Origin of the sequence: Paenibacillus sp. 32O-W (genome assembly GCF_007679495.1) — a bacterium.
Lineage (GTDB): Bacteria > Bacillota > Bacilli > Paenibacillales > NBRC-103111 > Paenibacillus_L > Paenibacillus_L residui.
The window spans coordinates 1-55796 of the sequence record NZ_VEGP01000033.1 but is presented as its reverse complement, the minus strand read 5'-3'; the positions used below and the strand labels follow the sequence as shown (position 1 = coordinate 55796).

General features: G+C 50.7%; 55 protein-coding genes. 17 read left to right on the top strand and 38 right to left on the bottom strand.

Annotated features, from left to right (window positions below; genetic code table 11):
• Window positions 1–612 precede the first annotated feature (612 nt).
• The 6 genes from FS806_RS14435 to FS806_RS14410 form a co-directional block, all read right to left on the bottom strand.
• Complete coding sequence (locus tag FS806_RS14435) at window positions 613–1074, bottom strand: hypothetical protein (RefSeq protein ID WP_144937769.1); 462 nt, start codon at window positions 1072–1074, stop codon at window positions 613–615.
• A gap of 78 nt (window positions 1075–1152) precedes the next feature.
• Window positions 1153–1344: a hypothetical protein gene (locus FS806_RS14430; RefSeq protein WP_144937766.1), complete on the bottom strand. Its 192-nt coding sequence runs from the start codon at window positions 1342–1344 to the stop codon at window positions 1153–1155.
• A gap of 5 nt (window positions 1345–1349) precedes the next feature.
• A complete protein-coding gene (locus tag FS806_RS14425; protein ID WP_144937763.1) occupies window positions 1350–1985 on the bottom strand; it encodes a DUF4004 family protein in 636 nt (211 codons plus the stop codon).
• Between the two features lie 739 nt (window positions 1986–2724).
• Complete coding sequence (locus FS806_RS14420; RefSeq protein WP_144937760.1) at window positions 2725–3282, bottom strand: HAD-IIIA family hydrolase; 558 nt, start codon at window positions 3280–3282, stop codon at window positions 2725–2727.
• Window positions 3283–3302: 20 nt separating this feature from the next.
• A complete protein-coding gene (locus FS806_RS14415) occupies window positions 3303–4007 on the bottom strand; it encodes an AIM24 family protein (protein ID WP_144937758.1) in 705 nt (234 codons plus the stop codon).
• 17 nt (window positions 4008–4024) lie between these two features.
• Window positions 4025–4471 (bottom strand): hypothetical protein, encoded by a 447-nt coding sequence (locus FS806_RS14410; protein ID WP_144937755.1) that lies wholly within the window; start codon window positions 4469–4471, stop codon window positions 4025–4027.
• Window positions 4472–4626: 155 nt separating this feature from the next.
• On the opposite strand from FS806_RS14410, the gene FS806_RS14405 reads away from it, so the two are divergent.
• Both FS806_RS14405 and FS806_RS14400 read left to right on the top strand, forming a co-directional pair.
• Window positions 4627–5256, top strand: coding sequence for a 2'-5' RNA ligase family protein (locus FS806_RS14405; protein WP_144937752.1), 630 nt, complete (start codon window positions 4627–4629; stop codon window positions 5254–5256).
• A 36-nt stretch (window positions 5257–5292) separates the two neighbouring features.
• On the top strand, window positions 5293–5961 hold the full coding sequence (locus FS806_RS14400; RefSeq protein WP_144937749.1) for a GNAT family N-acetyltransferase: 669 nt from the start codon (window positions 5293–5295) through the stop codon (window positions 5959–5961).
• Between the two features lie 124 nt (window positions 5962–6085).
• On the opposite strand, the gene FS806_RS14395 is transcribed toward FS806_RS14400, so the two are convergent.
• The 4 genes from FS806_RS14395 to queD all read right to left on the bottom strand — a co-directional run bounded on the left by FS806_RS14395 (window position 6086) and on the right by queD (window position 8969).
• A complete protein-coding gene (locus FS806_RS14395; protein ID WP_222126669.1) occupies window positions 6086–6904 on the bottom strand; it encodes a metallophosphoesterase in 819 nt (272 codons plus the stop codon).
• A gap of 54 nt (window positions 6905–6958) precedes the next feature.
• Window positions 6959–7705 (bottom strand): 7-cyano-7-deazaguanine synthase QueC, encoded by a 747-nt coding sequence (queC, locus tag FS806_RS14390; protein WP_144937742.1) that lies wholly within the window; start codon window positions 7703–7705, stop codon window positions 6959–6961.
• Window positions 7706–7815: 110 nt separating this feature from the next.
• On the bottom strand, window positions 7816–8496 hold the full coding sequence (locus tag FS806_RS14385; protein ID WP_144937739.1) for a 7-carboxy-7-deazaguanine synthase QueE: 681 nt from the start codon (window positions 8494–8496) through the stop codon (window positions 7816–7818).
• On the bottom strand, window positions 8496–8969 hold the full coding sequence (queD, locus tag FS806_RS14380) for a 6-carboxytetrahydropterin synthase QueD (protein WP_144937736.1): 474 nt from the start codon (window positions 8967–8969) through the stop codon (window positions 8496–8498). Before queD ends, FS806_RS14385 begins: the two co-directional genes overlap by 1 nt.
• Before the next feature lie 412 nt (window positions 8970–9381).
• On the opposite strand from queD, the gene FS806_RS14375 reads away from it, so the two are divergent.
• Window positions 9382–10773, top strand: coding sequence for an RsmB/NOP family class I SAM-dependent RNA methyltransferase (locus tag FS806_RS14375; RefSeq protein ID WP_144937733.1), 1392 nt, complete (start codon window positions 9382–9384; stop codon window positions 10771–10773).
• Window positions 10774–10908: 135 nt separating this feature from the next.
• Window positions 10909–11484, top strand: coding sequence for a DUF4269 domain-containing protein (locus FS806_RS14370; protein ID WP_144937730.1), 576 nt, complete (start codon window positions 10909–10911; stop codon window positions 11482–11484).
• 112 nt (window positions 11485–11596) lie between these two features.
• Here FS806_RS14370 and FS806_RS14365 read toward each other — a convergent pair whose 3' ends face one another.
• Complete coding sequence (locus FS806_RS14365; protein WP_144937727.1) at window positions 11597–12370, bottom strand: DUF6081 family protein; 774 nt, start codon at window positions 12368–12370, stop codon at window positions 11597–11599.
• 483 nt (window positions 12371–12853) lie between these two features.
• Between FS806_RS14365 and FS806_RS14360 the strand changes: the two genes are divergently transcribed.
• Entirely contained in the window at window positions 12854–13666 is an 813-nt protein-coding gene (locus FS806_RS14360) for an undecaprenyl-diphosphate phosphatase (protein WP_260982094.1), read from the top strand.
• Between the two features lie 280 nt (window positions 13667–13946).
• Complete coding sequence (locus tag FS806_RS14355) at window positions 13947–15269, top strand: hemolysin family protein (protein ID WP_144937781.1); 1323 nt, start codon at window positions 13947–13949, stop codon at window positions 15267–15269.
• A 152-nt stretch (window positions 15270–15421) separates the two neighbouring features.
• On the opposite strand, the gene FS806_RS14350 is transcribed toward FS806_RS14355, so the two are convergent.
• The 4 genes from FS806_RS14350 to FS806_RS14335 form a co-directional block, all read right to left on the bottom strand.
• A complete protein-coding gene (locus FS806_RS14350; RefSeq protein ID WP_144937721.1) occupies window positions 15422–16429 on the bottom strand; it encodes a hypothetical protein in 1008 nt (335 codons plus the stop codon).
• 130 nt (window positions 16430–16559) lie between these two features.
• Window positions 16560–17348: a Cof-type HAD-IIB family hydrolase gene (locus tag FS806_RS14345; protein WP_144937718.1), complete on the bottom strand. Its 789-nt coding sequence runs from the start codon at window positions 17346–17348 to the stop codon at window positions 16560–16562.
• A 54-nt stretch (window positions 17349–17402) separates the two neighbouring features.
• Window positions 17403–18143 (bottom strand): pseudouridine synthase, encoded by a 741-nt coding sequence (locus tag FS806_RS14340; protein WP_144937716.1) that lies wholly within the window; start codon window positions 18141–18143, stop codon window positions 17403–17405.
• Window position 18144: 1 nt separating this feature from the next.
• A complete protein-coding gene (locus tag FS806_RS14335; RefSeq protein ID WP_144937713.1) occupies window positions 18145–19773 on the bottom strand; it encodes an RsmF rRNA methyltransferase first C-terminal domain-containing protein in 1629 nt (542 codons plus the stop codon).
• A 109-nt stretch (window positions 19774–19882) separates the two neighbouring features.
• Between FS806_RS14335 and FS806_RS14330 the strand changes: the two genes are divergently transcribed.
• Complete coding sequence (locus tag FS806_RS14330; protein WP_144937710.1) at window positions 19883–20362, top strand: thioredoxin family protein; 480 nt, start codon at window positions 19883–19885, stop codon at window positions 20360–20362.
• A 137-nt stretch (window positions 20363–20499) separates the two neighbouring features.
• On the opposite strand, the gene FS806_RS14325 is transcribed toward FS806_RS14330, so the two are convergent.
• The 3 genes from FS806_RS14325 to FS806_RS14315 all read right to left on the bottom strand — a co-directional run bounded on the left by FS806_RS14325 (window position 20500) and on the right by FS806_RS14315 (window position 22914).
• Entirely contained in the window at window positions 20500–20916 is a 417-nt protein-coding gene (locus FS806_RS14325) for a DUF309 domain-containing protein (RefSeq protein WP_144937707.1), read from the bottom strand.
• A gap of 72 nt (window positions 20917–20988) precedes the next feature.
• Entirely contained in the window at window positions 20989–21795 is an 807-nt protein-coding gene (gene yjbM / locus FS806_RS14320; RefSeq protein ID WP_144937704.1) for a GTP diphosphokinase, read from the bottom strand.
• A gap of 21 nt (window positions 21796–21816) precedes the next feature.
• Window positions 21817–22914 carry a quinone-dependent dihydroorotate dehydrogenase gene (locus tag FS806_RS14315; RefSeq protein ID WP_144937778.1) on the bottom strand — a complete coding sequence of 366 codons (1098 nt, stop codon included), beginning with the start codon at window positions 22912–22914 and terminating at the stop codon, window positions 21817–21819.
• Between the two features lie 264 nt (window positions 22915–23178).
• Here FS806_RS14315 and FS806_RS26735 point away from each other — a divergent pair, with 264 nt between their 5' ends.
• Window positions 23179–23313 carry a hypothetical protein gene (locus FS806_RS26735; protein ID WP_260982093.1) on the top strand — a complete coding sequence of 45 codons (135 nt, stop codon included), beginning with the start codon at window positions 23179–23181 and terminating at the stop codon, window positions 23311–23313.
• Between the two features lie 48 nt (window positions 23314–23361).
• Here FS806_RS26735 and FS806_RS14310 read toward each other — a convergent pair whose 3' ends face one another.
• The 4 genes from FS806_RS14310 to queF form a co-directional block, all read right to left on the bottom strand.
• On the bottom strand, window positions 23362–24852 hold the full coding sequence (locus FS806_RS14310) for a L,D-transpeptidase (protein ID WP_144937701.1): 1491 nt from the start codon (window positions 24850–24852) through the stop codon (window positions 23362–23364).
• Between the two features lie 231 nt (window positions 24853–25083).
• Window positions 25084–25320, bottom strand: coding sequence for a ferredoxin (locus FS806_RS14305; RefSeq protein ID WP_144937698.1), 237 nt, complete (start codon window positions 25318–25320; stop codon window positions 25084–25086).
• A 227-nt stretch (window positions 25321–25547) separates the two neighbouring features.
• Window positions 25548–26837, bottom strand: a complete 1290-nt coding sequence (locus tag FS806_RS14300) for a DNA polymerase IV (protein WP_144937695.1) — start codon at window positions 26835–26837, stop codon at window positions 25548–25550.
• Window positions 26821–27180: a preQ(1) synthase gene (gene queF, locus FS806_RS14295; protein ID WP_144937692.1), complete on the bottom strand. Its 360-nt coding sequence runs from the start codon at window positions 27178–27180 to the stop codon at window positions 26821–26823. The genes FS806_RS14300 and queF overlap by 17 nt, the downstream gene beginning before the upstream one ends.
• A gap of 331 nt (window positions 27181–27511) precedes the next feature.
• Here queF and cimA point away from each other — a divergent pair, with 331 nt between their 5' ends.
• Window positions 27512–29128 (top strand): citramalate synthase, encoded by a 1617-nt coding sequence (gene cimA, locus FS806_RS14290; protein WP_144937689.1) that lies wholly within the window; start codon window positions 27512–27514, stop codon window positions 29126–29128.
• Window positions 29129–29438: 310 nt separating this feature from the next.
• Here the strand turns inward: cimA and FS806_RS14285 are convergent, their stop codons facing one another.
• A complete protein-coding gene (locus FS806_RS14285) occupies window positions 29439–29972 on the bottom strand; it encodes a TlpA family protein disulfide reductase (RefSeq protein WP_144937686.1) in 534 nt (177 codons plus the stop codon).
• Window positions 29973–30144: 172 nt separating this feature from the next.
• Between FS806_RS14285 and FS806_RS14280 the strand changes: the two genes are divergently transcribed.
• From FS806_RS14280 to FS806_RS14270, 3 genes are all read left to right on the top strand, one after another.
• On the top strand, window positions 30145–31437 hold the full coding sequence (locus FS806_RS14280; RefSeq protein ID WP_144937683.1) for an MFS transporter: 1293 nt from the start codon (window positions 30145–30147) through the stop codon (window positions 31435–31437).
• A 129-nt stretch (window positions 31438–31566) separates the two neighbouring features.
• Window positions 31567–32028, top strand: coding sequence for a MerR family transcriptional regulator (locus tag FS806_RS14275; protein WP_260982095.1), 462 nt, complete (start codon window positions 31567–31569; stop codon window positions 32026–32028).
• Window positions 32029–32145: 117 nt separating this feature from the next.
• A complete protein-coding gene (locus FS806_RS14270; protein ID WP_144937678.1) occupies window positions 32146–32835 on the top strand; it encodes a zinc metallopeptidase in 690 nt (229 codons plus the stop codon).
• 102 nt (window positions 32836–32937) lie between these two features.
• On the opposite strand, the gene FS806_RS14265 is transcribed toward FS806_RS14270, so the two are convergent.
• From FS806_RS14265 to FS806_RS14245, 5 genes are all read right to left on the bottom strand, one after another.
• Complete coding sequence (locus FS806_RS14265; RefSeq protein WP_144937675.1) at window positions 32938–33900, bottom strand: MTP-1 family protein; 963 nt, start codon at window positions 33898–33900, stop codon at window positions 32938–32940.
• A gap of 26 nt (window positions 33901–33926) precedes the next feature.
• A complete protein-coding gene (locus FS806_RS14260; protein WP_144937775.1) occupies window positions 33927–35003 on the bottom strand; it encodes a glycoside hydrolase family 130 protein in 1077 nt (358 codons plus the stop codon).
• 63 nt (window positions 35004–35066) lie between these two features.
• A complete protein-coding gene (locus tag FS806_RS14255; RefSeq protein ID WP_144937672.1) occupies window positions 35067–35945 on the bottom strand; it encodes a carbohydrate ABC transporter permease in 879 nt (292 codons plus the stop codon).
• Between the two features lie 11 nt (window positions 35946–35956).
• Window positions 35957–36946, bottom strand: coding sequence for a carbohydrate ABC transporter permease (locus FS806_RS14250; protein WP_144937669.1), 990 nt, complete (start codon window positions 36944–36946; stop codon window positions 35957–35959).
• Between the two features lie 111 nt (window positions 36947–37057).
• Entirely contained in the window at window positions 37058–38386 is a 1329-nt protein-coding gene (locus FS806_RS14245; protein WP_144937666.1) for an ABC transporter substrate-binding protein, read from the bottom strand.
• Window positions 38387–38828: 442 nt separating this feature from the next.
• On the opposite strand from FS806_RS14245, the gene FS806_RS14240 reads away from it, so the two are divergent.
• Window positions 38829–39863 (top strand): LacI family DNA-binding transcriptional regulator, encoded by a 1035-nt coding sequence (locus tag FS806_RS14240; protein ID WP_144937663.1) that lies wholly within the window; start codon window positions 38829–38831, stop codon window positions 39861–39863.
• Between the two features lie 289 nt (window positions 39864–40152).
• On the opposite strand, the gene gltC is transcribed toward FS806_RS14240, so the two are convergent.
• Window positions 40153–41052, bottom strand: coding sequence for a glutamate biosynthesis transcriptional regulator GltC (gene gltC, locus FS806_RS14235; RefSeq protein WP_144937772.1), 900 nt, complete (start codon window positions 41050–41052; stop codon window positions 40153–40155).
• Between the two features lie 169 nt (window positions 41053–41221).
• Here gltC and tpx point away from each other — a divergent pair, with 169 nt between their 5' ends.
• The gene (gene tpx, locus FS806_RS14230) at window positions 41222–41740 is read left to right on the top strand and encodes a thiol peroxidase (RefSeq protein WP_144937660.1); all 519 of its coding nucleotides are present in this window, start codon (window positions 41222–41224) and stop codon (window positions 41738–41740) included.
• Between the two features lie 97 nt (window positions 41741–41837).
• Here tpx and FS806_RS14225 read toward each other — a convergent pair whose 3' ends face one another.
• From FS806_RS14225 to FS806_RS14190, 8 genes are all read right to left on the bottom strand, one after another.
• Window positions 41838–42224, bottom strand: coding sequence for a DUF1499 domain-containing protein (locus FS806_RS14225; RefSeq protein ID WP_144937657.1), 387 nt, complete (start codon window positions 42222–42224; stop codon window positions 41838–41840).
• Window positions 42225–42429: 205 nt separating this feature from the next.
• Complete coding sequence (gene pfkB / locus FS806_RS14220; RefSeq protein ID WP_144937654.1) at window positions 42430–43359, bottom strand: 1-phosphofructokinase; 930 nt, start codon at window positions 43357–43359, stop codon at window positions 42430–42432.
• Window positions 43360–43509: 150 nt separating this feature from the next.
• On the bottom strand, window positions 43510–45108 hold the full coding sequence (locus FS806_RS14215) for a UDP-glucose--hexose-1-phosphate uridylyltransferase (RefSeq protein ID WP_144937651.1): 1599 nt from the start codon (window positions 45106–45108) through the stop codon (window positions 43510–43512).
• A gap of 95 nt (window positions 45109–45203) precedes the next feature.
• On the bottom strand, window positions 45204–46190 hold the full coding sequence (galE, locus tag FS806_RS14210) for a UDP-glucose 4-epimerase GalE (protein ID WP_144937648.1): 987 nt from the start codon (window positions 46188–46190) through the stop codon (window positions 45204–45206).
• 137 nt (window positions 46191–46327) lie between these two features.
• Window positions 46328–47491, bottom strand: a complete 1164-nt coding sequence (locus tag FS806_RS14205) for a galactokinase (RefSeq protein WP_144937646.1) — start codon at window positions 47489–47491, stop codon at window positions 46328–46330.
• Between the two features lie 4 nt (window positions 47492–47495).
• Complete coding sequence (gene fba / locus FS806_RS14200; RefSeq protein WP_186328364.1) at window positions 47496–48368, bottom strand: class II fructose-1,6-bisphosphate aldolase; 873 nt, start codon at window positions 48366–48368, stop codon at window positions 47496–47498.
• Between the two features lie 264 nt (window positions 48369–48632).
• Complete coding sequence (locus FS806_RS14195) at window positions 48633–49406, bottom strand: DeoR/GlpR family DNA-binding transcription regulator (RefSeq protein ID WP_144937639.1); 774 nt, start codon at window positions 49404–49406, stop codon at window positions 48633–48635.
• A gap of 152 nt (window positions 49407–49558) precedes the next feature.
• Window positions 49559–50551, bottom strand: coding sequence for a hydroxyacid dehydrogenase (locus FS806_RS14190; RefSeq protein WP_144937635.1), 993 nt, complete (start codon window positions 50549–50551; stop codon window positions 49559–49561).
• Window positions 50552–50998: 447 nt separating this feature from the next.
• On the opposite strand from FS806_RS14190, the gene FS806_RS14185 reads away from it, so the two are divergent.
• Window positions 50999–51649: a helix-turn-helix domain-containing protein gene (locus tag FS806_RS14185; protein WP_144937633.1), complete on the top strand. Its 651-nt coding sequence runs from the start codon at window positions 50999–51001 to the stop codon at window positions 51647–51649.
• 379 nt (window positions 51650–52028) lie between these two features.
• Here FS806_RS14185 and FS806_RS14180 read toward each other — a convergent pair whose 3' ends face one another.
• Window positions 52029–53393, bottom strand: a complete 1365-nt coding sequence (locus tag FS806_RS14180; RefSeq protein ID WP_144937630.1) for an extracellular solute-binding protein — start codon at window positions 53391–53393, stop codon at window positions 52029–52031.
• Between the two features lie 210 nt (window positions 53394–53603).
• Here FS806_RS14180 and FS806_RS14175 point away from each other — a divergent pair, with 210 nt between their 5' ends.
• On the top strand, window positions 53604–54632 hold the full coding sequence (locus FS806_RS14175; RefSeq protein WP_260982092.1) for a Gfo/Idh/MocA family protein: 1029 nt from the start codon (window positions 53604–53606) through the stop codon (window positions 54630–54632).
• A 153-nt stretch (window positions 54633–54785) separates the two neighbouring features.
• Window positions 54786–55631, top strand: coding sequence for an AraC family transcriptional regulator (locus tag FS806_RS14170; protein ID WP_144937625.1), 846 nt, complete (start codon window positions 54786–54788; stop codon window positions 55629–55631).
• Window positions 55632–55796: the final 165 nt, after the last annotated feature.

Below are 55796 nucleotides of genomic sequence, written 5' to 3'. Positions count from 1 at the left end.
TGGTTGGCGTCTTTCCAAGCAGGGTTCACACCTGCTACCTCACTCGACCTAGGCTTGGTCGCTCCAAAAGTGCATTAAAATCCAGCCTTTTTCCAAAAAGAAGGCGAAAGACGCTCAAATGTGCACGTCTTTTTGCCAAAATGGAGCCATTTCGCAAAAAATCGCCCCAAAGACCTGTATTATTGCTCTAGAATTAGGCATGATGCCGTTTTTTCGGAAAAAGACCTGCGCAATTGCTTTCGAATGAGCCACCGCGAGGCATTTTTTCCGAAAAAAACCTGCGCAATTGCTTTTGAATGAGCCCGCCGCGAAGCTTTTTCCGAAAAAGACCTGCAGTTTTGATCGTCTTTAACTCACTCCGGCAGACGACCGAGGCTGTCCCGAAAAGAGTTCACATAAAACGTAAGTCCCCGGTGCTGAAAAATCGCAAACTGGATATAGGGCCAGCCCTGTGAGTACAGGTGAAAATTGGGTTTCATCGGAAGCTTTTTTGCGAATCCGAAAGTTGTTCCATTTTTTATCGCTAAAAGAATTGATAAGAAAAACCCCCTCTCCCGGAGGAGAAGGGGTTGGAACGGCGGAATTTGTGGTTTCTCGCCATGAATGACCTATTTAGATTTGAACAGCATCGCCAACCCGGGCTTCCGGGGAAACGTCCAGCGAGTCCATATATTCCACCCGCTCAATTTGACAGCCGGGGCCAATCTTGACCTGCCCTCCACGAACGATTTTCGCTCTGGTGTTCTCCAGATAAACATTCGTTCCTTCAATTAAATCGGAGGTCAGCATATGCTGCCCTTGGAACAAGGACAGCAGGGCCCGGATCAAGCCGGGCTGGGAATGGTGCGAATAAACGGATATCGTCTCTCCGCCTATCTCATTGGCCCTGCAAGGCCCGTACAGGATAATGTCCGCGACATTCGCGTTCAGCTCCTTGCGAATGTTCATGCTGCCCTCCAGCCGGAACTCCTCGGTCTCGATTTTGTCGGCTTTGATGCTTCCACGTATGTGAATATCTTCGCTTCTCACCGATTGGGAACAGGTAAAGGCGCCGCTTACTTTAAGCCTCTCCATATGAACATTACCCTTCGCGCGGATAGACCCGCTTACCTCACAGGATTCTCCACCCAGATGGTCATGGAAGCTGCAGCTTCAGCTAACATTAAGCTCCTTGATGACCGCCTTGCCCTCTACGCTGCCGGAACCGGAAATTTTGACCCGGTTCGCCTCTATTTCTCCGCCGATCTTGCCGGAGCCCGAAATTTTAACTTGATTGTACCGGCCGCCCAATAGCTTGCCGCTTCCCGAAATCTTAATATCTTGTAAATCCGTCGTTGCTGTCAAAACGCTCACCTCACAGGTTGATTTAGCATCAAATTTAAATCTTTCGACAGGTCTTCCAAATCCACCTTATCGACCAGCACCGCAGCCGGATCGATCAGCAGCCTTCCTTCCTGCTCGGCAAGCAGAAACAGCAGCGTCCCGTCCTTGCTGACCACATAGACCGAGACATTCGTTCCCTTGATCCGAGGAAGCCATTCCTTGGCGCACATAACGAACCTCTCGGCTTCCTTGTCGCTTAAGGGGCATTTCTTGATCAGGGACCCGGTCAAGTGGATAAACAGTACCTCCATGAAGCTAAACCGGTCCTTCAGCAGATAATGCTCAAACCACCGTACCGCCTCCTGGTGAATTCCGGGCAGACGGCGAACCTCGGAAGCTTCGTAGGTCCGGCTTCCCGTCTCCGGCGAGAACAATTCGCTCAGCTCATCCAGGGTGTACCGATCCTTAAGTCGCTGTATCTCATCAATCCGTTTAAGAATTTGCTCCCTGGGAAAGAACGTCTCCTGACCGGTGAAAGAAGATTGTTTGATAAACCAGGCTTCCGGAATCAAATTCTGCCTCTTCCAGCGATAAAGCTGACCATAAGAGATACCGGTCGTCTTCAGCAGCTCTTTCTTAGAAATATATCCCAAAGTATCCATCGGCCATCCCTTCAATCCCTTTGTGTAACATTGTTATATTCGCATTGTAACAAAACATTGTTACATTAACAAGCCTTTTTTTTCAAACTCATATAAGGTTGGACATAGATTGCAGCTAGAATAATGCATAAATATCAAACCATCGCTCGTTCGGCGGTAGCGATTAACTGTATTTTATGTAGGTAGATTCCCAACTAATGGTAAAAAGTGATTGAGTAAATGGAAAAACTACATTTAGAATCAAGACTTTTTGCTAAAATCACTTTTTTGCACAAACTAGCTGTAGTTTTTCCACTTAGTTTCCGTCTTTTGCTCCAGAGGAGCAAACTAGCTGTATAAAATCCAGTTAGATATGCCATGTCGCTTGAGAAGGCACCGGCAGAAAATGAAAATAGACGGATTATCAAGTTAGATGCACCATTCTGTAAGTAGACTGATTGCATGGACCGGCAGAAAGTGGAAATAGATGAGTTCCAGTTAGACGCACCATTCCGTTTGCACAGCACCGGCAGAAAATGAAAATAGACGGATTATCAAGGTAGACGCCCTAGTCGGAAAAGAGTCAGCATAAGGGCCGGAATTAAACAGACAAATTTCCTAATAACGTCAAGGGTTATTGAGCAATTTCAAGCTGGGAAAGTCCGTTGTAAATTCTACAAAAAAACGGTCGGCCCACAAAACAATTAGGCCAACCGCTATAACATTCGTGAGCGGTCCTCTTCCCAGGGACAGCCCCGCTTTATTCCAATCCACGCCCCGTTTGATAATGCCGAAGAAGCCAGCTTGCCGCCTTGGGCAAATCCTGCGCCACATAATCCGGCTCCGTCTCCGCCCAAGTATGCCGATACTCTCCTAGAGACTGCTCCCCCCAGCCTGTGCGCACCAACACCTTAACTGCTCCCACCTTGGCGGCAGCCAGCATATCTGTGGAACCGACATCGCCGATCACGGCGCAGCGCCTGAGATCCAATCCGTGTTCGTCGGCCGCCTGCTCCAGCATGGCGGTTCCCGGCTTGCGGCAAAGACAGAGCTCTTCCGAAGAATGCGGACAAATGTAAGCCTGATCGAAGCCGTACCCGGCGAACTGCCTGCCGAACTCCCCCTCTGTCGCTTGGCCGCGGGAGATGCGGTGCTGATTCGTAAAGGCAAAGAGCTTCAAGCCGGCTTCTTTAAGCTGCGCCAGAGCCTGCTCCACCCCCGGATACAGCTCGAAATCCCGGGGATGAATAAAATGCCCGGTTCCGCCTAGCGTACCGTCGCGATCGATAAACACCGCTTGAAGAGTCCCATTACTCATTGTAAAGCCCCCTTGTTGATTTACTTTATGAATACTCCGCCGAAAGGAATGATTTCCCGCAGCAGCCGTTTGATCAGGCCATCGTCCTGCAAATGCTCCTCAAGCCGCAGTCCCGGTTTACCCGTCTGCATCAGCACGTATCCATGCCCGGTAATTTTCCAATGGTAATTCATGTGCTGCCCGGCCAGTTGATTTCCGTATACGCATAGATCCAGCTTGGCATTCTGCGGATAAGCGACCAAACAACCCGCATCGATATAAATCGGCGCATCGTCGGACAGCTTCATCTCGACCAGCGGCCCTTGGGATAAAATCCCGATCTCGCCTTCCCCGAAAAACTTCATCCTCACCCAATCCCGGGTGACAACCACATTTTTCATTCGCTGTATGACGCTTTTCATTTGGACACCGGATGTGTAGAACAGGACATGGCGCACATCGAACAGAAAATCCTCCTGGTCCTTGACCGGAATACTTCTTACGCTATACCCGGCGGGAAGCGACAGAACGAACCGGCAGGGTCCGGACAGATCCGACCGGAGCCACTTCTTCTTGCGAACCATTCCTTTCAAGTCCATAATCCGGTCTTCCCGCTGATGGGACGCCCCCTGGAAAGCGATGATCATTTCCGAATGAAGCATATACAGCTTCTCGTGATCCTCAAGCCGTACTTCCATGCCCAAGCTTTGTCCGTTGCCGGGATGAATATTATATATAATGTCCATAGCGTTCCCCTTGCCTTCTACTTGCTTCTCAAGAGCACCCGCATTCCCCGCGTCAGGACAAAATAGCCGATGACGAGTCCGGCGGCCGTCAGAACCAGCGTGCGAATCCGCGCTGAATGCTGCCGTCTCTCCTGCTCGGATTGCTGCAGCTCGAGGACCATTTGCAATAACTCCCTGTTCTGCTCCTGAAGCTTCTTATTATCCTCCAGAAGCGCCTGCTGCCTCTTCTCGTAGCTCTGGACAGCCTCTTCCGCATTCTGCAGACGGTTTAGAGCGGTGTCATAATTTTGGCGTACCTGCTCATAATCTTCCTTAAGCCGGTCGACTTCTTCCGGCAGCTCCATAATGCCTTTCATCGTCCCCAGAAAACCTGCATAAGCCGGAGGATGAGCGGACAACCAAAGCAGAGCTCCCCATAATGCGAGAATCGGGAGCCGGAACCTACTCCATTCTAGCCTGTTCACCGCCCCACCCCTTTCTATTCTCTTATCTATCTCTTATACGTAATCATAAACCCAATCGTTTCCAAAATAAAAGGGGTATCCCGAAATAAGATAAAATATTTCTCAGTTGCTATACTACGAATCACCTTCGACCGTTATAATACAGAATAACCTTCATGGATGTCTTTCGAGAAATGACGACAGGTAGACAGAGTAAGAAAAATGAGGAAGGCGGGGAATGCATGACCAAGTATGCGGTTGAGCTTTTTTTTGACGAGCGTACGGAGCAATATATTCGCGGGCTCTGGCGGGAGTTGGAACAGAACGGGATAACAGACAGTATGATGTCGATTGCCGAAATCCAGCCTCATCTCACCGTGGCCGTTTATGATGATTTGGAAGCCGGGGAGTTCGAGGAGGAGATAGCCTTTTTTATGCAGGGGGCTCCTTCGCTGCCGGTACGCTTCGACAGCCTTGCCTGCTTTCCGGCCTCGGGAACGCTGTTCCTCTCTCCCGCTGTCACGGCGGGTCTGATGCAGCTGCATCAACGGTTTCACAGCCGCTTCCATAAACTTCGCCCGAAGGCGGCTCCATATTATTTGCCCGGGAGCTGGAATCCGCACTGCACATTGGCCGTCAATTTATCCTCCGTACAACTTAAGGAAGCCTTCCATTACATCCTCGACCGGTTCAGCCCTTTCCAAGCCGGCCTGCAGCAAATCGGGTTGGTTCAGCTAACCTTCAACGAGGAACAATTATGCATCCGCAGCCGGACCATCTTCACCCTGCCTCTGACCGATGCATGAAGTAATCAATCGATGGATAAGGAGGAAGTCCAAGAGATGTGTGAATCAACCAACGAGCTTCTGCTGCTGGAATTTCCGGAACAATTCGAAACCGAACGGCTTATTATCCGTGCCCCGCAATGGGGAGACGGCGCCGCCGTCAATGAAGCGATAAGGGAAAGTATAAACGAGCTTCGTCAGTGGATGCCCTGGGCCTTGACAACGCCTACGGTAGAGGAGACCGAAGCCAATATTCGCAGGGCCAGGCTGCAGTTTCTGGAACGGACGGATATGCGTCTTCATCTCTATGACAAGGAAAGTGGAGAATTGCTAGGATGCAGCGGCCTGCATCGGATAAACTGGAAGATTCGCAGCTTCGAAATCGGTTACTGGCTGCGCACCTCGCAGACGGGCCGCGGCTGGATGACCGAGGCGGTACACGGCATCACCCGTTTTGCCGCCCGGCAATTGCAGGCTAACCGGATCGAGATCCGCTGCGACTCCCGCAATGAACGGAGCCGCCGGGTCGCGGAACGCTGCGGATTTACTCTGGAGGGCATTCTTAGAAGAGAAGATGCCGCCGTACATTCCCCGGCGGAAGAGGTTCCTTCCGACCGCCAGACTTCCGGGGTGTCTGACAGCGTGCCGCAACAAGCACATGTTGCCTGTCCGCAGCTGCGGGATACGATGGTCTTCTCCAAGATACGGGGCATAGAATTCTCGTAAGAAAAAGTAGAAAACAACCATCATATTTCCCAGCCGGCTTGAATATGATTCTATCAATAGCTTGTATAAGTAAGTTTGCGGTCCATAACATAGCACGGCAGGCCAAGCTCCGGTCCGGGTCATTTCATAGACCGGACCCGGAAGTTTCGGCCGGCTCGATCCGGTACACCGCGATTTCCGGCCGGCAGTTCAAGCGGATCGGCAGCTTAACGGTCCCGAGACCGCGGCTGATTCCGAAATAACGGCCATGTCCCAGACGGCTCAGCCCGATGGGATAATCGCGATAAGCTCCCCAGGTCCGGCCGAAGCATCGGATTTGTCCGCCGTGGGTATGCCCCGCTAACAGCAGGTGGAAACCGAAAGATTGCTCCTGCAGGTACCGGATTATACTGGGGCAGTGAGCCATGACTATGGAGAAGGGAGCAGTCGCAGGATCCGAAGCACCTGCGTTCGGGGCGGTAGGGATCCGTTCGTTCCCGTATACCGAATTATCCAACCCATAGAGGTGGACAAGGCTTCCCTTGCAGCGGAACGATACGGAGTCATTTTCCAGCACATTCATGCAGGATTGTAAACGGGACAAGTACCCGGGGTCGTCAATCGGTCTTTTGCGGAACAGAACAGACTCTTCCCGTTCGTAATTGCCCGGTACAAAATAAATAGCCGTCTCGCGCGGAAAGCGCCCGATCTCCCGGAGCACCCGGGGAAGCTGCCTCCTGTTCGTCGCCAAATCACCGGTGATCAGGATGAAATCCGGGACGGACTCGGACACCAGACGGCTTAGCCGTCCGTTGACCCCTGCGGTCAATCCGTGAATATCCGACAGATGAACGAAGGTAAAAGGGGCTTTCACCACATCGCTTTGTATTCGATGCTCGGAGATATCTATCCACCAAGTATGATAAACATAAAGCAAGAGAAGAAGGAGCAATACCGCCGCCATTCCAATCGCCATAGCCAATGGATCACCGTCTTCCGGAATTTTCGTTGTTCGGGCTTAAGACCTTGCAGCCTTGTAAGGAATCGGGTCCTCTAGACCGGCCTCCGCGAACCCTTTTAACCGCAGACGGCAGCTATCACAGGTTCCGCAAGCTTCTTCACTGCCGTTATAGCACGAGGTTGTCAGATGATAGGGGACACCGAGACGCGTTCCTTGTCGGATGATTTCCGCCTTGCTCCAATGGAGGAGAGGAGTCGCGATACGAATGGCTTGACCCTCGGCACCGGCCTTGGTAGCGAGCTCGATCACTTCCTCGACCTTGCGGATAAACTCGGGGCGGCAATCCGGATAGCCGCTATAATCGAGAGCATTGACCCCGATATAGATCGCTTCCGCGCCGGAAACCTCTGCGAACGAGGTGGCGATAGAGAGGAACAGCAGGTTTCTGCCGGGAACATATGTCACTGGAATGTCTTCCTCACCGCTGCCGGATGTCCCGTCTGATGCATTCGAATGGCCGGCTGGTTGGCTTACATCCGGAACATCAATCGTTTCGTCGGTCAGGGCGCTGCCGCCGAACTCCTTGAGGAAGCCGAGTGAAATGATTTTATGGCGCGAAGCGGCACCGTAAAATTCGGCCACCCGTTTGGCATTTTCTATTTCCATGCTGTGCCTTTGTCCATAATCGAAAGTGATCGGATAGATTTCATAGCCTTCTTCTTGGGCTATCCCCATACAGGTCGTGCTGTCCAGACCTCCGCTCAGAATGACAACCGCTTTTTTCACCGCTTTGTTGCTAGCCATTATCAACCATCCTTACTTAACTGTTTTCTTTGTGCATACGTGCTGATTTCTGTTGGCATCACATGGGAATCGGCCCGACGCAGCGAGCCGATCCTGTCAATTAGTCTCCATTAGACCCCTCTGGCGGCCGGGTCCCAAATAACTTTATGGAGCTGCATATTCAGCTTGACGTTAACAAGTGCATGCTTAAGCATCAATTCAACGAGCCTGGCCGGAGGCATCGTTTCCCATACCGGACTGAAGAGCGCCAGAGCTTCGGTCGGATATTGGGCCAGCACTTCGCGGGCGAAATGAAAATCGGCCTCGTCCGCAATTACGAACTTGACTTCGTCCTGCTTCCTGAGCAGGGCAAAATTGCCGTGAATCATCTGCTCCGTCTCGCCGGACCCGGGAAGCTTGTAATCCATAATATATCTGACCTTGGAGGAAGTGACCTTGCTTAGGAACGGGGCAAGATCTATCGCTCCGTTCGTCTCGATATGCACATCGACAATTTGCTCCAACGAGGATAAGGCTTCGATTAATGCAAGGGAATGTTCGCCGTACAGAAGGGGCTCCCCGCCCGTCAGACACAGATGCCGGGAAGAGTACCGGCCCACCTCCCGGACGATTTCTTCGATCGTCATCACTTTATCCGCTTTATCCGGGGGGTAACTGTATGTCGTATCGCACCAGACGCAGCGGAGATTGCAGCCGAACAAGCGGACGAAGACGGTGGGGAATCCTGCCCGGGTGCCTTCCCCCTCGACCGTCTCAAATATTTCTACCATAGGCAGCTTGACGTCTTTCATTATTCCGCTTCCTCCATCATGGACCGGGTTACGGCCGCGTAGCTTGTCGGAGTTTCCCATAACCGCAGCTCCTCCAGCTTGACGGCGGGGTAGAGCCCTTCCTGGACGAGACCCTCGTTAATCTGCTCGTACATCCAGACGATCATATTCTCCGCGGTCGTATTCATCGGAGGGAGCACTTCGTTCAAATACTGATGGTCCAGGCGGTCAATAACTCTTTCTTTGGCAATCCTTTTGATATCGCCGAAGTCAATCACGATTCCCCGTTCATCTACCCGGCCTCTCATGACAACCTGCAGCTTATACGTATGGCCGTGCAAATTTTTGCATTTGCCTTCATAGCAATGCAAATGATGGGCGCTGTCGAATGTGAATTCCTTAGAGACAAGCACCTCTTTATGATGGTATTTCAACTGGTCGGGCTGGATATCCTTCCCCAGAATTTGAACCTTGGTCGGAACGTTATAACTCATGGCCACCACCTTCACATAACTAAAAGACTGTTGAATTATATGTTACGCCAAATTAAGGCAATCGAATAGCCGCGCATATCTATAAAGAGCAGGCGGCCGCTCCAATCCTTCATTACCTTCTCTATGAAACAAACAAGAGGAGTCATGACAAACAAAAGGGACGATCGCCCCTTAACTCATCAGTCTTCAAATAAACATTATATTATTATACCATGCGGACCTTGCTTAGAAAAGAAGAGGAAGCAGAGCAGGCGGCTGTAAAGGAATGGCCCGGCTTCCTAAAGCATCCTTCCTTGCGAAGCAAAAAAACAGCAGCTTCTTTATCATTTTCCCTGCTGGAATTTAAGCCGAAAAATCGTTATCATGAAAAAAATAAATGCATCATCTATCCCGCTAAAAGGAGTTCCTCGCTTTGAGTACAACATTACCCCAAGCATATATAGATAAAATACAACGTCAATTGAAAGAAGATGCCGAAGCTTTCTTCCTGAGCTACAGCGAAGCCCGGACACACGGTCTGCGCCTGAATCCTCTCAAAGTGGAGCCGGACAGTCCATGGGCGAAACGGCTGCAGGAGCTGTTCCGGCTTGTCCCTGTTCCATGGTGCCCGACCGGCTATTACTACGAGGAGCCGCATCGGCCCGGCAAGCATCCGTATCATGCCGCTGGCCTGTATTACATCCAGGAGCCTTCCGCCATGTCCGCAGTGGAAATTCTCGACCCGCAGCCGGGAGAAACGATTCTTGATTTGGCCGCCGCACCCGGGGGGAAATCAACGCAAATCGCCGGCAAAATGAAAGGCAAAGGATTGCTGGTGGCCAATGAGATCCACCCTGCCCGGGCTAAAATATTGGCCGAAAATATCGAGCGGATGGGAATCCGCAATGCGGTAGTGACGAATGCGGCGCCGGACGTGCTGGCTGGCCGGTTCGCATCCGGCTTCGACCGGATCATGCTGGACGCGCCTTGCTCCGGTGAAGGAATGTTCCGCAAGGACCCGGATGCCGTCGGCGAATGGTCGCCCGAGCATGTCGCCATGTGCGCCGCCAGGCAGATGGACATCCTCCGGCACGCCATTCCGATGCTGAAGCCGGGCGGAAAGCTGGCCTACTCCACATGTACCTTTTCCATAGAAGAGAACGAAGAGGTGATCGCTCAGATTACGGAGCAGTTCCCCTACATGGAGGTGCTGCGAACCGAGCGGATTTGGCCTCACCTCCATAAGGGGGAGGGCCATTTCGTCGCTTTGCTGGAGAAGAGGGAGGGAGGGGAGGAGCAGTTTGCGTCCGGCCGTTCAATGAAGCCGCCTTCCACGCGCGTGAAAGGCTCCGCCAAGCATCGGATGCAGACTAAGGCTATTGCGGACGCCTGGAAGCAGTACTCCGGCTTTGCAGAAGCCTATTTGTCCAGGCAGCCGGAGCTTCCTCCGGGAGAGGCCATCCTGTTCGGGGACCAGCTTTACTGGCTGCCCCATGACACCGAAGGCCTGTGGTCGGCGTCCTCGCTGGACGGATTGAAGACGGTCCGGCCCGGACTGCATCTCGGCACCGTCAAGAAGAACCGCCTGGAGCCGGCTCACGCTTTGGCTCTCACTTTGCGGGAGGACATGTCCCGCCACCCTCTAACATTAGCCGCAGATTCTCAGGAAGCCGCTGCTTATCTCCGTGGAGAAACCTTGACGGTAAAAAGCGGCCGGGAAGGATGGGCTCTCGTAACCATTGACGGCCAGCCGTTAGGCTGGGGCAAGGTAAGCGGGGAACAGTTGAAGAACCATTATCCGAAAGGCCTGCGCTTGCCCCGTTAAGCATTGCAAAGCCCGAGCTTGGCCTGGCGTAGTTCAACGGCCAGTCCCCCGCCAGGCAAGCAAGCACACTCTAGGCCGAATGATTTTAAGCGCAACGCAAATAAGGCGGATATGTAATCAGGAGGATTGTTGACCATGGACAGCACCCAGCCATATAACCGGTGGAAAAGCACGGAATATTTACGCCGGGATACCCCGAGGCAGCAGCGGGCTTATGAAGCGCTTGCCGGTCTGCAAATCAATGAACGGCTGCAGCCGTTCGATCCGGTATTGGCCGGGACCATTCCTCTGGGGATCGATACCGAGGCCAGCGATCTGGATATCATCTGCAATGCAGTACCGTCGCTTCTGGCCGACGCCCTAAGCTCCCACTACTCCTCACTTCCCGGCTTTACACTGCACGAAACAATCAAGCAGGGCATTCCCGCTCTCGTCTGCCGCTTCCAATTCGAGGGATGGCCGATTGAAATATTCGGTCAGCCGATCCCGGTCGCCGAGCAGAACGCGTTAATTCATATGGATATCGAGCATCGCCTGCTGTGTCTCGCCGGGCCGGCGGCCAAACAGGCCATCATGCAATTCAAAAGAGAAGGCTGCAAGACCGAGCCTGCTTTTGCCCGCTTCTTTCGCATCAAAGGCGATCCTTATGAGGCTCTGCTCGTCCTGGCCCGCTGCTCCGACGAGGAGCTCCGTGTTATATTCGAGCTGTGAACGGCAAATTGCACCCAATGCGCATTAATGCAGACACCTGTAATGGCAAGGTAGATGCTTACTCAACAGCCAGAATCATTCATGTCATTCATCACCAAACGAGGGCTGATTTTCAATCCTGTTCCACTGGATTCCCGTTCTCTTGCTTCTCCCCGCTCTCTTCTATCGTAATGTTAACCGGCGACCATTCCCCGATCACGGTCTGTCCATGCACCGATACGCTGCCTTCCGGAGTTAGATCCTTCTCGGTCATGATGCCGAGCGCAACGGTAAATTGATTGAACTTGAGCTGAATGTTCCTCTCGCGGCGGACTTCATCCCCGTTAATATAGAATACTGCTTCATCGGCGGAACGATCATAGATGATTTTGTAGGTGTTGAATTCGCGAGGCTTGAAATGATCCTTCTCCTCTTTAAAAATACAGAAATATTTCGTCTTGTCCGATTCCGGAACCTGCACGCCCGGAAATGGCAGAACCGCGTAAACACTGGCATACTGATCGTTGCTCACGAAGAAATCAAGGGCGCCGCCGGTCGTAAAGTCCAGCAGGTTGAGGGAAACGTACCCGTCATATAAATCATCGGGGACCGTATTCTGCGCCCGTGCACGGATCTGCAGCTCGAAGCTGATTTTTCCGTTCTCCGGCACTTCTACCGGTTTGGCGGAATAATACATATGCTTCGCATTATCCAGAATTTGAATTTTATCATGACTTCGGCTAAGGGGCGCCCGTACGTAAAGAATTCCGTTGCGAACAATAACGACCGCTTCAGGCTCACGGTAACTCCAGAACGAGCCGTCCGGCAGCCGGAACCCGCCAATCGTCCAAACCTCACCTTCCGAAAGAATCGTATGGAAATCTCCTAACTGTATCTCTTTCCTCATCGGTCATTCTCCTATCTGTATGCTGGAATCCGGGCCACCGTTATGACCGGTGTCCGGCCGCTTTTATCTCATGAGACGGTCTAAATGCTTCTGCTCCCATTGTAACATATGAGGTGCCGCACCTCTAAACCCGGACTGCAGCTGCTTCCCAGGTAATATTCTCCATAGGACTGATTTCATACACCCTCTACTTTTTTCGACAAAGATTCTTAAATTTTCGTTTACTTTATCAGCTTGGCTTTGAAAATGCACTTAATTCTATTATTATATAAAAAGCTAATATGGAAGTTTATCGGAGAGGTTGTCGAATTCTTCTTTAGCGGAAGCTTTTTATGCGATTCGGCGCTGCTTGTCCTTCGATGTCTTTCTCAAATGCCTGCATCGTATAAAAAGCTAATATGGAAGTTGATCGGAGAGGTTGTCGAATCCTTCTTTAGAGGCTCTCAACACTCTATTAATCTACTTTATTTGGAGGAACTAACATTGGAAAGCTTATGGGAAACATTAAAATACGCCATTCTTGGACTGATCCAGGGCTTCACTGAACCTATTCCGATTTCGTCCAGCGGGCATCTGGTCATCGCCCAGCGGCTGTTCGGATTGGAAATCGAAGGGCTGAGCTTTGAGGTGCTGGTCAATTTCGCTTCGCTGCTCGCGGTATTGCTTATTTACCGGCAAGATCTCATTCGGCTCACGGTCAATGGATTCAAATATTTGACCAAACGGGACGAGAACTGCCGCGGTGATTTTATGTTCATTATTTATTTAATCATTGCGACAATTCCTGCCGGTGTCATCGGAGTCCTGTTCAACGACTTCATCTCCGATCGGCTCAAGGGCCTCAACGTTATCGGAATCACCCTGCTCATTACAGCGGTTTCGCTGTTTCTTATCCGGAATCTTCGGGGTCGCAAGGGGGATCAGCAGCTAACGCTAAAGGATGCCATTATTATCGGATTAGCGCAATCCGTTGCGTTAATTCCGGGAATCAGCCGTTCCGGTGCCACGATCGTCGCCGCCATGGCTCTTGGAATGAAACAAGAGACGGCTCTTCGCTTCTCTTTCTTCCTGTATATTCCCGTCAGTCTCGGGGGGATGGTTCTGGAAGCCAAGCATATCGCCAGCGACCCTGATTTGGATCGGCTGCTGCTGCCCTACGGAGCGGCGTTCCTGGTCGCCCTTGTGGCGTCCTATTTCTCCCTTAAATGGTTTATGAACATCATGAAGAAGGGCAATCTGCTGTACTTCTCCATTTATTGTCTCATAGCCGGTCTGGCCGTCCTTCTATTTCTGTAATCCGGCTGCTTAAAAGTTTCATGAAAACCGTTCGGCCCCCAAGCCGGACGGTTTTCTTTGACTTCGTAGAACTGCTTATTCCTTTCTCAAGAAAGAAAGTTAGCTTACATATTTTTCTCATTTCGATTATAATAATGCTAAATGGGGTGATCGGATGGAAAGTTGACGCTTAATTTCACAGTTTTTTCCGTACCGTAGTTTCTATTCTTAATTATGCGGAGGTGAATATCCAAACCCGGCTGGGGGAGGATCCTTGTTGGAAGATGGCATACCGATATTAATGAATTTATTATTGGTAATGTTTTTAGTACTGTTAAACGGTTTTTTTGTCGCATCGGAATTTGCGCTGGTTAAGGTCCGGGGCAGCCGGATCGCTCAGTTGGTGAATGAAGGCAACGCCAGAGCCAAAATTGCACAGCACGTAACCTCACGGTTGGACGCTTACTTATCAGCTTGTCAGCTTGGTATTACACTGGCATCGCTAGGTTTGGGATGGGTCGGTGAACCCGCTATTTCTCATTTGATCGTTCAGCCGATTTTAGCATACCTGAATGCACCCGAATATTTAATCACGCCGGTTTCCTTCGGAGTTGCTTTCGGTACTATAACCATACTCCATATTGTCTTGGGAGAGCTTGCTCCCAAAACAATAGCCATTGTCAAAGCGGAACAGACAGCTCTATGGCTGAGTGGCCCTTTAATGCTGTTCTACCGGATTGCGTATCCGGCCATCTGGCTGCTGAATGGAACCTCCATTCTGCTGCTTCGCTGCATTGGAATTCATCCGGCCTCCGAGCATGATGCCGGTCATACAGAAGAAGAAATCCGCATTCTCATGAAAGAAAGCCAAAAAAGCGGACATATCGATCAGGAAGAGCTTACTCTGGTCGAGAACATCTTCAACTTCTCGGAGCGTGTAGCCCGGGAGGTGATGATCCCGCGAACCATGATGGAATGCTTATATACAAATGCTTCATTCGAAGAGAATTTGGAAACCGTTATCCAAAGCAAACACTCCAGATATCCGATAGCTCAAGAGGATAAAGACCGAATAGTGGGTATTGTTCATTCTATAGATATTTATAATGCGGTTCTTAAGCAAGGCAGGGAGAACTTGCAGCTTGAGTCCATGATTCGTCCGGTCATTCATATTCCTGAAGCGATGGAAATCAGTCAGGTGCTTCGTGTTATGCAGAAGGAGAAGGTGCAGATCGTCGTTGTCGTGGATGAATACGGCGGTACGGCGGGGATCATCACTATGGAAGATATTATTGAAGAGATCGTCGGAGACATTCAAGACGAGCTCAAAATTGAAAGAGCCCAGGTGGAGATTCTGAAAGACCGCACTTCTGTGGATGGAAGGCTGCTGATCGAGAAGGTTAACGAAATGTTCGGACTGGATATCTCCGATGAAGAAGTCGATACGATTGGCGGTTGGATTTACAGCCAAATCAACGGCCAGCCCCAAATCGGACAGACGGTTTTCTATGAAGATGTACAGTTTCAAATTACGGACGTGGAGCATTTTCGGATTCATCGCGTCGATATCTTTGCTCTTCCCTTGTCCGAACGAATGGAAGACAGTCAAGAAAGCATAGCTTAGCCAAGGATAAACGGCTATCGCCGTCCTTAGGACGGGCGCGTTTACCGATGAAATACAAGAACAGGTATAGACGAAAACTTATACTTTCTTATATTTCAAAGAAGCCCGGCTGATAACCAGCCGGGCTCTCCCATTTTATCTCTCGCCAGCAATTAGTGGACGGGTGTGGATTCAATGAACATTTCTTCGATTGTCTTGTTCTTGGACAGCATCGTCAGGCTCAAGGAATCATAATCCTGCTCCTTGTCCAATTCATTCAGAAGAAGAGCGGCGATTTCCTCTGAATCTTTGGCAAGATCCGGTTCCCGAAAATCGATAAACCCGGTTAATTGCCGGCTGCCCAAGTCGACTGTCGCGGTTCCGATGGGCAGTCCCCCGTGGGACTTCTGGTAAATTTCATAAGTGAGCGTATCCCCGTCATCTCTGACGAGAAAGACGGAATAATCATCATTCAAGCCATCTTCCATCTCTTGTTCATCGTCCGGGAGAAGCGACTCGTGATCCAATTCCATCGTCGTCAGAAGCCCCTTATCATAATAATGCCTCAGGGAGAAATGATCGATTAAATTTTCATCGAAGTCGGACACAATCAATTCCGTAATATCATCAATCTCGTCCTCCGATGGAGGGGCGACCCAATGAATTTCTCCATCAACGATGTTCTGGCCTACATCCAGGAACGCCTCAACCAGCCATTCTTCCTCCTCATTGTAAACGTGATAATGGACGAATTCTTCCGATTCCTTCACCGCGACCAGCTCGTAGTAGCCCTCAGCAGCTTCGTCTTCCGCTTCGAGCTCCGCTTCCGCCGTATGATCCGAATCCAGCGCTTCCCATTCCTCCGCCGCATCCGTTTCGTCAGCCATCTTCACCTCTTCGGCATTCACTATGTGCTCATAAGGGCTATAAGTCACTATTACGCTGCATTCGGCAGCATTGACGGCATCGGTGAACGATTGAATATAATTGATGAGAAAAGGCTCCACTTCATCTTTAACCGAAGCGGGCAATGATTTCTTCTCCAATTGGACCGCACCGGACACCCTGTCATTTTCCCGGTACACCAAAGTGAAACTGCCTATAAAACGTCCATTCAACAAAATATCCCCGGTTTCTCCGCCGGCGGTCTTAAGATCAGGCCTGATGATCAGGTTTGCCATCGAGTTACCCTCCTCTAATCATTGAATCGGTTTCCTTGATAGCTTGTCCGAATTAAGGCAAGGATAACCATGACCGGCGGCAGAAAACGGGTTAGAAATTTGTCCTTATTGCGATGGATGAATAAAACATTTAATCAAAATACTTGCGAAGCGCAAGGTAGACTCCATCCTCATTGTTGGACGCAGTAACTTCGTCGGCTACTTGCTTAACCTCCTGGGGCGAATTGTCCATGGCAATTCCCAGGCCGGCGTATTCGATCATATCCATATCATTGTAATAATTACCGATAGCGATTATTTCTTCCCGGGAAATCCCGCGGACACGGGCCAACTGCTGCAATGCATTCCCTTTGCTGGCCTCCGGATGCATCCAGTCGATAAAATTCAAGTGACTGCGGATCATGCGCAGCGGGGTTTTCCATGCTCCCCATTCTTGTTCCGCCTGATCCACCTTCTCTTTCTCACTGTAAATTGTGAACTTGACGATCGGCTCCTTGAATTGCAGCAGATCTTTATAGACGATCGGGGTCATTTTGAAGCTTTCATACATCTTCTGTTCCCATTCGGTCACATGCTCCAAGTACAATTCGAACGGCGTGCAAAGATCGAAATGAAGGTTATTTTCCCGGCAAAAATGAATAAAAGGCACTACCTCTTCTATAGTAAAGGAATGCTGATAAAGAACGGCCATTTCCCTGGAAGCCACGGTTGCGGCACCGTTATGGGTAATCATAATGCCATCCAGGCCCATTTCCCTAAGATAAGGGACCGCGTTAGTCGGACTTCTTCCCGTACAGAGCACGATCTCCGCGCCCGCGTGATGAATTTCTCTTAACAATTCGGCTGTCCGCGGCGTCAGTTCATGGCGGTCATTCAGCAGGGTTCCATCTACATCCAGTGCAATAAGCTTATAGTTCATGGTTCGCGCCCCTCCCTTTGCGTCTTGTCAATCTCTGGTTTGATTCTCTTTCTTCTATAGCGTTCCGTCTTTCAATCCCTTCAACTCATCCTCTGTCAATTCTCTATAGCCACCGAGCGGCAGATGATGATCGAGGCGAAGGGTTCCCATTGAAATTCGCTGCAAATAGACTACCAGCTTGTCTACAGCTTGAAACATTCTTTTGACTTGATGAAACTTGCCTTCTCGGATCGTAAGCTCAATTTTGGAAAGCGGACGCTCTCCATCCTTAACGTCCAATATAACGAGCTCGCCGGGAAGAGTCACATAGCCGTCATCCAGCCGGACTCCCCGCTTGAATGCTTCAACGTCCTCCTCGGTGACCTTCCCCTCCACTTCCGCGTAATAGGTTTTGGGGACATGCTTTCTAGGGGAGAGCAAATTGTGAGCCAGCTTGCCGTCATTGGTCAACAGAAGCAAACCCTCCGTATCCTTATCCAGCCGACCGGCAGGAAACACGCGGAAATGACTGACCTCCGGACCGAGCAAATCGAGCACCGTCCGTTCCCTGACGTCTTCGGTGGCCGAAATAACCCCCTGCGGCTTGTTCATCATAATATAAATGAATTCCTTATACTCAACGGGTTCTCCATCTACCCGAATCTTATCCTGTTGCGGATCGATTTGCAAACCGCTGTCTTTCACTACGGTTCCGTTAACGAGAACGGCTCCCCGTTTGATCAGCTTTTTGATTTCGCTGCGTGTACCCCAGCCCGTATGTGCCAGCAGCTTATCCAGACGCTGGGTCGCTTTCATATCAAGTCATCCTCCATCCCGGCGGGTATTCATTCTTCAGTATTCCGTCCTGCCATTTTCCCCAGCCGGCAGCATAGCCGTCTATACAAACCAGACACCAGCCTTTGGCAGGACATTGGCCCGCTCTAAGTAGATCAACCTCCGCCACCGGAAGTGTATCGCCTCTTAAATAGTTGACCGCCTCCATAGATTGCGAGGATAAATTCACCCGGCGGACAGCTTCCTCCGCTTTCAATCCCATGGCCAGGGCGTGCGATGGTATAAACCGGTTGTGGCGGATCGTACCGACGTACCAACCGGGTCTCGACACTTTAAGTCCATCGAGAGCCGGTGGGTAAGCCGGTGTCAGATACAGATGGTCCCCGTACACTACGAGCTCGCCGGGCGGATGAACGGTCAGATGTTCCTTAATAAAGGCTTCCCATGCCGCATTCGCCGCCATGAGAGTCTCTATCGGTTTACCCTTGCCGTTCTTGTCCCGTCTACTGCGTCCTGCCTCGACCTCCTTATGCCCCCTCTTGCCGGGCTCTGCGGCCTTCCTTGCCAGCCTGCCTGCGGCGGCATTCACCTTAATTTGGCCTGCGCGAGAGGCCGACAAGGTATGCTCATCGGCCGAACGGATGCGGACTGATGCTTGAACGTCGCGTTCTTCCGTCGAAGCTGCGTGAGCCGCATGGGCCTTCTCGAGCACCGCTGCAAAATGCCCCTCCCCCCGCACCAGATGCGGCCACAGCCGGACAGTTCCAGGCAGTGGCGCCGGACCGGGAATGCCGCTTCCTTCCGCTGCGTCATCATTCTTCCATGAGGTAAGCCCGCTCCAGTCCGCTCTGCCGATTGAGCATCCTTCCGCCTGCACGGGAACAAGCCGAAACTCCGGATGTCTCTTCAGGAAGGAGACGATCATGGCTTCGTTCTCCTCCGGGGAGAAGGTGCAGGTGGAGTAGACGATTCTGCCTCCCTCAGTAAGCATCAAGGCCGCACTCTCCAGTATGTCCTTCTGCATCGCCGAGCAGCGCTCCACAGAATGCTTCTCCCATTGAGCGGCCATTTCCGGCTCCTTCCGGAACATTCCTTCTCCCGAGCAGGGAGCATCGATTAAAATCTTATCGAAATAATCGGCAAAGCTGGTAATCATTCTTTCCGGAAGGTCATTAAGTACAATAGCGTTGCGGATGCCGGCCATTTCCACATTTTTCACCAGCGCTTTGACTCGTTCGGCCTGATTGTCGTTAGCCACGATAAGCCCTGTTCCCTGCAGCTTGGCGGCGATTTGGGTCGTTTTCCCTCCGGGAGCCGCGCACAGATCGAGCACGCGGTCGCCGGGACGAATCTCTAGCAGCTCTACGGGAAGCATCGCGCTCGGCTCCTGAATATAGTACAGGCCGGCATGGTAATAGGGATGCTTCCCCGGCCGCTCTCCTTCCGGATAATAGAAGCCCGTCGGACACCACGGCACTCTCTCCAGGGCGAAGGGAGATATTGTGGCGAACTGTTGTGCCGCCACTTTCAACGTATTGATCCTCACCCCATAATGGCGCGGGTCATTGTAGGAGCTATAGAAATCTTGGAATTCGTCCTTGAGCAGGCTCTTCATTTTTCTTATAAAAGCTTCTGGAAGCTCTATCGTCATGGTGTTCACTCTTTCGTCAACAATTTGCTAGTTTCAGAGAAAATATAACAATAAATCATGAAAAACAGAAATCAATCATGCTATAATAGGTTACGGAAAGGTGGGAACTATGAAAAAATTAGCGATTTATCTTTCGATCATTGTTGCGGTGTTCGTTCTATTATTTGTGATTAACAAGGCCACCGTCAGCTCCAAAGATAGCAAAGCCAAGGAACTGTACGGAGTTTCGGCCAGCAAGCTGCATCCCGATACGGTTAAGCAGCTGGAGGATCCCAATTATCAGAGCATCGTTCTGCCTGAAGATCTGGCGAAAAGCGTTAACAACAAGGAATCGATGTTCGTCTATTTCTTCTCCCCGGACTGCCATTTTTGCCAGCGGGTAACGCCGATCGTTTATCCAATGTCACAGGATATGGGAATCGAATTAAAGCAGTTCAACATACTGGAGTTCAGAAATTACTTAAGCACCTATAATATCCAGTCCTGGCCAGTGCTTGCCTACTTTAAAGAGGGTGTTGAGGTAGATCGCATCGTAGGTGAAGTACCCCAAAATGAATATAAGCAATTTTTTGAAAAATATAAACAGTAAATTTTGGACCAATAAAACAACATTGCAATGTAGCGCGTAACCTTCGGAATGTATTCCGGATACTTTGGAACTTATATATTATTAAATATAGCAGCCTTGAGCTGCTTTTTTTATTTGCCCGTCTATTGGTCCGCCGGTTAATCTTCTTCGTGCAGAGGTTGGGGATTGATCGCCCAATCCGCGACCTTCTCCTTGAGCGCCGGATCCACGATACTAATCGTCAGATCGTAGAATTCGAACGGCTCCTGATCTATATTCTCCAGCTTCTCCCGATACTTCTCACTCTCGCTCAATAGCTGTCCCAAATCTATTCCCAACGAATCCGGCGGATACTTGCGCAGCTTATCGATAGCCTGCGTAAACATTTTACGGGCTCCGTTCCTATTGCCGTTGCGAAAATGATACAAGGCAACGGCAACCTGAAGCAGACCTTGGTACAAAAGGTTTCTGCCCTCTTCCAGCCAGAGCTCCTCAAGCACTTCGTGACATTCGAAATAATCTCTTTCCGTATTGAAATAGTGCAGATAAGCCAAATATAGCGGACTGTACTCCATGATTTCCCCTCCTTATATGAAAGAACCCCCTGTAATCCGGCGCCAACAGACAGATAACAGGGGGTAAATGACTTATTTGCGATCAAGCTCTTTTTTAGCCCTTGCAATCGCTTCCTCTATGGATAAGGATAGCTTTTTCAAGCTCCATATATCTTCCGCTTCCCATAGTTCGTTGAACTTGAGCTGGAATTGGACCGCTTCGCGGACCCTCCGGTAAAAATACAGCTGCTGAATATCGTTCAACACCTTGGAAACCAGTACCGACTTATCTTCGAACAGCATCTGCGATTCCATAATTTCGTCGCGAATGCTGGACATTTCCTGATCCAACAGGTAGGCCGCCTCCGCCGCCTTGCTCAAACGGCGGGTCACATCCTCCGGCAGCGCCCCTTTATATTTATAATTCAATGAATGTTCTATTGTGGCCCAGAAATTCATGGCTAGGGTTCGAATCTGAATTTCTGCCAGAACGATTTTCATCCCCAGTGCGGACTGTACCGGATATTCCACGATAATATGATAGCTCCGGTAGCCGCTGGCTTTTTTGTAGGTGATATAATCCTTGCAGTAGACAACCTTCATATCCTGACGCTGACGGATCAATTCCGTCAGTCTCTGAATGTCTTCCACAAACTGGCACATTATTCGAATGCCTGCAATGTCTTCGATCCCTGTTTCGATATCGTCCATGGAGACATTCAGCTTTTTCGCTTTCTCCAATATACTGGAGATTCGTTTAACCCTTCCAGTAACAAATTCAATGGGGGAATATTCTTCGCGACTTTTCAATTCCGAACGAAGCGTCTTAAATTTCACTTTCAGTTCTTCAACGGCTTGTTCGTAAGGAAGAAGAAATTTACTCCAATCTCTTCCATCCATTGCATTCCCTCCTCTCGCCGTCTATTCCGGTACGTCCGCACCGACAGCTTCGGATATATGGGACCATCCGTCTCTTTCCAGCAGCTCCAACAAACCGGCATTTAATCGTTTGATCAGTGCGGGGCCTTCGTAGATTAAGGCGGTATACACTTCGACCAGATTAGCCCCTGCGCGGATTTTGTCATAAGCGTCCTGCGCTGTGAAAATACCTCCGCATCCGATAATCGGAATGCGGCCGCGGGTCAGGCGGTAAATGCCGCGAATGACCTCGGTGGATCGATCCGTCAGCGGCTTGCCGCTTAATCCTCCGGTTTCGGAAGCATTCCGATGAACCAGACCTTCCCTGCGAATCGTCGTGTTCGTGGCAATAATTCCGGATACCGGGCTGGCCAGGATCGTATCCATAATATACTCCAAATCTTCCCCGGAAATGTCCGGAGCGATTTTTACAAGCACCGGCTTCTTCTGAGCACCGGATTGAGTTTGCTGATCCCGTTCTTCCATTACCGCTTCCAGAAGCTTTCGTAAATCGTCGCCATGCTGCAGCTTTCGCAGATCGGGCGTGTTAGGCGAACTGATATTAACCACAAAAAAATCCCCGTAGGGGTAGAGCTTGCGCAAACATTCGCGATAGTCCCGTTCCGCCTCTTCATTAGGGGTTATTTTGTTCTTGCCGATATTCACCGCCACCGGAATGGTTCGTTGGCCGGTTCGGCGCAAATTCTCCGCCATCTGATCGGCTCCAACATTATTAAACCCCATTCGATTAATCAATGCAAGGTCCTCCGGAAGCCGGAACAACCGCGGACGGTCATTCCCCGGCTGAGGCTTCGGAGTTACCGTACCAACCTCCATAAATCCGAAGCCGATCGATGAGAAACCAGGAACGGCCTGCCCGTTCTTATCCAATCCGGCGGCCAGTCCGATCGGATTAGGGAACTCCAGATCCCATAGCTTGACATTCAGCTTAGGTGAGGGAGGGGTTCCATATATCGTCTTCATCCAGGAAGTCATTCCCGGGATACGCGAAACCTTGTCCAGTCCGTTAACAACAAGATGGTGAGCCTTCTCCGCATCCATCCGGAAAAAGATATGTTTGCCTATAGATCGGTACAGCATATCAACAACTCCGTTCGCTAATAGTCCCAACGAACAGTTTACCTCCTTGCGAAAAAAAAAGAAAGATGCAACTTGACCCGATCCTCCGCAAGGAAGCGGACCATCCCCATCCGGCGCCGCAAGATGCCGCGAAATAGCCAATACATGCGGCATTCGCGGGCCGGGGGAATTCTCTTCTCTCTCAAATGCATATGAGGACGCTGTCAAACCGGAAAGATTGTGATAGAATATAGGCAGTATAGAAAGAAAGGTTGCTGGGAAGCGATGAAAAGAAAGCCAATGCCTTACTCGCAGCGCAAAACGAAAGAAGAAGTTAACAAAAAGGCGATTATTTGGGCAGGCGGTATTTTTGCCGCGATCGTTATTTTGATGGCTGTGCTGCTGATCGTAAACAGCTAGAGAAGCCCGGTATTTTTCTATTTCATTGTAGAGGGGACAGACCAACGGCTAGTTCAACCATTCGTAGACCTTGCCGGGATTGGTTTCATTGTCCCCTACCGGCAGTTCCATCTTGACAGCCCCTCTGACAACTTGCTCAGGAAGCCCTTCCGACACGATGGATACCTTCGTTCCCATCGGCACCATCCCGTACAATTCCTTCACATCCTCATCCAGCATCCGCACACAGCCGAGCGAGCGGTCTTCACCAATACTGGACGGCTGATTAGTGCCGTGGATTGCATATAGCGTATCGGACAAGGTCATTCCCCTGCTCCCGAATTCACCGTTCTTCTTACCCTTGGGGTCCACCACTTTCTCACTGATATAAAATTCACCTTCCGGAGTGCGGTCTCCGCCAAGACCTACCGGATAATTGCGAATGATAGTGTTTCCACTCACCAGAGCCAAACGATGATTGCTCTTATCTACAATAATTTCCAAAGGAGCCTGCGGCGATACTCCCTCTTCTTCGTCATTTTCACCGGATTCACCGGAAGTAAGGGGGGCATTTCCGGACGGAAACAGCTTGTCCCTATATTCTGCAAAAGCCGCCTCCATTCTCTTACTCGTATAGGATAATACATTGGCGGGATAATCCCCGGTCAGATCGGCCGCTTCTTCCGGCGGCTTGCCATAAAGAGACTGATAAGCGACGATTGCCGATTGCAGCACCAGCATTTCCTCTCTCTCCTTCATCCAACGCAGCAATTGGCTATGCGCGGCTGCGGATTCGACCGGCTCGCATTGGCATAGCTCGGGATCATACACTTCCAGCTCGTATTTGCCGGCGGTCCCGGACGGACGCACCCCTGCAATCACTCTGGCTTCCTCTCCCCACATTGTCCACGGGCCTGCCCTGCCCAGCTCCCCCCATACAGTTTCCTGATTATAAATCCGGATAGGAAGCCGGCCGTTCTGCCGACCGGATTCAGACTTCCCAAGCTCCTCATCCGCCTGCAGAATTACCCGTGGAAGCCGGTCCGCTTCATCCTCCTCTTCCGGCTTATCTCCTTCCGAATTCAAATCTGCGGCTTTCGCCTCAGCACCTTCCGTCTCCCCCTGCTTCTCCTGGACGAACAAATCCCCATCCAGAGAAGAGGGCAGCAGAAGAAGCAGCAGCAACAGCAGAAGCCCTGCAGTAATGCGCTTAAGCTTCCTGTTGGCTTGATCTCCTTCATTCTGCACCTCATCCGTGGCATGGGGCTGGATGGCTTTCTTTTCGAAGGCCTCGTAGATTTCCTCCGCTCTGAAATAGCAATAGCGGGCTTTGGCCGCCTTGCCTTGACTCTCGTATTCTTTGCCGAGCAAATACCATGCCATTTTGCTTGATGGATGCTGCGTTATGTATTGTTTAAGATATTGGGGAGTGTCCTCATCCACATAATCCGAAGGACCCTTGCCATCCTCGCCTTCCGGGGGCTGCCCGGACGCCTTCTCCGCAGGTTGTGCTGGTCGATGGGGCCGGCCGGGCTTGTATCCATCGGCACCGTTCTTCATAACATTAAGCCTCCTTTGCCAATGTGTTTCTCAACAATCCGGTTGCAAGGCCTTCCCAGCCGTCATGTTATAAATGATGGCCAGCGAGCGGACTGTCGCAAAATCCTCTACCCGTTATATCGGCAAATCTGGACCGGGATATAAACTAAAATAAACGGAGTACTCTTGTAGCATTATAGAAATAAAAAACCGCCCCATCTGTGAGGCGGCCAAGAAAGCCAAGAGGCAAAATTACATATCGAAGGGCTCATCCGCAACTTTAATCGAATCGGTCGGACAGCCGTCCTGAGCATCCTGAAGATCATCAAACAGATGTTCTGGGATTTCTTTAATCCCTCTGTTCTGATCATCATCATAGATGACTTCGGCAAGTCCCTCGTCATCGTAATCATAGATGTCTGGGGCAGTCGCTCCACATGCACCGCATGCAATGCATGTTTCTTTGTCCACCCAACTGTACTTACCCATTGCCAATGATTCCTCCTTAGGACTCAATCCGAATATTTCTTGATCTTGGTTAGTTATTCGATGAAATGGTTGTACGCTTCTTTCCGGGTACGGACTAATGTCCGGGCCGCTATTCTCAATACCCGCCGCTGTCGGGTTCCCGGTCTTCTTCCCGCTCAAATCACTATACTATTAAAGCTAAACTGATTGAATGTTCTCCGCTATCTTCATTGAAGTACGGATTAGTGTCATCCTTCGTCATCTGCGCTGCGCAAAAAATCGGTTTGCAGAGAAGTCCCCCGAATTTTATGATTGCGTATCAGCGAAGACGGATCCTCTCCAATCATTCCTGCCGTCAGCAGGGAGCTTTCCCCGAATTTATCCCGGATTTGGTCCATCGCTTCGTTCAGCTTGTCCTTCTTACACGATTGCTCCAATTCGAACAGATCAAGCTGGATCGCCGCCTCCGCTTTGGGCTGCAGGTTCTGCAGCGTAATGCCCAATAAGCGGACGGGCTTGCCCGTTTCCCAATTGAGCTGAAATAACCGGCAGGCTTCCTTGTAAATAAGGTCCGTATGCTCCGTAGGCTGATTTAAGGTCGTCGATCGCGTTATCGTCTTCATGTCCGGGTCGCGAATCGTAATCTGGACGGTAGTGCAGACCAGCTTCTGCCTCCGCATTCTTCTGGCGGTCTGATCGGCCAGATTGAGGAATACGCGACGGATATCCTCCGGATCGGTAAAGTTATACGGCAGTGTGGTCGTATGTCCGATCGATTTGTTCGGTTCTTTCTCCGCCTTGACCGGCGAGTCATCCAAGCCGTTGGCTGACTGCTTGAGCCATTGGCCGTAGACTCCGAACTGCCTGACCAGAATCTGTTCGTCGGCGGCGGCAAGCTCACCGATCGTGCGGATATTCAGCTTAAGAAGCTTGGAAGCCGTTTTGGAGCCGATCCCGTACAGCTCTTTGCAGGGCCTGCTCCAAAGCAGCTTAGGCACATCTCTCAAGCGGAGCACCGATATCCCGTTAGGCTTCTTCATATCCGAAGCCATCTTGGCCAACAGCTTATTGGGAGCTACACCGATAGAGCAAGGGAGCGACAGCTCCATACGGATTCTCTGCTGAATCTCCCGGGCGATTTCCAGCGGCGTGCCGAACTGGCTCGAACCGGTAATATCTACGAAGCATTCGTCAATAGACATCGTTTCGACTAACGGAGAATATTGGTACACCAACTGGATGAACTTCCGGGAAAAATCCCTGTACAGCTCGAAGTCCGGACGGATAAGAAGAAGGTCCGGGCACAGCCTGAGAGCCTGGCCAACCAGCATCCCGGTGCGGATTCCTCGTGCTCTGGCTGCGTAAGAGGACGTGACGATGATGCCTTTGCGCAGCTCGACGCTGCCGGCTACCGCGATCGGCTTGCCGGCATAGAGGTCGGGCTCTGACGCTTCGTGAACGGAGCAATAGAAGGCATTCATATCAATATGCAGAATGACCCTTCCATTGCGCGGATAATAGTCACTGGCCTTCTTCATACTCGGCGCGAACCGTGGTATATATTCCGCCCCGCACATTGAATTTGCCGGTAACCTGAAGCTTGCGCGGCTTAATAAAATCCACGAAGTCTTTCAGTATTGCATTCGTGACATCCTCATGAAAATGCCCCTCGTCACGGAAGCTCCATAAATACAGCTTCAATGACTTCAGTTCAACGATATAAGGACCGGGAATATATTTAAAAGTAATGGTCGCAAAATCCGGCTGGCCGGTAACGGGACATAATGCCGTAAATTCCGGGCATTCGATCTCAACCTCGTATTCGCGGTCAGGATGTGGATTGGGAACCGGTTCTAAAGTTCTCGTCGGTCTTGTAGACATGGTGCAGCACCTCCCTAATTTATTTTAACCATTATCAGCATACAACCAGTCGGTTCGGCGGTCAAGCTTCCGGTCCCGATGCCGCTGCAATCCTTCTTGTTATTGCTTAAAGAGGAGAAAAATCCCTGTGGGTACCTCCACAGGATGACCGGCTGAGAGGAGGTTGTCTGCAGAGGTTCGAATTTCCGATCATCACATCATCACTGCTTCTGCCGAGCCCAAACTTTGTTTCTGAATTATAAAGAGAAAGCCACTGTTTTCATACGGGACTAGATGTTATAATTAAGTGATAAAAGATTCGACTGGAATCGGAAATTCTGAGGGGGCGGACATGTCTAATCAAATTTTTGTCTTCGATACAACATTGCGGGATGGAACCCAGGGAGAAGGAATCAGTCTATCGGCTGAGGATAAATTCAAGATCGCGCTGCGTCTTAACGCTTTGGGCGTTCATTATATCGAGGGAGGCAATCCCGGCAGCAACAGCAAGGACATCGAGTTTTTCCAGAGGGTCAAGCAGCATAACTTCAATGCGAAGATCGTAGCCTTCGGCAGCACCCGACGGAAGCATTCGGTAGCCGAACATGATGCGAGCCTGAACCGGATCGTCGATTCCGGAGTCCGGGTCTCTTCTCTTGTGGGCAAGGCATGGGATTTTCATGTAACAACGGCATTGCAGACGACTTTGGAAGAAAATCTGGCGATGGTATTCGATTCGATATCCTATTTGAAGCAGAAGGGCTTGGAGGTTTCCTTCGACGCAGAGCATTTCTTCGACGGTTACAAGCATAACCCGGAGTACGCCATAGCCGTACTGGAGAAAGCTCAGGAAGCGGGAGCGGACTGGCTGGTCATGTGTGATACGAATGGGGGTACACTGCCCGGGGAAATTTTCGAAATCGTATCCAATGTGAAGAGCCGGATGAAGACCCCGCTCGGCATTCATACCCATAACGATTGTGAGCTGGCTGCAGCCAATACTCTCGCAGCCGTACAGGCTGGGGCGGTTCAGGTTCAGGGAACGATTAACGGCTACGGGGAACGGTGCGGCAATGCGAACCTGTGCTCCATCATCCCGAACCTTCAGTTGAAGCTGAACTACCGCTGTATTTCGGATAACCAGCTTCAGCAGCTAACCAGTGTGGCTCGTTACGTGAGCGAAATCGCCAACGTGAACATGCCCGTTAACCAACCGTATGTGGGAACTGCCGCTTTCGCACATAAAGGCGGAATTCACGTCTCGGCCATTCTGAAGGACCCGAAGACTTACGAGCATATTGAGCCTGAGCTGGTCGGAAACAAGCAGCGCGTGCTCGTATCCGAGCTGGCCGGTCAGAGCAATTTGCTGTTTAAAGCCCAGGAGCTTCACCTGGACATCGACCAAGATCCCGAGAAGACCAAGCTTGCGATTGAAAGGGTTAAACAGCTGGAGCACCAAGGCTATCAATTCGAGGGAGCGGATGCTTCTCTGGAGCTGCTGCTCCGTCAAGAATTCGGTGAATTGGAGGAAATTTTCACGTTGGATTCCTTCAAGATCCTGGTCGAGAAGAATGCCAATCACAAGGTGGCATCGGAAGCGATCGTCAAGCTGAATATGCACGGCAACACCGTCTATATGGCCGCCGAAGGCAACGGCCCGGTGAACGCACTGGATAACGCATTGCGCAAAGCTCTGGAGCAGTTCTATCCGGAAATCCGGAACATGCACCTGTCCGACTACAAAGTCCGGGTCATCAACGAGAAGGATGCGACCGCAAGCAAGGTCCGGGTGCTTATTGAATCTTCCGACGCCAACACCAAGTGGAGCACAATCGGCGTCTCCGAGAACGTCATCGAAGCGAGCTGGGATGCTCTTGTCGATAGTATGCGCTACGCACTGATCGGCAAACAACCGCTGGAGCCTGCGAATTCCCAACCGCCGACACGGCTCGGTCTCGTTAACCACTAAACTACCCCAAGGTTAAACGGTTATCGTCGTCCTTTGGACAGGCGCGTTTACCGATGAAACATAAGAACAGGTATAAGGTGTAACTAACTTATACCTTCTTATATTAAAAAAAGCTCCTAACGGAGCCTCTTCGAAGACGAATAACCCGGTTTTAAAGGAAGCTTTTTATGCCAATTAGAAAGTTGTTCCATTTTAATGTTTTAATGAACTTAAACTTTCTAATGTGGTTAAATAAAGCTGTCCGCCGCGAAGATTACCTCTTCCCGGCAGACAGCTTTTTTCGTGCTGCTATAGGTGTTCATAAGTCTGTTCAGCGATCGATCAGCTTTTTAATTTTGCGCTCCAGCTCCTTGGGCTCGACCAAATTAATCACCTCAGCGATGACTCCGTTCCGGTCGATCAGGAAGCTTGTCGGAATGAAATAAAACTGATAGAGCTCGCTTGCCTTGCCCTCTTCGTCCAGCAGAACCGGAAAAGTAAATTCATGCCGTTCCACGAACTTCTTGGCATTCTCCAGCTTATCGTTTCTTGTAATGTTGACTGCGTACATATCCAATTGATCTGAATACTTGTCGTATAACCTCTTCAAGTCGGGCGCTTCCATCTCGCAGGGTCCGCACCAGGAGGCCCAGAAATTCAGGAACAACGGCTTATCCCTCGCCCCGCCCACATTATATGTCTGTCCGTCCAATCCCTGGAGGCTGAAAGACGGCGCCAGAAACTCCGGCTTCGGAGCGGTTTCCGTCGGCAAAATCACTTCCTTATCCTTCGCCGCAAGATTCTGATAAATGGCCAACCCGGATAAGATAACAATTCCGATCAACACAATCCAATTTCTTTTCATTATCTCAAATCCATTTCTAAACTAGGGTATACCTAATAATATCCCAAATTGCCTTCTTTTCCATTCATAAAGCGGTACAAATGTTTGAACTTTTTGGCTTCCGGCCTCCGGAATGAATCAGGTCCATGGCGGGAAAAGTAAAATCATTACAACACTGTAGAGGAGCCCCAAGATGGAAAAAACTAAGCCGAACACTTTGGATATCACCTTCGAAAGCGACATAGAAGAACCTGTTTCCCGTCCCAAAAAACGTAAAAAGAACGGCGGCAAATCCAAAGGGAGCTTTTGGGAATTTTTCGCCATTGCTTCCATCCCCCTTGTCTTGGTTCTGGGAAATTCCATGCTTATTCCCATCCTGCCCGATATGGAGCGGGAGCTTGGGATATCGCAGTTCCAAAGCAGCTTGGTCATTACGTTGTTCTCCGTTTCGGCCGGTCTGGTCATTCCCTTCTCCGGTTATTTATCGGACCGCTTCAGCCGCAAAGCCGTAATTATCCCCTCCTTGACCTTGTACGGAGCTGCGGGGATTCTCGCAGGCTTCGGAGCAGTCTGGGAATCCTATTGGGTTATTATCGTTTCCCGGGCACTGCAGGGAATCGGCGCAGCGGGCACCGCCTCCATTGCAATGGCGTTGGTCGGCGACCTCTATGACGGCGCAACCGAGAGCAAGGTACTTGGCTTGACGGAAGCTTCCAACGGCATAGGCAAAGTGGTAAGTCCAATCATCGGTTCTCTTCTGGCCTTAATCATATGGTACGCCGCCTTCTTCGCCTTTCCGGTGTTCTGTTTCATTTCCCTCGTTTCGGTCATCTGGTTGATCAAGGAACCGGCGAGGGAGAAGGAACCGTTAAAATTCAAAGCCTATGCGCAGAAAATAGGCGGCATTATGAAAGAAAAGGCCAGTTGGCTGGTCACCGCCTTCTTCGCGGGCTCCCTGGCGCTTTTTATCCTGTTCGGAGTTCTGTTTTATTTATCTAACATACTGGAAGAACCCCCCTATTCCATCGACGGGGTGGTGAAAGGTCTCGTGCTGGCCATTCCGCTGTTAGGCATGGTGATTACCTCGTATACGACCGGGAGTGTTATTAAGAAGAACGGCATATTGATGAGATGGCTGATGAATATCGGACTCGTCTTAATGACGGTTTCATTGGCGCTCACGATATTTCTGTTTAACAATATCTACATTTTCATCGGATTGCTTACATTAAGCAGCATCGGCACAGGCCTGCTTCTTCCCTGTCTGAATACAATGATAACTGGCGCCGTATCCAAGTCGGAACGCGGAATGATCACATCCATGTACAATAGCCTGCGCTTTCTAGGCGTTGCCTTCGGTCCCCCCCTGTTTGGATGGATGATGGAGAAATCCCATTCCATTGTATTTATTACGGTGTCCGCCTTATCATTAGTGGCGCTGGGGCTCGTTTTCTTCCTGATCAAGCCCGACGCCAAGGTGAGCTAACCGCCGTAGTCCCACTAGGATAAATAATACGGAAAACGGCGGGTATACCCCCAAATAATTCACACTTTATTCAAAAGCATAACGTTTGACTGTATGGTTCATATTCATGTATCATGAAGCATAGAAGATATTAGAAAAGGGGGACAACCGGATGGGGATAACAAGCTATTTCGCATAGGAGAAATCGCTAGAATGGCGAATGTCAGCCAAAGAACAATTGATTATTATACCAAGCTTGGGCTCATCTCTCCGGAGAAGCGGTCGAACAGCAATTATCGTTATTACAGCTATGAAACCTTAAACCGTTTGAAACGTATTGAAAGTATGAAGAGAGAGAAATTCACCTTGGAAGAGATCAAGAGCAGTCTTGATTTGATCAATAAGGTCAGCAATGACGAGCAAGTGAATGACAGGCTGGCCGCTCTGCAGCTGCAGATGCAGCAATTGGAGAAGGAAGTCAAGGAGCTCAGTCCTCTGATTGACCAGCTCAAGCCGAACCAGGCCAAGAATTTGTACAAACTTCTGACTCCGCAGAGCGCCGCCGTCATCGAAGCTCTCCTGCTCTTACTCGGCAAAGGCCCTCTTCTATAACGGCTGTTCCAGACATACTGAAGCCTTAGTATGAGCTGCCAGGCCAAGCTTTTTCGAACGTTATGAACTTATCGGTTCATCTTTTTTCGTTATATCCTATAAACAGGGGGATTGTGTATGTTCTTCTTCTACTACCCATGGGACCTTTTGATTTTGGCTGCCTTCGGTCTGTCCATCTGGGCTTCCTTCCGGGTTAAGGGCACCTTCAGGAAGTGGTCCGAAGTACCGACAACGTATGGCCTGACCGGTTATGAGGCTGCCCGGAGAATGCTGGATGCCAACGGGCTGCATGATGTGCCGATCGAACCCGTTCGTGGAGCATTAACCGACCATTACGATCCGATTAATCGTGTGGTTCGCCTTTCCGAACCGGTTTATTACGAAAATTCCATATCCGCCGTTTCGGTCGCATGCCACGAGGTTGGTCATGCTATCCAGCATAAAGAAGCATACCCGATGCTGGTAGCGCGCCACCGGATGTTCCCGGCCGTCAACTTTAGCTCCGGGATTGCACCGCTGTTGATCATTGCCGGAATAATCTTTCAACAATTTAATTTCCTGCTGCTTGTCGGGATTATTTTCTTCTCGGCAGCTGTCCTGTTCCAGCTTGTTACTCTGCCGGTTGAATTCAACGCCAGCAGCCGGGCACGCAGCTTGATGGTGGCCGAAGGGTTCATCACGAACGAGGAAGAAACGGGAGTCGCCAAGGTACTGAATGCCGCTGCGCTGACCTACGTCGCCGCCGCATTGATCTCCGTCCTCGAGCTGCTTAAATACATCGCCATTTTTAACAGCCGCAATGAATAACCGCCTTAACCGGCATAGCGGTTAAAAGATTCTATAATAAAGAGCGAGGCTAGTGGTTGTCCACTAACTCTCGCTCTTTCTTTTTTATCATTTGAACATAGGTCATTTAGACTTTGTCTGGCGTTCATATCCGGCAAACGGATCCTTGATCGTCACCTTCTGTGCTTCCGCGTCACTGATGCCTGCATATAAATCCGCTGTGCCGTCCGAATGACGAATCAGCCCGCCGCTAAAAACAACATCGACCAGGTCGGGGCGCTTGGCAGGGCCCTCTACGAAGTTGGCACGCTCTGCGATAATTTCCATATCGGAATGTGTTTCGGTGTGCGGGTCAAACACGAATATCATCGGATAATAATGACGGTCCCCCCGTTCGTCAAACTGTGCAATATGGCCCAGTATGCCTAATAAACCGTTGGAGAGCAGGTGAACCTCGTTGCCTCCCCCCCATTCTTCATCAGAAAATTGCCCTTGCAGAAGAGGAGCCTGCAAAACCACTTCTTGAGACAGCTCATCGAGGGAATTGATCTTCGTGAAGCCTATTTTGCCTCTCCCTCCTTTGTCTCCCTGTGGGCGGGTGAAGATACCGATCTTACCATCCTGCAGCTGCACTAAGCGCAAATCTTTCATCTGGTCGGGACCGCTAAAGAACGGCTTCAAATCGGCCACTTTCTTCCCTCTGTAAAATACGGTCCGCCAGCTTAACTCCCCTTCACGCTGCGGATGTGGAAACGTCTCTACACCGCCGAAAATCAGCTCCCCGGAAATTTTTGTGAAGAACGGGTCCTGGAGCTCAAAGCCGGGAGCCCCCTCCCGCGGTACCCAGCGGCCATCGCGCATTACAAAAAAGTAAATTTCGGAAGCCTCGCTATTCCGCTCTTCCACCCTTCCCGCTATGACCATTTCTCCATCGTCCTCAAAAGGAGCGGATATATTGTAGACGTCCCGGTCGCCTACCCCGCCAAAAAGCAGCTTTTCAGCGTTATAGGGCTTGCTTTCCCCTTTTCTGAAGGCTTCAAGCAGAACAGAACACGATTTTAATCCGCTGTTTTTTAATTCACCCATTGTCTCCGATTTTCCTTTCAAGTCTATTATTGATCGCTTTGATCCTTTAATCGGTTTATTAACGGCTGCAGTTCAAAAGTTACACTGGCCATCGATTCGTCACAAACGCCATAGTACATCGTAACTCGATTATCACGCACCACAGCACCGCACGCAAATACGACCTGGTTAAAGAAACCACTGATTTCATATGGTGCCTCGGGAAATAAAACAGGTTCTTTCAGACGGGCGATGACCCGGCCCGGCTGCCGAAGATCCAACAGAGCGGCCCCCATGCAATACCGGTTAGCCCGGTCGGCCCCGTGATAGAGGACAAGCCAGCCGTCATCGGTTTTGATAGGAACACAGCCTGCCCCGATGCGCTGATCGTCCCACAATCCGTCCCTTAATCCCATTAAAAACTGATGATCCCCCCAATGCTTCAGATCCGAAGAAGTGGCAAGCCACATTTCAGGCGCCCCGATTCCTTCCGGAACCGGGCGGTGCAGCATGTAATAACGCCCTTCAATCCGCTCGGGAAAGATGACGGCGTCTTTGTTAGTCGGCGCCAAAATCAGCCCTTCCCGTTGGAATCGGACGAAGTCCCGGGTGGATAGCAGCCCGACGCCGACGCCCTTATCGGATACCGCGCTGTAAGTAATGTAATAATGGTTATCGAGGAAAGTAATGCGCGGATCCTCGATACCCCAGCACTCTGCCCGGCCTTCCGGCATTATACTAGGGCTTTCCTCTATCGTAAAACGCTCGCCGTCGCGGCTGCGGGCAACCCGCAGATGCGATATGGACGTCAAATACAGGGTGCGGCCGTCCCGGTCACGAACAACGCGAGGATCGCTAAAGTCGAGATTCGGATCGTTTCTGTCGAGCTTTACCGTCTTCATTCGTGTGCCCTTACCGCCATCGCAGACATCCGTGTCCAGCACGGGAACCAATAAGTGATTCGGATCCATCTGCCGGGGGGATTCCGCTACACGCAGCAATAGAATGATTTCATCATTAATCTGCGCAACTCCTGCATTAAAGGCGCCAAGCACCTCCCATTCAGGAAACGAAGGCACAATATCGCCCGGAGTAATCAAAGGATTGAGCCGACAGCGCTGCATTGTTGTTTGGCATGGTTCTACCACAAGTATCCTCCTTATCATCGGGTTTCTCTATCTATTGTGTTAATCTTTAATTCCGGTAAAAGTAATACCTTCTATGAAATAACGCTGAGCGGCAAAAAACAGCACAATAACCGGCAGGGCCACGAGCGTCGACATGGCCATCAAATAATTCCACTGAGGCGCTTCATTGACTCCGCCCATAAAGAAATACATTCCGACATTTAAAGTGTAGAGCTCCATATTGGTTAAATAGATCAGCGGACCGAGGAAGTCGTTCCAATACCCGCGAAAAGCAAAGATCGCCACAGCCAGTAATGCGGGAACGATCTGCGGCAGCATGACGTGATAAAACGTTTGGAACGTATTGGCTCCGTCTATCTCCGCCGCATCATCAAGCTCGCGCGGCAGCGTCAGAAAAAATTGCCGCAAGAGAAAGATATAGAACGGACCCCAAGCGGTCCAGGAGCGCAGTACGAGAGGATCGAACTGTCCGGTTAGCCCTAGCTTCTGCCAAATTAGAAACGTCGGAATGAGCGTCACGTGAAAAGGAAGCATCATGGTGGCAAGCAGCACTAGAAAGATGAAGTCGCTCCCCGGAAAACGGAACCGGGCAAAGCCGTAAGCCACGATAGTGGCGCTCGCCATTTCCCCGATGATTCCAAGCGTGACGATAAACAACGTATTCACTAAGTAACGGTTGAACGGCATGGCAGTCCACGCATCAATAAAATTGTGCCATTGCGGCGGATCGGGAAACCACTGCGGCGGCCAAGCGAAAATATCTCCATCTGCCTGCAGCGCGGTGGACAGCATCCAGAAGAAAGGAACGAGAATGACCGCTGCCAATAAGGTAACGACTGCATAAATGAGCGTCCGTTTTATTCGGTTTAGGCTTTTTCTGGACAAGGACCCGGTTACGGCATAAGCTCCATTCAACACGACATCACCTCCTATTTCCGCATATCGGATTCATAGTGAACCCAGGCCGGGGTTGAGCGAAAGACCAGAAGCGTAAGCACGAGGATGATAATGAACAGCACCCAGGCGATTGCTGAAGCTTCGCCCATGTGAAGAGCAGCGAAGCCCCGCTCATACACAAGCTGGTTCATGAATTTGCCTGCGGCCGAGGTTGGCCGGACAAACATCGCAATCGTGAAAATCTGCAGCGCGCCAATCATCCCCATAACCACCTGAAGCAGAATGACAGGCGAAATTTGCGGAACGGTAATGTGCCGGAACTTCGCCAACGCGTTCGCTCCATCGATTTCCGCCGCCTCATACAAGGATCTCGGAACTCCCTGCAGACCGGCCAGGAAGACAACGGTATTCGTCCCGAAAATCCCCCACACGCTCATAATGATGAAGGCGCCAAGAACGTAATTCGGGTCCCCGAACCAATTGGGTTTGTCCATCCCGAATAGCGCAAAGAACGGCGAAAGGGAGTAATTGATAATGCCCGATTCACTGTTAAACATCCATCTCCAGAGCAGCGCGACAGCCACTTCGGGCAGGACGGCCGGCAGGAAATAAATCGTTCGGAACGTACCGATCCCCTTGATCTTGTTGTTCAACAGCATCGCTACCAGCAGCGCACCGACTACCCCGATCGGCAGCGATAAAGCGGCGTACAGCAAAGTAATCCGGATCGAAGGCCAGAACTCGATATCCTTCGTGAACAAGTAAATATAATTATCCAGCCCTACCCAATTGGCCTTCCCAAATAAGCTGGAGTCGGTAAAGCTTAAATACAGGGAATTAAGCAAAGGATAGGCGGTAAAAATCAGAAATCCGACCATCCACGGGGAAACGAGCGCTACGCCCATAGCCTGCCGCTTCCTCCAGCCCAGCTTCAGAAAGATAAAATAGAGGGCGCCGGCAATAGCAAACAAGCACACTGGAACAAGCAGCCAGCGCATCAACGTTGCCGTGTAGTTTTCCATAGCGCCGCCTCCTTTCGATCGTCAAAGTCATGTGTTGGCCATTTGTTGTCTAGCAGGAATAGGAGGCAGAAACGATAACTGCCTCCCACCCTTTCCATTTATGAACCTCGGCTATTTGTTTAACACGCCATCCAGCAGCTTCTTCACCTGCGGAATGAGCTCCTCCGGATCCGTGCCCGCATTGACTATCGGATCCATCAACTGATTCCAGAATATATTGTCCCAATCTGGATAATTCGCAAAGTACCGATAAGGCCTTGCATGCTCCATCGATGCAATTATCGCCTCTAACGAGTGAGACTTCTTAGGATGCATTTCCTGCAGCTTCTTCAGATCGGCAAGCGAGGTTCGCGGCGGCATGATTTTCCAATGATGAATCGCATCGGTAAGATCGACCAAGGCTTCGAAAGCTGCATCCGGATTTTTCGTCTTGGCATTGATCCCCATGCCCAGAATATCGCCGAATGTCGCTTTAATTCCTCCCGGCCCCGCCGGCACCCGATAGGCCTGCACATGATCTATCGTTGAATCCAGATCGTCGGCTGCACCTCCCATAAACATTGCTACCTGACCGCTCCTGAACATTTGATCGAAACCGCGGTCGCGGATAACCTGCTGGGAAGGAGTCAGCGGGCCGTTAATCAAATCAGCATAGAATCGGAAAGCTTCCAGCGACTCGGGAGAATCGATCGGAGATTCCCGGAAATCCTCCGTAATTACCTCCCCTCCATTCTGCCAAATGAACATTTGGACCGGCGGCCAGCCATTGACCGTGAATCCCCATTGAGCTACTGCATTAGCGTTGAACGCAGGATCATCCGCTGTTGCTCCGCTTGTATCCTTGGTCAATTTTTTGGCTGCATGGATAAAGTCATCCCAGTTCCAAGACTCGTCGGGATAGTCGATGCCCGCTTCATCGAACAGAGCTTTGTTCACATACAGCATAATAGGCTGCTGCAGCCAAGGAAGCCCGTAGATCCTGTCCTTATATGTGAAAGGCTGCAGTGAAGCTTCATAATAATCCTCTGTATTGGCCGCGGGATGATCCGACCCTTTAAGACGCTCCGTAATATCCAGCATCACATTCTGAGAAGAGAACTGTGCGGCCCGCTGCGCGCTTATCCAGAGCAGATCGGGCCCGGATTGCCCTGTAAGCTGGGTCAGAAGACGGGTATCATATTCTGCAGGATTGGAATCTTGAATGATTTGATATGTAGATGATTGATTGTTCAGCTTGTCGAGTATCTGCTGCAGTTCTTTAGCTTCATCCGCCCCCGCCCATGTAGCCAGCCGGATTGTAACCTTGCCGCTACCTTCTCCGGACGATTGGCCTCCGCCGCCGCTGTCTCCATTACCGCTGCCGCTTCCGGAAGAACATGCGGTTATCGCGAGAGTAAGAATAATTGCACAAACAGACTTAAATAAGGAAAATGGTTTCAATTGACTCGCCCCCTGTAAAATCAATTTACCTAACAGCCATTCAAAAACATCATCCCAAACAGCCACCCGGCTGCCTTGTTGAACCTTATAAGACCAACGACGGCTTATTCAAGGCTCCTTCCAATGTTCTACGTGACTATTGTTATCTGTCCGCCATCTCCACCTTCTTTAAAGATAGTCGACTTCCCACTGCTAAGTGGCAAAGAATCGAAACTCAACATTACACGTAAAATAGTAATCCAATTTGTAATGTTGATTTGTCCATTACAAAATCATTATCACCTTAACTGGCAACGCTGTCAATTAATATTTTGTAAATTTGTCCGTACTTTTTTCTGCAAAAAAGCGTTTTCGATTTACAATACAGCGATTCTCCTGTATAGTGTATTTTGTAACGTTACAAGAAAATGAAGGGTTAGGTTGCAGAGAGAGGTTTTTAATTATGCGTAAAAAAGTCGTTATGCAGGATATTGCCGATCGCATGAACATATCCAAAAACTCGGTCTCCCAAGCGCTCTCAGGCAAGGACGGGGTAAGTGAGGAAACACGGCAGAAAATTATTAAAACCGCCGAGGAAATGGGTTACCGCTATAAGAAAAAAACGAGGCCGTCAGACCGACAGCAGGTTAAGACTATCGGGCTTATTGCCTCGGAATTCGCATTTTCGATGCAAAACTTCTTCGGACAGATTTACCTTGCCATCGAAAGCGAAGCACAACGACACGGTATCAATCTGTTGATCCAATCGATTACACCGGCTGCAAGGGACAGCTTAGTCCTGCCCTCCTTTATCGATAACTATAATGTGGACGGCATCCTCATTCTGTCGCATATTAGTACGGATTATATCAATAAGGTGATCGATCAGGGGATACCGACCGTGCTCATCGATCATCATCACCCGCTGATTCAAGCGGATGCGGTTCTCACTAACAACCGGTTCGGCGCTTACACCGCTGTCAAGCATCTCCTGGACCTCGGCCATCAGGATATCGCCATCATCGGGAATGTCAATTTTTCGCCCAGTTACCAGGAACGGTGGGAAGGATATATGCTGGCTCTGAGGGAGCACGGCATCGAGCCCCAAGCGGAGCGCATGTTTATCGATGTGCAGGAGGACGGGGAGCTTATTGACGAACTGGTCACCTCCCTCGATCGGCAGCCGAACGCCTGGTTTTGTCTGAACGATGGGTACGGTTTCTTCGTCTGCTCCTCCTTGGGAAAAGCAGGCTTCCGGATCCCCGAAGACATTTCCGTCTGCGGCTTCGACAACAGCGATTTCTCCCAAATGTCCGTTCCTAAGATTACAACGATTGACATCGATCTCAGCCGTTTTGCCCATAAAGCCTTCTCCCAGTTGATGTGGCGCATTCAGCATCCGGAAGAAGTTCATGTGGAAATATTGCTGCCTACTCACCTGATTACCCGCAAATCTACCGGGAAGCGCAGCAGCGGCGTCATGCAGCTTAAGAAATAATGCTCTATGCTTGCTGAGAGCCTGGACAGGCCGCCACATAGCCATGCGGTCTTCCTAGCGATTCACGGTATCGTTCAATCACATGTATGAGGTGATTCTCCGGAATGTCCTCTTCACGCCCATCATTTAGCAAAAATTATGGTGTATACAAAGAAACCGTCTCCTTTTTGTAAATGGTTGTTGATCCTTCCAATTTACATAAGAGACGGCTTTTTTTTGCTTTTCAATTGGCGAAACAGGGCGGTTCCATCATCTTCAATGACTTACGGACAGCGCTGTGCTCATGCCTTTACTGATTCCGATCATGGCCGAAGTAGTCCAGCAAGAATTCTCGGAAGGCCTGCACGACGGGAGACAGCTTCTCGCTTTTGCGGCGGATCAGGCCGATCGTCCGGGTAACCGTCGGCTCAATGACACGAACCCTGGCCGGCTGCAGCTTGGAAGTTTCCATCAGAGCCATCTCGGGCATCAAGCTGACCCCCAGGCCGGCAGCGACCAGCCCGCGAATCGTATCCGTCTCCTCCCCCTCGAAGCCGATTTGGGGGACGAAGCCCGCCTTCTTGCAGGCTTGCAGAACGATCGTTCTAAGCGAGTAGGCATCGCTGAACATAACGAACGGTTCGTCCTTCAATTGATCCAACCGGATCGTAGCCTCCCCCGCCAGAGGATGGGTATCCGGAAGAATTCCGAACAATTCTTCCGTCAGCAGAATTTCTCCCGATACATAGTTATGAGATTCGGGGAACGGGGAGATGAACGAAAGATCGATTTCGCCTTCGATCACATCACGAATGAGGCTGAAGAAAGTTCCCTGTCTCAGCTTGAATTTAACATCAGGGTAGTGCTGTCGGAACTTGGCTATGACGGTTGGCAGCAAGGCTATACCCAAGCTGTGCGGGAAGCCGATTCTGATCTCGCCGCGTGTAGGATCCAGAAATTCCTTGACCTCCACCACTGCCCGGTCCAGTTCGTTTAATATTTCTTCAATCCGGGACAGAAACAGCTTGCCGACCGGAGTTATTTGCAGGTTCCTCCCTTTTTGCACAAAGAGAGTGACCCCCAGCTCCTGCTCCAGCTGACGAATTTGTCTGCTTACTGCCGATTGCGCAACATGCAGCTCTTCCGATGCCTGCGTCACATGCTGCTTCTTGGCTACCTTAACAAAATAATGCAATTGTCTAAGCTCCACTTTTCCATTCCCTACCCTTTCCCCGGACCCAGCCGTTCCCGCCGTCAGCACAAGCCCGCTATTAAGCGTCTTTACATGTTCGTTATTGGACAAGTATCAATTACTCATATTATAATAGGATGAAGCAAAAGCCAAATTTTAGGTTTCCCTAAAGGAGGAATTGTTCATTATGGCTCAAGAACGCGCCAATGCCGCAACTTTGAAAGGCAATCCGATTACTCTGATCGGCAGCGAATTAAAGGTGGGAGATCAGGCTCCTGATTTCACTCTTAACCAAAGTCTTGTTGATACGGCTTCCTTGTCCGACTATGCGGGCAAAATCAAGCTGATCAGTGTCGTTCCTTCTCTGGACACCGGCGTCTGTGATGCGCAAACCCGCAGATTCAATGAAGAGGCCGGCAAATTGGGAGACAACGTCGTCATCCTTACAGTCAGCGTAGACCTGCCGATGGCTCAAGCCCGTTGGTGCGGCGCGGCCGGTGTGGATAAAGTGGTCACCTTATCCGACTATAAAACACGCTCATTTGGCGAAGCCTACGGCGTGCTGATCAAAGAGCTTCAATTATTGATGCGCTCTATCTTCGTTCTCGATGCGGACAACAAGATCCAATATGTTGAATACCTGAGTGAGATGACCGAGCATCCTAACTATGAAGCGGCTATCGAAGCCGTCAAGAAACTGGTCTGATTGCGATAAATTCCATACGAAAAGCGGGGGAAAACGAATTTTCCCCCGCTTTTCGTATACTCAGATGCCGCTGGGGTCCAGCCGGCCGGCGGCCGGCTCAAGAAATTTTATAAGCCGACAGCCTGCGATCCAACGCATTGTAAATATCGAGGATAGTCCGGTAATTGGAGCCAAGGTCCCCGAGCGACCCGCGGGAAGCGGAATAGATATCGACGGCGCTTTTAACCGGAGTGATGGCAAACAGGGTCAGGGTAATGTCCTGCCGACGTCCCGTAATCGTTTTCTTCTCGACCACGATTTCCCCGACATTAGGGACTTCATGCAGAATTTTGTACCCGTTGATTTTCTTGAGCGTACTTACGACCTCTTCCCAAAGCTTGTCTTTGGAAAGCTTGTAGTACCTTGTTTTTAACAAAGGATCTTTCGCTTTTTCTCCTGTTTGCTCGTGGCTCCGCAGCAATCCGACCAATGTTCTTTTCAACAAGTGTCCTGCCCCCCCAAAATGACAAATGTCGGTCTTCATCCGACAGTACTTTAGTCCATATTACCATTCTTTTGCTTGAAGAAAAAGAGAAAGGTGAAAACATATTCCCAAAATAAAGAGCTTTCATGAAATTTCACCCTCCTCTATAATCAATCCTCCGGTTCATCCGGCCGAAGAACGTATCTCAACCCCAGAATCCCGGAGATTACAGAAGCTCGATACTAACCTCGGCGATCAGCCTTTGCACATCATCCAGCCGCACGTTACCGGCCTCTTCCGTCAAAGCGTTAGCCGAACCCGAGGCGGTGGCCAGACGAAGGCATTCTTCAACAGGCAGACCGCGGGCTACACCTACGGCCATGCCGGCAACGAAGGAATCTCCGCAGCCAACCGTATTAACCGCTTCAATGCGGGGAGCTTTAACGCGGTATAATTGTCCTTCCACTCCTGCCAACGAGCCGTTCTCGCCAAGTGACACAACCACACAGGCTATCCCCCGCTCCATCAGCCCTTGAACACTGTCATACAAATCACTTTCCTTCTCCAGCGGATGACCGATGATCTTGGCCACTTCGTCCTCGTTAGGCTTAATGAAATACGGCACTGCTTCGATGCCGGCAAGAAGGGCGTCCCCGCTCGTATCCAGAAAAACTTTGGCCCCGGCTGATTTCGCCGTTGCGATCAAGCGGGCATAGAAGTCCGTGGGCACCCCTGCAAGCAGACTGCCGGAGAAGCATAATATGCCGGAACGCTCCGCCAGCTCCTTCACCTTCGCTTCCATCGCTGTCTGGTCCATCTGGGCCGCAGTCGGTCCCTGCTCCAAAATTTCGGTAGATTCCCCTGAAGAACGATCAATAATATTCAAGCAAATACGGGACTCGCCTTCAATCGTGACAAAATCATGGGAGATCCCCTGCTCGGTTAGTTTCTTCTCGATGAATCGGCCATTGCTGCCGGCAATGAATCCGGTTGCAAGTGAAGATTCCCCGAGCAGATGGATGACTCTGGCTACGTTGATGCCTTTGCCTCCCGGAAGAGCATGCATTTTCGGAACTCTCGTCACTTTCCCCAATTCAAACCGGTCTACGTAATATGTTTTGTCAATCGCCGCATTGAGCGTTACTGTTGTTATCATGGTCCACCCTTCTTTGTTCAGTGCATAAGCTTCTTCGTTGCGTAGCACCTTGAGTAATCGTATTTATTTGAACTATAGCATTGCTGGTTGGCTGCACACAAAGGGGCCGTAAAGAACTTCGTCGCCCCGTCTGTGCGGCTATCGGTCGTTTTATCGGAGCACAAACCCGGCATGGAACATAAAGCTGCGAAAAGCGTCCTTGCCTGCGCTATTCCGTTTGAACACACCCGCATCCTCGAGTACCTGCATATACTTTCGGCCAACCTCCTGCCGAAGGACGGCAGCCGCTTCCGCCTCGCTCATCCGCGTTCCATGCTCTTGTGCCAGCTGCCGGATCCAAGCTTGATGCGGCTGCAGGGGATGCCCTTCCGGCCATTCTGCCACTGGAGCTTGCCCGCTAAGGATGCCGCTGATCATGCGGAGCTCCTGCTGCAAGCGTCCGGGTAGAACGGCGAGTCCCATAACCTCGATCAGCCCGATGTTCTCCTTCTTAATATGATGCAATTCCCGGTGAGGATGGAATATTCCCAGCGGATGCTCCGGAGACGTTCGATTGTTGCGGAGCACCAGATCGAATTCCCATTCCCCCTGGGCATTCCTGCGGGCGATCGGTGTGATGGTGTTATGAGGGGTAAGTGTACCGTCTTCCTCCCGGCTGAACGCAAGGATATCGGCGGATTCATCGCTGTACCCCCGCCAGACTTCCAGCAGCGTATAAGCTAAATCAGTCAACTCTCCGGAATTCGGGCCGGAAATGCGGATCACCGACATAGGCCACTTCACGATGGCCGCCCGGATGCCCGGATAGCGCGGATGTACGAATTCCTCCTCGCGCGCGGCCACCTCCATCGCGAACCGGTGACGTCCCCCTTGAAAATGATCGTGGCTGAGAATCGAACCGCCCACGATCGGCAGGTCGGCGTTGGACCCGATGAAATAATGCGGAAACTGCTCAGTAAATTCCGCCAGCCGGATAAAGGTATCCTTAGTCAGCTTCATGGGAACATGCTGTCCGCTTAAAATAATGCAGTGTTCATTGTAATAGACATAAGGAGAATATTGAAAAAACCAGGATTGGCCTGCAAGCTTCACCGGAATGATCCGGTGGTTCTGTCTGGCCGGATGATTGACCCTCCCGGCATAGCCGACATTCTCCGCACAGAGCAGACATTTCGGATACCGGCTCTGCGGCATGCTCCGTTCCAGCGCAATTTGCTTGGGGTCCTTCTCCGGTTTGGACAGGTTGATCGTTATTTCCAAATCGCCATAGTCTGTCGATGCCTGCCAATATTCATTCTGGCGGATCCGATCCATCCGGATATAATTGGAATGCTTGGAAAGGCTGTAGAACCAATGTGTCGCCGCTTCGGGCCCTTTCTGCTCCAGCAAACGGGAGAACTCCCGGATGATCTCGGATTGCCGGGGCATCAGCAGCCCCATCATCCTGGCATCCAACAAATCCCGATAAGTCACCGTGTTATCCGACAGCAGCCCCTGCCCGGCAGCATAATCCAGGAGAGGATTCAGCAGCGGCATCGGGCTGTCTCCAGCCAGATCTTCTTCAGGAGGAAATAAAGTATCCAGGTCACCATCGCAAGGCTCCTCAATCTGCAGCAGATCGAGAAGAGCATTCGTTACAGGAATCCGATCCTCTTCTTCAATAAGCCCCTTCGCTTCCCCGAAGCGGACAAGCCGCGCCAACCATTGGGCTGCCTCCGTTTTGCTTATGTGGCCGTTGTTGTTATGCATCGATCCTGCCTTCTTTCCTCACATGATCATAAATATTGTAACTTAGCCGGTCGCATCCGGTCATAGACCGGCTTTAAGCTTGACAACGGATCCTTCTATTCCGTGAACCCATCCGGGTGCTGACGATGCCAGTTCCAGGCGGATTCTACGATCTCTTCCAGATTGTCCCTCCGCGGGCTCCAGTTCAATTCGCGCTTGGCCTTCGCCGATGAAGCTATCAGCACTGCCGGGTCTCCGGCTCTCCTCGGTTCGAGCACGGCAGGAATCGGATGCCCGGTCACTTTCCTGGCCACGTCGATCATTTCCTTGACGGAAAATCCTTTGCCGCTTCCCAAGTTATAAACCGAGCTCTCCCCGCCGCTTCGCAGTCTCTCCAAAGCGAGCAGGTGAGCATCCGCCAAATCGGATACATGCAGGTAATCCCGGATACAAGTACCGTCCTCAGTCGGATAGTCATCACCAAAGATGGATACATGCTCCCGCTTACCAAGCGGAACCTGAAGGATAAGCGGGACCAGATGAGTCTCCGGAGAATGGTCTTCCCCGATCCGGCCGCTATGATGAGCTCCTGCCGCATTGAAATAACGCAGCGCGACATATTTGATGCCATGAGCCGCATCGAACCACTTCATCATTTTCTCCATAGAGAGCTTCGTCTCTCCATAAGTATTCGTCGGCTGTGTCGGTGCGGTTTCCTCAATCGGCACCGTCTGCGGCTCGCCGTAGGTAGCTGCCGTTGAGGAGAAGACGATGCGTTTCGTTCCGTACTTCTTCATAATTTCCAACAGGCGCTGCGTACCATAGACGTTATTGTCGTAATATTTGGCCGGATTCTGCATGCTCTCTCCAACAAGAGAGTATGCGGCGAAATGAATGACGGATTCGATGTCGTTTTCCTTGAACACCGTTTCCATGAATTCCTCATCGCGTATATCTCCCACATAAAGCTTGCCGCCCAGCAGCGCTTGCCGGTGTCCTTGACTGAGATTATCGACGACGACTACTTCTTCCTTGGCATCAATAAGTTCTGCAACCGTATGGGAGCCTATGTAGCCGGCTCCGCCCGTGACCAATACCGCCATTTGCGTATTCCCTCCGTTCTGTATACGTCATGGCACTATAACCTCTTAAGCCCGTTTACCTATACCGATGGGAGTGAGATTCCAGGTGCCCTATCATTCTGCTTGTGCCGCAACGAAATTGGTACTGTTATTCCTTATTACAGCTCGCTCACTCCATTGCCTATGTTCCCCACATAGAAGGACGCTTCCAATCCGGTACGCTCGCGGTAAGAGGCCCCTACCCGCTCAATGAATCCGTCTACGGCATCCTCCCGGACCAGCGATACGGTGCAGCCGCCGAAGCCTGCTCCCGTCATACGGGAACCCAGCACTCCCTCTACCCCCAGAGCCTCTTCCACCATGACATCCAGCTCAAGGCAAGTGACTTCATACAGATCACGCAAGGAATTGTGGGAAGCGGTCATCAATCGGCCGAACTGCTGCAGGTCGTTCCGCTTCAGGGCATTCACGGATTTCAGCACACGGTCATTTTCTTCAATGACATGCTGCGCTCTTCTTCGAACGCCCTCGTCCCGGATCAGCGATTGAGAGGACCGGAATTGAGCCAGATCCAGCTCTCCCAGCAGCTTGAGCCCGGGATACTCCGCCCGCAGCTCTTGTACCGCCTGCTCGCACTGACCTCTTCTCGTATTATACTCCGAATCGACCAGTCCTCTGCGCTTGTTCGTATTTCCGATAACGAGCTTATAGCCTTCACTGTCGAAGGGAACATGCTCATATTCGAGGGTGCTGCATTTCAATAGAAGGGCGTGGTCCTCTTTCCCCATGGCTACGGTAAATTGATCCATGATCCCGCACTGCACTCCGAGAAATTCATTCTCGGATCGCTGGGCGACGAGCGCCAGCTCCACCCTGTCGATCGGATGTCCTTCCATGCTCATGAATCCGAAAGCGGTGACCAATTGAAGCGAAGCAGAAGAGGATAATCCGGCTCCATTCGGAATATCGCCGTAATAATAGACGTCATAGCCGCTGAAGGAATAACCGTTCTTCCGCAGATGAACGAGAATTCCTTTCGGATAATTGATCCAATCCTCCTCCTGCACATATTTCGCCTGATCCAAATCAATGATCCCGCGCACCTCGAAGTTAGCGGATGCAAGATGAATCTCCCGATCCTGCCTCGGCCGAATCAGCATTGTAGTACCGAAGGTTAGCGCTGCCGGAAAAACATAGCCTCCGTTGTAATCCGTATGCTCTCCAATCAAATTCACCCGCCCGGGTGCATAAAAACAACGGATTGATTCGGAGGAATCTCCGAACAATCCGATAAATTGATCAATCAAGTCTTGGCGGTTCATTAGCTCACCGTCCCGTCAAATCTCGTGCTTTGCCAATGCAGCCGCACAGACGCATCTTTTCAATAGCCGCTTCCTTCAATGCCTTCTTGGCCGGCACCATATAGGATCTCGGATCATTCTCCTCCGGATTGGCAGCGAAAACGGCCTTAATTGCATCGGAGAATACGATTCTAAGCTCGGTAGCCACATTCATCTTGGCCATTCCCAAGGATACGCAGCGCTTGACCTGCTCCTCCGGAATGCCCGATCCGCCGTGCAGCACGAGCGGCACGTCCACTTTATCGGCAATTCGCTTGATCCGGTCGAAATCGATCTTGGGCTCCCCTTTATAAATACCGTGTGCCGTGCCGATAGCCGGGGCTAACGTCGGAACTCCGGTCAGTTCCACAAACTTGGCGCATTCGTCCGGGTCGGCCATCAGCGCTTCATGTTCGGCCACGACGATATCGTCTTCCACGCCTCCGACCTTGCCAAGCTCGGCTTCAATGTTGACGCCGGCCGCCTTGGCCACCTCGACAACCTTCAAGGTTTGTCTCACATTTTCTTCAAAAGGAAACTTGGAAGCGTCAATCATAACGGAAGTATATCCGGCGCGGATACAGCGGACGATCAAATCAAAATCGGTGCAGTGATCCAAATGCAGGGCAATCGGAACGCTGGACAGATTCGAGGCGACCGTAGCGGCCGCAGCAATATATTCGGGGCCGAGATGCTTGACGGTGCCTACCGTCGATTGAATAATTAACGGAGATTGAGTCTCCTCCGCGGCCTCTACCACCGCTTGAAGCATCTCCAGCGTATGGACGTTAAAGGCTCCTATACAGTAGCCGTTCGCTCTGGCTTCTTGAAGCATTGGAGTGGATGAAACTAATGGCATGATAAGTCCCCCTTATAGTATTAAGTGATGCAGTGCTCTTGCTCATGAAATGTTACAAGGTTTTACAGCTTTGCTGTCATGCAAGCGGAATGCTATTGGCAGCTATTCGCGGATAGGAAAGACAGGTTCCGGAATTAGCCTGACGGACCAACGATCTTTCTTTTGTGACAATTTGCTTTCGTTTACTTTCATTTATATTGTACTGCAATTCAGGCGGAGTGACAATGATTTTTTGTCCGCGCGCCATGTCTGGAGCCCCTTTTTCTATACGAGGATAAGCTCGATGCCGAGGTCCTCGATCCGCCGAGCATCCTCATCGGACAACTGCTTGTCGGTAATTACCGTGTGCACAACATCCAACGGCGCGATGTGGGAGAACATCACCTTGCCGAACTTGCTGCGGTCAGCCACCACAATGACTTGCTTAGCAATAGCAATCATCTGCCGGTTCACGCTTGCCTCCAACAGATTCGGAGTCGTCAGCCCTTCCGCGAAGTCGAACCCGTCCACCCCCATGAACAGCTTGTCGACGTTCAGCTTGGCCAGCGACTGTTCGGCTATCGGACCGACCATCGCAAACGATTTGGCCCGCAGCTTGCCGCCGGTCAGAATTACGTCCCATCCGGGAGGACTTCCGAGCTGCAGGGCGATGTTGACCGCATTGGTCACGACCGTTAAATCGGTCTTCCCCGTCAGCTTGCGGGAAAGCAGCATATTCGTGGTCCCCGGTGTCAACAGAACCGATTCCTCATCCCCGACGAGCTTCGCTGCCGCTTCGGCAATCCGTTCCTTCTCCGCCGCGTAAGCCCCCGCCTTCTCGGAGAAGGATAGCTCGCGGGCCGTTTCCGGAAAAGCCGACTTCAAGGCCATGGCTCCTCCATGGGTTCGCACGAGCAGCTCTTTCTCCTCCAGCCTCTCCAAATCTCTTCTGACCGTTACCGGGGAAACCCCCAGCGCTTTGCTCACCTGGGCTACCGTCACCTTCCCTTGGCGGTTGACCATCTCGACTATTTTAATTTGCCGTTCTTCCGCAAACATCCGTTACCTCCTGATCCAATTCCAGCCTTAAATGATCGTTTGTGATTATTACTATTCGTTTGTGATCTTTTTTCTACTTCCCATTATAACGTATTCAAAAAATAAAGACAGGTATATTAAAGAAATTTTTAATATACCTGCCCCAATTTATTTTAAGCAATCGTATGGAGTTTCTGCAGATTCACTTCGCCATCCATCGGCTCCCGGTTGAGGAAACGGCGGATTTCGTCAACGGAATATTGTCCCATTCTTTGCTTTCCGTTATTGACCGCTCCGGCAATATGAGGAATCAGAATGACATTCGGCAGACGCCGGAACGGATGGTCCTGCCGGGGAGGCTCCGGATCGGTCACGTCGATGCAGGCTGTAAACCTGCCCTTCTCCAGCTCTTCCGCAAGAGCATCCTCATCAATCAGACTGCCGCGGGAAGTATTGATCAGTACCGCATCATCTTTCATCAGAGCCAGCGTTTCCCGGTTAAACATCTTATCCGTCTCGGGAATTGAAGGGGCATGGATCGAAACGACATCGGAACGAACCAGCAAATCCTCCAGGCTGACTTTCGTCGTTCCCATCGCTTCCGCCTCCTCCTGGCTTACGAATGGATCATACAGAAGGATGTCGACATGGAAATTTCTCATCAGATGGATATAATGGCGGCCTGCCCGGCCTGCTCCCACGACTCCTATCGTTACCCCGTAGAGCTCGCGGATTTTATCCTTATCTTTGTTCCATTCGCCTTCCCTGGTATTTCTGGCAAGCTGCCACATGTTCTTAAGCGAGGTAATCGTTAATCCCAACGCGGTCTCCGCTACACCGATCCCAAGCGCCCCATTGGCGCTGCTTACCCTTATGCCCTTGGCCGCCATTTCGGGACTGACAATCCCTTTAACGGTTCCCGCTGCGTGCATCACAAGCTTCAAATCGGGCGCGTAAGCAAGAATCTCCTCGTTTATTCGCGGACTGCCCCAAGTTGTAATAACGATATCCGCCCCTTTAATCCATTCCTTCGCCTCTTCGGGAGTCGGACTGTGCTTGGCTTGGCTTTCCCTTAACGTTCCCAGCTGACGAAGCTGGTCCAAATGATTTGGCGTAAAAATCCCGCTCAACACTTCACTGCCCGCCAGCATTACTATTTGGCTCATCTGCTTTAGCTCCTTCTTTGGCTTAATGTATCACCTGGGTCATACTTGACCTATATCTATCACAACCTCATCATAATGTAGACTAGAAACGAATGTCAATCCCGTATGGAAATAAATCAAAATATTCATTTTCTTCACTAGTGTATATGTAATGCATTTTCTTATAAAGTAGATTTCTGACCGAAGTCTGATGCTTTATTCCTTTCGCACAAAGCCTTGTGGACCGGCGAGACAAAACCAATGCTCCTGAATAGCTAAAATATCAAGCCCCTCCGTTCCTATGTAAACCCGACGCCCTCCCTATTGCGAGTAATATCCTCCCTATTGCGAGTAATATCATTTCAGGATATACTAAACACAAATTCGGTCGTGAAGAACACGCCGCTTCGATACATCGTATCGGGGCGGCGTGTTCTTTTATCCTGTGATTTAAAGGAGTGAACTGATGTGTCAAGATTTCTGCAAAAATATGAGGAATGGATGCAAAAAAACATTATACAAGAAACCAATCAACGAAGGCGTGAACGGCTTGAGAAGAGCCTGGGCCACGGCACGATGGAATTTTTGCGTTCCGTTTGGTTTCCAGCGGTTCAAAATTTTGACAACCTGTATCCCGAATGGGAGGTGTGCGATTTCCATAATGGTTACCGCTATATTGATTTGGCCTATATGCCGGGAGGCGTCAAAGGGGGCATCGAAATCCAAGGCTACGGTTCTCACGCCAGGGATCTTGATGTCAAACGGTTTAAAGATTTATGCTGGCGTCATTGTTTGCTAGCGCTGGACGGCTGGGTATTCTTACCAATCGCTTATCCTTCTATTCAGGATGAACCTTGGCGATGCCAGCAGCTCGTTCTTTCCTTCATCGGAAAATTCATATCCATAGATACGCCCTTCCAATTGGCGTATCTCGAAGCAGAAGCCGTACGCTTCGCCCGGCGTTCGCTGCGTCCGTTCACCCCTCGGGAATTGGCCGAACATTTGCGGATTACGGACCGTCATTCCAGACGAATTTTGCATAAGTTGGTTGATCTGGGGCTCCTAAGAGTAACCAGCGGAAACATGAGGTATCGGATGTACGGCTTGCGGACTGAGTGAGGTGTCGATTCATTGTGGAAAAGGGTACAACAGGATGATTGTACAGGATTGATTGTACTTGTGAAAAGTCCATAAACGAAAATGTAACGGACCTGGGAGATCCTATTTCGTTAAAATAGGCCGGCTTTTTTAGACTAACGGACCCAGTTGCTCTTATTGCATTGAATTCTCCTACTTTCGCACGCATTTCTTGAGAATAAGGTCATTCGAGTCCGTTAAAATTACACGAAAGGCCTTCTGGAGCAATTAAGGTCTCTCGGGTCCGTTAAAACCGAAGCGCGCAGGGAATACATAAATCCAGGCCGGTTGTTGGCATCTATCTAGAATATCGCACAACTGCGTATCAACTGGGGGTTGAGCTACAGCTGCTCTCAAGCCGCTAACCACTCAGGCATCGCTCCAGACTCTCGCACAGCTGCTGTTCGTCGCATAACCCCGACCAATACATTTTGGCCTGCTGAGTCATCCTCACAATGTCATCGTTGGACAATCCAAGCTCATCATAGAAGCTGAAGGTCGGCGCCACCTCCCGATACAGATGAAATCTCTGCGGCCGGTAATGGGAATCGGGGCCGGTCCATTCCGCTGCCGGCTTCAGGGCGGGAATGCTTAATGTGTTCTTCCGCACAGCCAATTGCGCAGGGTATGAGGTCAAGAAATCGATCAGCTTGCGGGCGGCCTCCTTGCGGGAAGAATTCCTATTCACAATCAACCCTATGACAAGCAGCAAGGTTTTGCCGTTGCGAAGGTGAGGGAGAGGGGCAATGTCCCAATCTCCCTTCATCGATCTGAGCCTATTCATGGCGAAATAACTGGTCATAATCATCGAAGCTTTGCCCTGCCGGAACAATTCCTCTGCATCGGACTCCTGGTCGAACATAGGCATAGTCCGCTGATTGACAATCAGGTCGCGGCAAACCTTAAATCCCTCCATCCAATCGGTGCCGCAGATTATCGGCCGACCGTCCGGTTCCTTACGCAGCGAGCCTCCGCTTTGCAGCAAGAAGACCGGCCACCGATTGCGGGATTGCAAATGAAAATAAAACCCCAGCCTTTCGTTCGGCCGAGTCAATTGGGAAGCGACCTGCGACAAATCCTGCCAGGACCAGCCGCTGTCCGGCTCAAGCAGCCCGTTCGCCCGTATATGCTCCCGGTTATAGCACAGGACCAGGGGAGAGAACAGAAACGGCTTCGCCATGAGTAAACCGTCTGCCGTAAAAGCATGGGTTACGTAAGGATACATGGAGGGATCGGGGGTCTGCTCCTCCAGCCAATCCCTTTCCTTCCCATCCAGGATCGATTGATAGGTCGGATAATTGACGGTTGCTGCATCCAGCAAGCCTGCCTCCAGGTATTCCTTGATTCCGACATCGCCCGCAATGGGAACGGCCTGCACCCGGATTTGCGGATATTGCTCCTGAAACAAGGTCAAGAGGTGATGAAGATCAGCTTCATAAGCCATCGATTTATAATAGCCAAACCTAACCGTTAATGTCCCGCTATCGTCGGGCCGAGTCACCCGGTTGCCCACTTTGGGCACCTTTACGATCAGCCCTTCCCGAACTAAGACCTCCAGCCCTTTACGAACGGACCGGTTGCTTAGATGGAACTGCTCACCGAGCGATTTCTCGGAAGGCAAATAATCTCCGGTCTGCAGCTTGGAGGTAAGAATATCTTCTTTTAATCGGTTTACCATTTCATCCAGCCGAAGATGAAAGGTTTTACGGCTTGGTTTATCTGCCATGAGTTCTGTTCACCATCCACTTCAAAGATCCGGGAAATAACTGAATCCTTCACTTGACTTCAACATTACATAAACAGGCCAACGATAGTCAAAAGAATGGTCATTCCGGTTAACGAGAATCAAGTAAAGGCCATTCGGATGTGCTAGGCTATCCCTAGGAATCAGATCCTTCACAGGATGCCAAATGACTTATTGAAGAGGTGAATGGGCATGAGAAAGCTAAGATTTGCCATCGTGGGCGCAGGAGTGATCGCTCCCTTCCACGCCAAGGCGATAACGTCCAACCCGCAAGCCGAGCTGGTAGCCATTGCTGATGTAGAGGAGCCCAAAGCAAAGAAGCTCGCTGAGGAATTTTCCGTTAAAGACATTTATACCGATTACGAAATCATGCTGCAGAGAGAAGATATCGATGCGGTTTCCATCTGCGTTCCCAGCGGACTGCATGCGGAGGTTGCCATCGCTGCCGCCGAAGCAGGCAAGCATATATTTTGCGAGAAGCCGCTTGATATTACCGTTGACAAAATGGATCGGATGATCCGCACGGCAAGGGAGCGCCAGGTCAAGCTCGGGGTTGTCTATCAGCGGCGCACCTTTCCCGCTGCCATCGCAACCCGCAAGGCGATTCAGGAAGGCAAGCTGGGCAAGCTGGTGCTGGGCGATGCCTACCTGAAATATTACCGCAGTCCGGAATATTACCGGAGCGCCGGCTGGCGGGGTACTTGGGAGCTGGACGGAGGAGGAGCCTTGATGAATCAGGGAGTTCACGGAGTGGATTTGATTCAATGGATGGTCGGGGACGTCGAGTCGGTCTTCGCCTATTCCGCGCCGCTCGTTCGCTCGATTGAGGTCGAGGATACGGCTGTTGCCGCCATCAAGTATAAAAATGGCGCCTTCGGGGTTATTCAAGGAACGACCTCCGTTTATCCCGGAATGGAAACACGCTTCGAGATCCATGGAGAGAACGGAACGATCATCTTCGGAGACAGCGGGATCAAGCAATGGAGCTTCGCCGACTCCCAGGAGGAAGCCCCGCAGGTAGAAGGAACTTTGGCCGCCAGCAGCAGTGCCACGAATATTTCTAACGACGGCCATTTCGTACTGGTCGATGATCTGATTCAAGCGATCCGGGAGGACCGCGACCCGATGATTACCGGGGAAGAAGCGAGCAAAGCCGTCAAGCTCATTCTGGCCATTTACGAATCAGCCCGCACAGGTCGGGAAATCAAACTCGATTATTGATTATGCTCGCAGCAGGAGCTCCATGATGGCCCCCTTCCGATGAATTTGTAGTATAATAAGTCCCAAACGGGATAGATTTCGCGGCGGAAATTCAGGCAAGATTTGTTCATCGCTGCCGTCTTAAGGAATCTGCCATTCATCGGGAGGATCCATATGTCCAGCGCTTCTTATCCATACCCGCTCCTTAACGGATTTGTCTATCGAAACAACAGGCCGATCATTCGGCCTTCTTTCCATTCCCACAGCCAATATGAAATTTATTATTTTCACAGCGGCCGCTGCAGCTATATGTTGGGAGATCAGGTCATCGACCTGGTTTCGGGCGATTTTATACTGATGAACGGAATGACGCCGCATTGTCCCAAAATAGACCCGAGTGAAGAATACGTAAGGAGCAATCTATCATTTGATCCTTTCTTCATAAATATACTGGAGGAGAAACCGCGTAATCTGGAGCTGCTGAAGCCGTTTCAAATTTTGAGAAACCATCATCTTCGTCTGAACGGTCACCTCAAGTCCGCAATGGAAGAGCTTCTGCAGCGCCTTCACTGCCATTACGGCCGAACCGATTTATTCTCCTATCACCGGCTGAGACTGACCTTTATCGAGCTTCTTCTGTTCATTTATGAAATGTGTCAGGAGGAAATGAACAAGCGTATGGAGGCGCCGCAGGAGAAAGAAAAGATCGTGCAGAGCATTCTTGCCTTCATTGAAAGCCGTTACACAGAAAATATTCATCTGGATCAACTGGAAGATGCACTGCATCTGAATAAGTATTATTTGGCCAAGTTGTTCCGTGAGGTGACCGGACAGACGATCTTTACCTATCTGTATCAGAGGAGAATCAACCAAGCGAAAATGCTGTTCATGCTGGATCGCAACCAATCGGTCACAGAGGTCGGATACCTCGTCGGGTTCAAGCATCCGGCTCATTTCAGCCGTCTCTTCAAACAGCAGGTGGGCATGACCCCCGATCAATATCGCAAAAAAATTAAATAACCGGTTGTTGAAACTATAATCCGATTTTGACCGAACGTCCATGACCTTCACACCTTTCAGCGGCTCAAACACGAGCAAGGACGTCGCAAAAGACGAGGTCGAGTAGGCGGGGCCTTTCCTTCGAGGATTGTGCCCCTTACCCCTCACAGATCCGTACGTGCGCAA

Coding starts and splice junctions, on each gene's coding strand:
- FS806_RS14190 (WP_144937635.1), bottom strand. CDS start 50,551: ATGAGCCAAATAGTAATGCTGGCGGGCAGTGAAGTGTTGAGCGGGATT.
- yjbM (WP_144937704.1), bottom strand. CDS start 21,795: ATGGATGGAAGAGATTGGAGTAAATTTCTTCTTCCTTACGAACAAGCC.
- FS806_RS14425 (WP_144937763.1), bottom strand. CDS start 1,985: ATGGATACTTTGGGATATATTTCTAAGAAAGAGCTGCTGAAGACGACC.
- FS806_RS14195 (WP_144937639.1), bottom strand. CDS start 49,406: ATGTTTGCGGAAGAACGGCAAATTAAAATAGTCGAGATGGTCAACCGC.
- pfkB (WP_144937654.1), bottom strand. CDS start 43,359: ATGATAACAACAGTAACGCTCAATGCGGCGATTGACAAAACATATTAC.
- FS806_RS14305 (WP_144937698.1), bottom strand. CDS start 25,320: ATGGGTAAGTACAGTTGGGTGGACAAAGAAACATGCATTGCATGCGGT.
- FS806_RS14435 (WP_144937769.1), bottom strand. CDS start 1,074: ATGGAGAGGCTTAAAGTAAGCGGCGCCTTTACCTGTTCCCAATCGGTG.
- FS806_RS14370 (WP_144937730.1), top strand. CDS start 10,909: ATGGACAGCACCCAGCCATATAACCGGTGGAAAAGCACGGAATATTTA.
- FS806_RS14285 (WP_144937686.1), bottom strand. CDS start 29,972: ATGAAAAGAAATTGGATTGTGTTGATCGGAATTGTTATCTTATCCGGG.
- FS806_RS14395 (WP_222126669.1), bottom strand. CDS start 6,904: ATGGCGGCGGTATTGCTCCTTCTTCTCTTGCTTTATGTTTATCATACT.
- FS806_RS14385 (WP_144937739.1), bottom strand. CDS start 8,496: ATGAAAGACGTCAAGCTGCCTATGGTAGAAATATTTGAGACGGTCGAG.
- FS806_RS14355 (WP_144937781.1), top strand. CDS start 13,947: ATGAATTTATTATTGGTAATGTTTTTAGTACTGTTAAACGGTTTTTTT.
- FS806_RS14205 (WP_144937646.1), bottom strand. CDS start 47,491: ATGAACCGCCAAGACTTGATTGATCAATTTATCGGATTGTTCGGAGAT.
- FS806_RS14365 (WP_144937727.1), bottom strand. CDS start 12,370: ATGAGGAAAGAGATACAGTTAGGAGATTTCCATACGATTCTTTCGGAA.
- FS806_RS14415 (WP_144937758.1), bottom strand. CDS start 4,007: ATGGACATTATATATAATATTCATCCCGGCAACGGACAAAGCTTGGGC.
- FS806_RS14345 (WP_144937718.1), bottom strand. CDS start 17,348: ATGAACTATAAGCTTATTGCACTGGATGTAGATGGAACCCTGCTGAAT.
- cimA (WP_144937689.1), top strand. CDS start 27,512: ATGTCTAATCAAATTTTTGTCTTCGATACAACATTGCGGGATGGAACC.
- FS806_RS14215 (WP_144937651.1), bottom strand. CDS start 45,108: ATGCATAACAACAACGGCCACATAAGCAAAACGGAGGCAGCCCAATGG.
- FS806_RS14335 (WP_144937713.1), bottom strand. CDS start 19,773: ATGACGATAGAGCTTCCAGAAGCTTTTATAAGAAAAATGAAGAGCCTG.
- queF (WP_144937692.1), bottom strand. CDS start 27,180: ATGTCTACAAGACCGACGAGAACTTTAGAACCGGTTCCCAATCCACAT.
- FS806_RS14340 (WP_144937716.1), bottom strand. CDS start 18,143: ATGAAAGCGACCCAGCGTCTGGATAAGCTGCTGGCACATACGGGCTGG.
- FS806_RS14400 (WP_144937749.1), top strand. CDS start 5,293: ATGTGTGAATCAACCAACGAGCTTCTGCTGCTGGAATTTCCGGAACAA.
- queD (WP_144937736.1), bottom strand. CDS start 8,969: ATGAGTTATAACGTTCCGACCAAGGTTCAAATTCTGGGGAAGGATATC.
- FS806_RS14325 (WP_144937707.1), bottom strand. CDS start 20,916: ATGGAGTACAGTCCGCTATATTTGGCTTATCTGCACTATTTCAATACG.
- FS806_RS14300 (WP_144937695.1), bottom strand. CDS start 26,837: ATGAAGAAGGCCAGTGACTATTATCCGCGCAATGGAAGGGTCATTCTG.
- galE (WP_144937648.1), bottom strand. CDS start 46,190: ATGGCGGTATTGGTCACGGGCGGAGCCGGCTACATAGGCTCCCATACG.
- fba (WP_186328364.1), bottom strand. CDS start 48,368: ATGCCATTAGTTTCATCCACTCCAATGCTTCAAGAAGCCAGAGCGAAC.
- FS806_RS14270 (WP_144937678.1), top strand. CDS start 32,146: ATGTTCTTCTTCTACTACCCATGGGACCTTTTGATTTTGGCTGCCTTC.
- FS806_RS14315 (WP_144937778.1), bottom strand. CDS start 22,914: ATGCTGTACCGATCTATAGGCAAACATATCTTTTTCCGGATGGATGCG.
- tpx (WP_144937660.1), top strand. CDS start 41,222: ATGGCTCAAGAACGCGCCAATGCCGCAACTTTGAAAGGCAATCCGATT.
- FS806_RS14240 (WP_144937663.1), top strand. CDS start 38,829: ATGCGTAAAAAAGTCGTTATGCAGGATATTGCCGATCGCATGAACATA.
- FS806_RS26735 (WP_260982093.1), top strand. CDS start 23,179: ATGAAAAGAAAGCCAATGCCTTACTCGCAGCGCAAAACGAAAGAAGAA.
- FS806_RS14330 (WP_144937710.1), top strand. CDS start 19,883: ATGAAAAAATTAGCGATTTATCTTTCGATCATTGTTGCGGTGTTCGTT.
- queC (WP_144937742.1), bottom strand. CDS start 7,705: ATGGCTAGCAACAAAGCGGTGAAAAAAGCGGTTGTCATTCTGAGCGGA.
- FS806_RS14350 (WP_144937721.1), bottom strand. CDS start 16,429: ATGGCAAACCTGATCATCAGGCCTGATCTTAAGACCGCCGGCGGAGAA.
- FS806_RS14280 (WP_144937683.1), top strand. CDS start 30,145: ATGGAAAAAACTAAGCCGAACACTTTGGATATCACCTTCGAAAGCGAC.
- FS806_RS14250 (WP_144937669.1), bottom strand. CDS start 36,946: ATGGAAAACTACACGGCAACGTTGATGCGCTGGCTGCTTGTTCCAGTG.
- FS806_RS14260 (WP_144937775.1), bottom strand. CDS start 35,003: ATGCAGCGCTGTCGGCTCAATCCTTTGATTACTCCGGGCGATATTGTG.
- FS806_RS14265 (WP_144937675.1), bottom strand. CDS start 33,900: ATGGGTGAATTAAAAAACAGCGGATTAAAATCGTGTTCTGTTCTGCTT.
- FS806_RS14170 (WP_144937625.1), top strand. CDS start 54,786: ATGTCCAGCGCTTCTTATCCATACCCGCTCCTTAACGGATTTGTCTAT.
- FS806_RS14310 (WP_144937701.1), bottom strand. CDS start 24,852: ATGAAGAACGGTGCCGATGGATACAAGCCCGGCCGGCCCCATCGACCA.
- FS806_RS14405 (WP_144937752.1), top strand. CDS start 4,627: ATGGATGTCTTTCGAGAAATGACGACAGGTAGACAGAGTAAGAAAAAT.
- FS806_RS14175 (WP_260982092.1), top strand. CDS start 53,604: ATGAGAAAGCTAAGATTTGCCATCGTGGGCGCAGGAGTGATCGCTCCC.
- FS806_RS14420 (WP_144937760.1), bottom strand. CDS start 3,282: ATGAGTAATGGGACTCTTCAAGCGGTGTTTATCGATCGCGACGGTACG.
- FS806_RS14180 (WP_144937630.1), bottom strand. CDS start 53,393: ATGGCAGATAAACCAAGCCGTAAAACCTTTCATCTTCGGCTGGATGAA.